Raw genomic sequence first — 50,817 nt, 5'->3', positions numbered from 1 at the left:
GGCCATGGCGCAGCCTGGATCACGAGCAACAAACATCCCGGCCACTTTCCGGTCCTGCTCCTTGAAGGCCTTATGCCACCAGCAGGCTGCATTCCAGAGATGTTCCGGGGCGCTATTACGTTCCGAAGTACCCGGCGTCACACCCAAACCCAATCCTTCAAAGATGAATTCAATATAGGAGGACGCGGCGATCGGCGTGCCTTCCCGCAACGGATTGCGTTTGGCCCCTTGGGACCAGAGATAGCTTTGCCATACTCCCAACATCTCCCAAAAATTATAGCGGACGCGATCCTGATTCCAGTTCATCGCCCGGTTTTTAAGTTTCTTGGCATCCTCGTCCGACATGCTCACCGCCACCAACCCCACATTGGCATCAATATCTTTATTCTCATACAGGCCTAAGGTGCCTTCGTTGATGCCATTACATTCCGGCCTTGGGAAGATCCCATTCCGTGGATGCAGCGGGATTTCCAGAATCGGCAAGGACCTCAACGATGTGCGGGAGGTCACCGGTTCCGCCACCACAAAAACATGCGACCAGAAACTCGGGCGGAGATCCCAACGCAACATGGACTGGGCCGTTCGTAAGGTATGTCCTGGAACATCCCGGCTGCCGATTAGCCCAACGGTCATCAATCCACGATTGCCAATGCCCTCCTTCTGCAGGGAAGTAAAAGCCTCATCAAAAAACTGCAAGTTGGTCCGTTTTCCATATTTGCTGGTCCAGTCTTTGATTGCCGGATTTCTGGTCGAATTTTGAGAATGGCGCATGATGAGTTCCTTTCTAGATGTGGCTCAGAACACACTCGACAGACATGGCCTGGGCACCCATGGCTGAAATGTCAATATCTCCCGTTACCGGAGCAACAACTCCTTGTTCCACAGGCGCGTGAGGGGACCACCCAGACCTTGGGGTGGAGCGGTTTCATCCCAATCAATTTCAATAACTTTGGCCGGCAAACTCCACAATTCCAGCTCGAACCGTACTCGTGGCGATCCTCCGGTCTGACTTCCCGGAACCATGCGCACGAGACCCACATTATTCTGAATCGTCATGATGTCGATGTTCGTATGAGGATCAATCCGCCACACCGACTCCTTTCCTTCCGCATTGGGAAGAACCCGGATCTTTTCTGGTGGGGCTTCGGGCTTGGTATTGCCTGGATTAATCATGGCGGCAGGAGAGGCAATGAATTCGGGCACACCATAGGGCGCATCGGAAAATGGCCCATGGGCTTCAGCATACCGTCCCGTATGAATATCTCCAGACAGAATCAAGATATCGTGTGGTCGATGCTGGGAATTCTGCCCGGCTAAAGACCGCTCGATCACCAGCCAGAGACGGGCATAATCCTCCCTGAAATTCGACAAGGAATGGTCACGGAAATCTCCGTCTTTCTGAAAGAGTGGTTGGCCCAGCGCCAACACGCCGGGCCCTTTCAATTCCTGTTGCCAGGCTTCCAAGGCGATCCATTGTTCCTCCGACATGAAATGACAAGTGCCCTTGTCATTGCACGCTTCCCGCTCTGACCGAGTATCGGTAATAAAAAACGAGACCGGATCGATCGTAAACTGGTACCAGCGAGCCTCATCGGGATTCAGACATCGTTGATACTGGTAATAGAGTTCCTCCGCTCCTCCCCCGTAGGTTTTGCGATTTTTCGACGCCCAGGTCTGAGGCAGTTGTATTTGTTTTTCAGGATAATCGTTCCAGAATTCATGGTCGTCACAGGAAAAAAAGTTTGGACAGATTTGCAAGGCTTCCCGATAGGCCCCATCTCCCCAATATTGAGCATATCTCTTAGCATAGAGTTCGATGCCCTCATCGCCTAAATCCCAGGCATTTGGCCAATCTCCATACACCTGGTCGCCAAGTAATAATTTAAAGTGTGGCTGAGCTAATTGCCCCAACTCCTGAAGACCGGACCGGTAATATCCCTCACGGTCATTGTTATGCCAAAAGCAGGAGGCAAACAGAAAGGTCACCGGTTGAGCGGTCACATGATACGGCATGGTCCACCATGAAAAAACCTGGCTCTCCTGACTCATTGATAAAGTCACAGTATAGAGGGCCCCTTCCGGCGGACCTGGAGTGTTGAGCGTGAGAATCATTACACCCATTCGCCGCTTCAGTCCTGGAAGTTGGGGGAGAAGTGTCCATGTACTCTTGGACGGGACCGTCACATTCTTCTGCCGCACTTCGACTGGCGGCGGAGAAAAACTACCCTCACCTTTTTGCGAACACCAAATCCGCCAGCCTCGGCCCTCATCCAACGGCGCACCTGGAACAATCCACATATTCATCATTTTCCCCTTATCAGCAAATACCGATTACGTTGTCGGCCTTTTCCCACCAACAGGAGGATCGACATCTGTGCTTTCTGAGCGTGAGTTGGAAGAACCGGACTCTTCGTTTTCCGATCCAGAGGCACGCCCGGCATTGGGATCCCTAATCTGGGACAACTCGTCACCGGTGTCTTCCTGACTGTCTCCCGACGGACGCCGGAGTAAATCCCGCAAGCTCATGCCTTCTAACGCAATGGCCACCGCCGCATCCCGGCGCATCAGCATCCGACTAATAATATCGGTGCCTACCGTAAAGGCCTGTGGCCCCCCATCAGGTTGATGCTGCACCACTCGCAACACCTCAACAACCGGAATATTTTCCGGTGCCTGCGCAAGCACCAATCCTTTCGGATCATCCCCCTTCACAACCATTTTTGCTTTCACCAGATCATCGATGAGCGACTCGACAAACGTGAGAGGCACCCCTTGCGCACGCGCTAACTGTTCGGCCTTGAGAGGCGGCTTCCCTAATAAAAACCGGCGAGTGATGTGCGTGAGTAATGCCAAAGTCAGGTATTCTCGAAACAGTGGGGTCTGGCGCTTTCGACCCAAATGTAGCAGATACGCGGATGGGTGCTGATGGTAATAGGCCACTTGGGCTCCCGCCAAGACAATGAGCCAGCCGACGTAGAGCCAAATGAGAAAGAGGATAAGCACGGCAAAGCCTGAGTAAATGGCGCTATACCGTCCTGTTCCTACGACAAATGATGCGAAGGCCAATCCGGCCACCTGCCAGAGCAGTCCTGCCGTCACGCCTCCCACGAGCGCTGAACTAAAATTGACGTTGGTATAGGGCAGAAGTTTGTAAAGAAAAGTAAACACCAGACACATAAACAAGAAGGGCAGCAGATTGGTGAGCAACACCATCAAATGACCCAACGGCTGCACTTCCAGAATTTTTTGAACGAGCCAATGACTTTGCGCCGAGGCGGTGAGCCCGAAGGCCGTAAAGACAAACACGGGCCCCACGAGGACCACACTTAAATAATCCGTCACCCTTCTCGCCAACGGCCGTCCTGACTCAACGCGCCAAATAGAGTTCAGCGCCTCTTCAATTTTTTCAATCAGGGAATACGTGGTATAGAATAGTCCCGCAACGCCAACCGCTCCCAACACCCCGACTTTCATGTTGTCGACAAACTGGATGATATTCGTGGTAATCTCAATTCCCTTAGGCCCCAGCGGATGCAACGCTTGCGCCAATACCGGCTGGATCTTTTGATGAATACCGAAGGCTTTGAGAACCGAAAAAGTCACCGCTAAAAACGGAACCATGGAGAGCAGGGTGGTATAGACCAAACTGGTCGCTCGGATACTCAGGACACTTTCCTGGAATTCCGCGACCGCCACCAAAACCAGACGCAAGGCCTTGACGCCGAACTCACGGAACCCGGTCAACGCCCGAACATCTTCCTTCCACACATCATGCTGGCAATATTGTATGATTCGGGCAATCACCTTCATCTCCGTCACAGGATTTCCACGCGGTTACCCTACAAAGAGTGGCAGAAAATGTCCAGAATCCCAGAGGATTTTTCCATGATGGCCCCCAACCCCTAGCACGCGTGGGCCTTCACTCACTTGGTTCCCCAGCCAGTTGTGAAGACTCGTCCTCCGATATTTATGAAACACCACGCAAACCGAACATTATTTATATGGTGGCTGCTTCCAGGCCTCATTTTTTTGCTTACCGGATGCCCGACATCCTCCGAATGGGATCGGCAATGGGAGCAGATCCATGCGAATATCTCCCGTGGACAATTTCAAGAAGCCAAAGACCTGCTTCATCATCTGTTACCGTCATTTCGCAAAAATGGGCCAACAGACGAACGATATGCCCTGGTGATTTTCCAGCTCGGAGAGGTCGCCCGGTTGGAAGGACAAGAGAGTCAGGCCGAAGCCTATTATTGGGAAGCCTTGCCCCTGCTGGCTGAATCTTTGGGTTCTGAACATCTTCGGATGGCCGATCCTTTAACCGCCCTCGCCTTGTTGTATCAACAGAAAAACCAATTAGAGATGGCCCGTCCACTTCTCAAACGAGCATTGGCCATTCGTGAAAAATCCTGGGGACTTTCTGACCCGCAATTACTCTCCACACTGCAAACCTACCATGCCCTCCTACTGGCTGGAGATCATCAGGAGGAAGCAAGGGAGATTGCCGGCCGCATTGATCGGATTCTCAAACGCTCCTCATAATCCTTCTCATGTTTTCCTCCAAAATTGCGAGTCGTTTCGATCTTGGGTCAACCCTTTCAGTCGAGCCATGGGCCGGCTGGTTCGGCTCTCACATCTCTTGCCCTTTTACGGGAATATCGTTACCATGGGCGGCAGTCTATCCGGTCCTCGGCTGATTGTTACCCATCTGTACCTTTCACATCTCATCTGGTGCGTTTTTCATCCCCTTTTGCCCAACCCTGCACCATGAAAAAACGGATTTCTATTCATGACCTGCGGCCTGGGATGTATATCACCGGCATGGACCGATCATGGTTTAAAACCCCGTTTCTCCGCCATAAATGGACGATCAAACGGGAAGATGAGATTGCCTTGTTGCGTAATTACGGAATTAAGGAAGTCCAGATCGATACGGAAAAAGGATGCGATCTTGCCGGGATAAGTGACGTTCAGTACACATCAGAGAGCCAAGACCTTTCTCCCACAACCCCGTTACCACTCCCCGGGATTGGTTCAGGGCCCAATCCGGAAGATATTGAAGCGGCGCGTCTGCTTCGTGCAGAAGCTATCTCCACAATGGAGGTATTTTTCCGTCAGATGGAAGCGCCCACTCCCCAACACGTCCAAGAAGTCCGAAGTGTGGTCAGTACCCTGCTTGATGGAATATTGGACCACCAGGCTGCCATGGTGTCGCTGATTCAAATGCGTCGATTCGATCCTAACCTGGCCTCTCATGGAGTGGATACGGGAATGTTAGCCATGGCAATCGGACAAGAACATGGCTGCGATCCGACACAATTAAAACTTGTTGGGCTTGCCGCCCTTCTCCACGACGTCGGCCAACTTCGTCTCCCATTGAATATGATCCGTAAGGTGGAACGCTTTACACCGCAAGAACAGAAACTGATGCAAGCGCATTGTGAAATGGGTGTGGCCATTCTTAAGCAATTCCCCGATATCCCTGACGAGTCGAAACGGATGATCCTGGAACACCATGAGCGGCTTGACGGATCCGGCTACCCCGGGGGATTACGGGGGCTTCAGATTTCTGAACTCACCCAAATACTGAGCATTGCCGACACGTATGACGCGCAAATTAGTGGACGATGCAGTTGTCCACCTGTACCACCCGCCCGGGCCTTATCCGAACTGTATCAGGCTGCTGTCGGAGGGCAATACCATCTGTATCTCGTGCAACGATTAATCCAACTTTTAGGGGTATATCCAATTGGTTCCCTGGTTCGCCTGAATACCGGCGAACAGGCTGTCGTCGTGTGGGTTTCTAGTCATAGCCGAATGACCCCTACCATTAAATTACTCAAGGACTCCCTGAACCAACCCTATTCCGAGCAGGCAATCATTGATCTGGCGGCACAAAGCCCAACAACATCTCTTCGATCGATTGAAAAAGCCTTGGACCCTTCTCTGGAAGGATGGGATATGTCGAAAATTCTTGAAGCCTTATGGTAAGACCCGATAACGGTCATACGATGTCGTCAATATGACAGGAAGGAATCGCTGAGTGGATCGGCAACATTTTTTTCAAGAACTCAAACAAATGGACATCCCCGGATTAGAGAAGGCATTACGTTCTTCCCAAACCTTTGTTCATACACTGATGGACTCCATCCACATTGGCATCTGCCACGTGAATACACAAGGCCAGATTCTTTCCCTAAACCTCGAAGGCGCCAGGATTCTTCATCGAACCGAAACCTCATGCCTCGGGCAATCCTTTCATGCACACGCGGAATGTCTCCATATTGATCTTGTCACCGAAGAAGAACATTGCCCGATCACAAGAGTGATCACCACGGGAAAATCCATATGGACGCCACAACTATTGATTCGACGGCCAAGTGGGGAAACCCGATGGGTGGAATTCCAAGCCACACCACTGACAGATCCCCGCCACTCGGGTGCGCTGATTATTTTTCGTGATCTCAGCAAGGAACTCCAGCAACACGAAGCGCATGCACACCTCGCATCGATGCCAGAAGAAAGTCCGAATCCCATCGTGGAAGTGGACGCTCAAGGACATCTGGCCTATGCCAACCCTGCCATGATTCGTCTCCTGGACAACTATGGATTCCGTGGAAACGGCTTACCAATGGTACTTCCGGCCACATTGACACAGCTCACACTGGAATGCCTCAAAACGATAACCCCCATCAGAGGCCTCACGGTCCTTGTCGAGCACCACCACTTTGATTGGACCTTCTCTCCTCTTCAAGAAAAAGGTCTCGTGCGGGGATATGGCCTGGATATCACCCATCATGTGCGAGTCAGACAGACACTAACCGAACTCCATTCTCAGTTTTCCTCTCTGGTGGACTCGGCCCATGAAGGGATTATTTCTGCCGATTTACACGGAACCATTGTCTCTTGGAACCCTGCAGCCGAATCAATTTTCGGCTATCAGCCTGACGAGGTTCTCGGACACTCGATTGTGACCTTACTGGAGGAAAGGTATCGAGACATGTACCGGAAAGGATTAGGAGATATTAGTTATGGTCGATCTTCGACCTTTCCACTTCAGCAGCCATTGGAACTCACCGGCCTACGGAAAAGCGGGGAATCATTTCCTTTGGAAATTTCCTCCACCAGTTGGAAAGTCGGCATGGACACCCATTACGGCTTTATCCTTCGAGATATTTCAGACCGGAAATGCCTTGAGCAGGCCCTCATTGCTGAAAAAAATCATCTGGTCACCACACTTCAATCTGTCGCGGAAGGCATTGTCACGACTGATCGAGAAGGACGCATTTCTTTCCTCAATCCATTGGCAGAGCAGATCACCGAATGGACAACCCACGAGGCCTTGCACCGACCAGTCCAAGAAATATTCCGCCTGACTAGTGATAGCCAAAAAAACGATGGTGAGCCTTTTTTGCAGTTTTCTTCCAGAACCCTGGTTCTCTCTGAGCTGGATGCCCCTCATCAATTACTGACCAAACATGGCCGGCAACGAAAGATTACCCTGAGAGAGGGACCGATCCGGGATCATAGCGGTCTTCTCGTGGGCACCGTAATTGTCTTCCGGGATATCACCGACCAAACCCGTCAGCAGGAGGAACAACAGCGAATTACCAAACTCAATTCTTTAGGGATCTTGGCAGGAGGGCTGGCCCACGATTTCAATAATATACTCACGACAATATTGGGTAACGTGTTCGTTGCCAAATTACGAATGGCTTCGAACGATCCTCTGACTCAAAACCTCGAGCAAGCCGAGCAAGCCTGCTTGCGCGCCAAAGAATTGACCCAACAGCTTCTGACTTTTGCAAAAGGCGGAGCGCCAATAAAGACATCTATCGCGTTAGGAGATCTACTTCGAAAAAGTACGGTTTTTGCCCTGTCAGGGTCATCCATAAGTTGTCATTTCGACATCCCCGATAACCTTTGGCCTCTTGAGGCTGACCCAGGTCAACTCCGGCAGGTGTTCCAAAACATCACCCTCAATGCCAGACAGGCCATGCCTCACGGCGGTCACTTGAGCGTTAAAGTAGAAAACATGAGACTGAATGATCCCTCGGCCATTTCTTCATCGTCACTCATCCCCGGAAACTACGTGCAAGTTTCATTTGATGACCAGGGGAACGGAATTGGGGACCGCCAACTACCAAATATTTTTGATCCGTATTACACCACCAAACCAGGCGCATCCGGGTTGGGGTTAGCCACCGCCCATAGCATCATCCAACAGCACCATGGTCACATTAGCGTGGCGTCAAAAATTGGAGTCGGCACGACTTTTACCGTGTCGATACCATCCGCACATGTCCCGCAAGAAAGTGAGACACAGAGCATTCCAGCCATCCCCCAATCATACAGAGGACGGGTCCTGGTTATGGATGACGAGCACAGCATTCGTCGTATGGTTGAGGATGCGTTGACGCAGTTCGGCTATCACGTGGTCAGCGTGCCAGATGGGCAAAGTGCCATCGACATGGTTTCCACTGCATTGGCGGATGGAAGAAAATTTGAAGTGGTCATCCTCGATCTCACCATTCCAGGCGCCATGGGAGGCGTAAAAGCCATTCAGCATCTAAGAGCTTTGGACCCTCACATTAAAGCTATTGTCACCAGCGGATATTCAGACGATCCCATTATGTGCAATTTTCAAGAGCATGGGTTTCAAGGAATCTTGGTCAAACCTTATAAAATTGTCGACCTCGCAAAAATTCTCGAATCAATGTTTTCTAGAATCAAACATGAGACAACCCACTGACGTCCTAGAGATCCTCATGGTAGTTGTTGGGCTATTTGACTCGAGTATTATCTCTGAAAGAAAAACAACCCGACCCTCATATTCAGAATGAAAGGTCGCACAAAAAGAACAAGAACGAATGGCTCTATCTCAATTTAAGGACCAACAGATTCGGCTTGAACGATCGATTCCCTATCATTCCCTACCGCGATATCACATGAATGACTTCTGACGAGAAAGAGAAGAACGTATGGATGACGGGGAAATTGAGAAGAAGGAAAGATCTAACCATTTGAAATTACACATGTAATCGTGTCCGACCTTGCCCCTATCTAAAGCAAAACAGGCAACGGCCAATTTCAAGAAGAAAAAGCACATACCAGGAAACTAAACGTCTAATCCGACTAGCCAAACGGACAAGCCCACGGGACACGAGCAATTCTGGTCATCAAGATTCAATACGAAGGGTTCAAGGGATGAAAGGACTACTAGCGGATTTTTTCTCCTGATAGGGGGGCGTGCTACCTAGTGGTGATTCGAAGAGAATCATTCCAGGGATCGTTCCAACTAATTGTCAGACCTAGTCCATATCATTCACAACCAATGAACTCCCGATAATCCCTGTCAGGAATGACTCAAGCCGGCCAAACAATTCTTGGCAGATGTCATTAACACGAAGCATCCATCACTAAGATCGTTCAAATTGCTCCGGACACACACACGGGGTCACGCCGGATTAATGTTTGCTGCTGAACCATGGGGAGTTTCGCCAGCATCCGATTGCTGAACAATAAATTCTCTTTGGCCTTTTCATAAAAGGTCGGTTGGGTTTCAATGGCTTTCTCAAAACAACGGGAAGCTCGCGCAAACTTCCCAACCTCCAAAAATGCCACACCCAAGTTATTATAAGCCTTGGCTGAATCCATTCCTCGGGCATAGGCGTCGTAGGCTAAGTCGAAATGCCCAAGTTTGGTGAGAGCCAATCCTAAATTATTCGAAATTTTGTCGTTGGATCCACCAACCTGAATCGCATGTTGAAAAGTTCTGACCGCCTCTTCATATTGGGTATCGAGGTAATACGCCATACCTAAATTGTTCAAGATCGAAGGATCATCCACCCTCTTTTGCAAGGCGATTTCATAGAGGTGGATCGCCTCTTTATGATCATGACGACGATCTGCCACAATACCAAGGTAATTTTTGGAGGTCCACATTTCAGCGTCATACAACAAGGCGGCCTGGAATTCCTGCTCCGCCTCCTGATCCTTCTCCATCTTCAGCAAGGCCCGACCCATCCCCTCGTATGCTGGAGCAAAATTCAAATCATAATCTAGGATTTGGTGAAATTGGGCATAGGCATTCTGTGGGGATCCTTTTTCCAAATAGATCACCGCCAGCTTGTATCGCGCAGGAATCTGCTCGGGCGAGGCCTCTAACACTTTTTCATATTGAATTTTTGCCGTCTGGAAATCGCCTTGCTGTAGATGGGCATCTCCCAGCTTTTCAAACTCGTCGCCCTTCATGACTTGAGTAAGGTCCACAGGCGATTGAGATTCCGGATTAATCCCCGCCTTCTGCCTTTCCAGGATTTGCTGGTAATGTTCATCCTGAAGAGTGAACATGGGCTGTTCTTTTTGGGCACATCCAACGACACCCAAATTGGCTAAAACGAACAAGGATAGGAGGAGGCTCGCCTTCATCATTGTGTACCTCATCTGAAAGGTTTCCTTTATCGCCAGTAATGCAATCGACCAAACAGTCATATTCGCTGTTAAAATTTCCTGTTCTGTTGCTTCGTGGATTGAAAATCCCATGTTTTGTCTTCCTCTACACTTTTGAAATGTTTATCGAATCTATCGTTCGTGGATCTCTTTCGCGTTCACCCTCCCATAGCCGGCATTAAATTTCGCATGAGGCTAATAGCACCTGGACCAATAATCACCACCATTAATGCCGGAAAAATAAACAATATAAGCGGAATCATCAGTTTGACTGGAAGCTGTGCCCCTCGCTCTTCAGCTTTCAGCCTTCGTTTTAACCGCATGGAATCGGAATGGACTCGAAGCGCCTGGCCAATACTCGTACCAAATCGATCCGTCTGAATCAGCAAGGCTACCAAACTACGAATATCATCGAGGTTGGTCCGGTTAACCAAATTCCGAAGTCCTTGTTCCCGACTCAAGCCAGCACGTAGCTCCAAGTTTAACAAGATAAATTCATCACCAAGATCGGGATGACCTTGCTTAACTTCCTGCCCCACCCGGGAAATGGCTTGATCCAGCCCTAACCCCGCTTCTACACATACCACCATCAAATCAAGTGCATCAGGAAACCCGTTCACTAAGCGTTCTTTTCGTTTTGTGATGGCACTGCTTAACCACAGTTGGGGACCGTAAAATCCCACCATCATGACACCAATCAGCACCATGGGGAAAAACATGGGATCTTTTCCCTGCATTACCTCGGAACCAAAAACAAGAAAGGTCAGGCCTAGCAGAATTGCCAGAAAAATCCGGGTTCCCAAAAAAACCACAATCGCTCGTGGGTTTCGATACCCTGCCGTTGCCAATGAGGCCCGCAAACGGGTGGTGACAGCTTGATCCTTGGGCTTATTGACCTGGCCCAATCGCTCGAGAAGCTTCATCCCTTGATCTTTCAAACTCGTTTTCTTCTCAGTTTTTTGCGAGGAACTCTGCGAAAGAGACTGGCCCTTCGCCCGTACACTCCAGTCCTTGACCTTTTCCTGAGACTGCAGGTAACTCCACGCACCCCAGCCGACCACGAGAACCCCCAAAAACACCAAAAGACTGATCAAGAATAATGGATCCATCATGCCATCCCTCTAGACTTTAATATCACACATATTTTTCATCACATAGGCTCCCACGAGCATCAACAGACCTGAACCTAGAGCCATCATTCGACCCATCTCATCCTCAATCAAAATACGCATGTAGGCTTCATTCAAGAACCACAACAGAATACTCATCACAATCGGCATGCAGAATAAAATAATTCCCGACATCCGGCCTTCGGCCGAAAGCGCTTTGACTCGACCTAGTAACTCAAATCGTTGCCGAATGAGTCGAGAAATCGCCTCAATGATTTCCGCTAAATTTCCCCCTGTCTCTCGTTGAACAACTAAGGCCGTAACAAAGAACTTTAAATCGGTACTGATTACCCGGCCATTTAAATTGTTCATCGCTTGAGGGACATCGATTCCAAACGAAATTTCCTCCACGGTCCGACTAAACTCAGGACCAATCGGATCCGGAAATTCATCCCCGATCATCTTCATACCCACGGAAAAGGCATGTCCCGCCCGAAGAGCCCGAGCCATCAAATCCAAAGCTTCGGGCAATTGCCGTTCAAATTCTTTAAAACGACGCTTCCGCTTCCGTTTCATCTGAATCAAAGGAATCACCATGCCCACAAGACTGAGACCAATGGCAGCAAACATCCCATAGTCTTGAAAGGTGGCGACCAGCAACCCTGCTCCTCCAAGCACTCCGGATAAGAGAAAAAATACGCCCACAGGCATTTGACTATTGGCCTGTTGGAGCAATTTTTCCAGTCCCCCCAACGTCGTCATAGAACCCAACAAATTTTGAATCCACGGAATGTCGCTCATTTTCCGATTTCGAAGAATTCCGGGTGCTTCTTGGATTTTCTGAAGATCTCCCGGTTTTCCCGATCCACCACGCAAGCGCCGCTTGAGATTCCTATTTTGGGGATTCATATATTGGTGGTAACAATAATAGGCTCCCTCAACAAACAGAATAATGGACAGAAATATTCCAATACTAATGGCCACGGTCATGATACGCCCTCCCAACTAGATGACGAATCAACAAGACGAACCACCATAACTAAGGCCATCGTGCAAGTGGAACAATTGGAAAAACGGTTATTAGACTTCATAAATTTTCTCGGGGTCGAAGATACTTGGATCGCAAGTAATTCCTAATGCTTTAAAGCGTTCCACAAATTTCGGCCGCACTCCAGTTGCTCTAAATTGCCCATGCACCTTTCGTTCTTCATCCAGTCCGGTTTGTTGAAACAAGAATATTTCCTGGAGAGTAATGGTTTCGCCTTCCATCCCCACAATTTCCGACAAACTGGTCATTTTCCGGGATCCATCCGACAAGCGAGTCATTTGGAGAATGACATCTATTGCGGAACTGATATAATGGCGAAGCGCCTTCGTAGCCAGATTCAACCCGGCCATGGCCACCAAGGTCTCCACCCGCGTCAGGCAGTCACGTGGGGTATTGGCATGAATCGTGGTCAGAGATCCATCATGCCCTGTATTCATGGCTTGAAGCATGTCGAGACATTCCCCACTTCGCACCTCACCCATCACAATTCGATCCGGCCGCATTCGCAAACAATTTTTGACTAATTCCCGCTGTGTCACTTCTCCTCGCCCTTCCACATTAGGAGGACGGGTTTCAAGCCGAACCACATGCTCTTGACGCAATTGTAATTCCGCTGAATCCTCAATCGTCACAATGCGTTCGTCTGAGGGAATGAACCCAGACAAAATATTCAGAATGGTCGTTTTTCCGCAACCAGTTCCCCCAGAAATCAAAATATTCAGTCTGGCTTCAACAATCCCGCGAAGAAGCTCCGCTATTTCTGGAGTAAGCGAACGCTTGCTGACCAAATCAGAAATCTGCAACTTATCCTTGGAAAACTTTCGAATCGAAATGGACGATCCATTCAGCGCCAATGGCGGGATAATGGCATTCACACGAGATCCGTCCAGCAACCGAGCATCCACCATGGGTGAAGATTCATCGATTCGTCGCCCAACGGCTGACACAATTTTTTCGATAATTTTTCGGAGATGAGCTTCATCACGAAATTTCACATCAGTCAAAGTCAGTTTTCCGGCCCGTTCCACGTAGATTTGATCGGCCCGGTTAACCAGGATATCGTTCACGGTCTGATCCTGCACCAACGGTTCAAGTGGGCCTAAGCCCATGACTTCATGCTCAATGTCGGAAATCAGACTTTCCCGTTCTTTCATGCTGAGAGGGATGGATTCCTTCTCCAACATTTCCTGGACGAGCTTCGTCAACTCAACCTTGAGAAGATTGGTATCCAACTTCGCGACAACAGCCAGGTCAAGGGTATCAATCACCTGCCGATGAAGTCGTTCCTTCAATGGACCCAGGTTTAACGCCCCAATGCCCGCCCCCGCACCCACTTCGTCCCATTTTGTCTCATACATAGACCGGGTTCCTCAATCACGTGAAAGGAAAACTTTTATGCCCCTGAAGGGGATGATTGAACATTCCGACTTTTAAAGGGATTCAACCACCCTGCTAATGATCCCTTGGTTGCCGGTTTTGTAGCCTGCCCGCCAAGCGAACTGGCCAGATCCCGGTAGGACTGAGCCACTGCCGACCGGGGAGCCACATCGATCAACGGCTTTCCACTATTCACGGCTTGACTTGCTGAGGGATAATCGTTGGGGAGAAGCCAGAAGGCTTTTTGTTTCAAAATTTCTTCCGTCTCTTTCAACACGTCCTGTTCCGCCGATAAATATCGGTTCATCACTAACCGGATTTTTTCAGCAGGAAATCCCGAGCCACGCAACAACTCTAAAATCCGCTTCGTTCGATGAACCACGGGAACCATCAACGTGGACGTCACCAAGATTAACGTTGCAAGCTCCAGTGCCTTTTTCGTGGTCAAATCCAACACATGCCCACAATCGAGGATGACATAGTCAAAACTGGATTGAAGAAGTCGAAGGGTCGCCTCCACACAATCCGGACTTAATCGGCCTGTGCTGAGATCGTCATACCCCGAAGGAAGCACTTGAATGCCCAATTCCGTTTTGGTAAGGACACGGATGAGAAATGCCTGGTCTAGTCGGGACAAATCTGTCGCAATATCCCGGAAGCTATGGTTCGGTTGAAGATCGAGATACAAGGGAAGATCTCCACCATGCTGATTGACATCCACCAGTGCCACGGACGGGTTGTTGGGTCCTTTTTTTATGGCGGCAGCCAAATTGACCGCGACACTCGTCGTTCCCACTCCACCTTTTCCCCCAAAAAATGCGAGAACCTTTCCCGGCGCTCGTTGTCCGTCACCCTGACGAACTGGAGCCGTGCCTCGCTCCACAAATCGCAAAATCGCATCGCTCACGTCTTGCTTTTGGAGAGGTTGGGCTAAAAACTCTTTTGCTCCGGCACGCATGGCTTCCAATAAAATATTTGACTCCAGCCGGGAAGCGGTCAGGAATATCTCCATCCCTTTATTCAATTTCATCATCTCTCGAATAAGGGAGAAAGTATCTTCCGGAGTTTCTTCAAGTTCCATAATCATGAGTGCAGGAACTCCAGGATCCGGACCGTCCTTGAGCCGCACACCGTCAATCTCCCGAATGATGCTCTCAAGGGTCGCCTTACATTCTGATGACCGAATGGAAAGCTCAATGACTGGCACATCGGATGAGGCACCTGAGGAATCAGCGCCTACACGTTTTGGTTTCCACGATTTATCCTTCATGTTAATTTCCTCCTCCCCCATCTCCCGAGGAGATTATCCCAATTGACGCACCACCGCTTGATGCCCCACCACCGGAGCCGCCCTTTTTCAGTTTAAAGGGGGAATACGGCGGGCTTTCAAACATCAACTGATACCGAGACAAACTGTTTTGCAGAGCCTGTGAATCAGCTGATCCAGAAATAGGACCAAGATTGTTTGCCGACGCGGGATTCACGATTTGATTCTCGAGAGCCTGTCGATATGGCAGCCCATACTCCTCATGAAAGTGAACAGGATGGGGCGCCCATGGCGAGAAGACCTGATCACTTTTCCCCATGGCGTGTGGCCGTCGTCCATTGTCCTCGGTCATGACTGGCCACACACCACAACCACCCATCCCCACCAGAATCAGACCGATTAAACCGGCCATTGTCACAATTGATTGGCGTTGCATGCTATGCTCCTTTTTCATCAAATTTCCTATGGGGCCAGATGCCCGAACATCCCTTCCATCCCACCTTTACGGTACGGCATTCTTCCTGCCACCCTCGGTGATCCAAGTGTGTAGGCCTCGCTCGGCCTGGCGACATTTGACTCTGGAAACACCCCTTCCATATAACCCATCAGCATAAACTCAAAATCGTTCGGCTCTAAATAATGATCGGTGGGCAAGGTCTGCTTTGCCATATCCAGAGGTTTCACCAAATGAGGGGTCACAATCACAATCAGTTCGGTCTCATTTTTTTGGAATGAGGTGCTCCGGAATAACGCTCCCAAAATCGGAACATCACCGAGGAACGGGTATTTCGAAACCGTTTCTTTGATATTTTCCTGGAGAAGCCCCGCAATGGCGAAACTCTGTCCATCGCCCAATTCCACCACGGTCTTGACCCGTCGAGTTGTCAGAGCGGGAATCTGAAATCCTTGTATGACAATACCATTGGCAAAATCCAATTCGGATACTTCCGGATTTACAATCACGGAGATGCGCCCCTCCGAAAGAACCGTTGGGGTAAATTTCAATCCGACCCCGTATTCTTTAAATTTAACCGTCACCTGGCCAAGTTGCTGCGGAATGGGAATTGGATATTCTCCCCCAACCAGGAATTCGGCGGCTTGTCCACTCTCGGCAATCAAGGTCGGTTCGGCTAGGGTTTTCGAGAGAGAATGTTCCTTCAGCAGATCTAAAAAGAGGGTCCATAAATCATCACCAATCCCGAATCCTAAAATCAGGTTCGAGGCCAGCGTTCGGACATCAGGAAATTGAAGGGTTGTCGTTTGCGAAGATTGTTGAACGGGAAATGGGTCATAGGCCTCAACCGTGGACAAATCATTAATGAGTCCGATGGAAAAATCACGGTGATTTTTTTGGGCTCGTTTAAAATTGACGCCGAGACGCTTCATCAACCCGCGCTGCATTTCCGCAACTTTCACTTCCATCATCACCTGTTGCACGCCACCCACCTGAATCAGGTTAATGATTTTATTCGGGGCATAGGGCTCGGCCAAAGTTAAGGCTTTCGCCAAGGACTCCATATTGGTGACATTGCCGGCCAGAGTGATGTGCTCATGACTGTTCATCACTTCAATACCGGGTTCATGGGCCAGCATCATATGAAGCTGTTCCTTCAATCGAGTCACATCGGGAGAAACTTGGACTTGAAAAACATTTGCCACCTGCCCATCTTGCCCCCAGAGAGTCAAGGTCGTCGTCCCAACTTCAATCCCGGTCAGATAAATTTGCTTGGTAGAGAGCACAATTTGATCCGCCACTTTAGGGTTAGCGACTGATGCACGTTTAAACGGCGTCTCCCGTTCCACAATTTTTGACTCTCCAACCGTCAACCGGAGACTTTGAGGCTCATTGAGGTGAACCGCCTGAGTGGTGAGGCCTTCTCCCAAGGCTCCCGTGTAGCCCACAAGGACCAGGCCTAGTGCCAACACCATGCTCCTGAATGGAAAACCGTGAGTCTGATTCATATCCTTACCTTTCCTAACGATCATCGCGTCACCAACGACGACCCTCTTAAAATTTCATCGTTTTTCGGTCTGTCCCCTTGATCACCTCAACTTGCTCCTTCGGCTTTCCCCCTCTAGGCAGGGGAGGAATGAGTTGGTGGGAACTCATCAAATCCTTAAAATCTGCACCTTTGGTTTTCTTAACCTCAGGATTCAGTGGGCTCCGTAAGGCCAATCGTAACTTTCCACCGTTTTCGGCCATGGCCAATCTCTCAGCTTCCTCCAACGACACTTCCAGCGTAATAACTTTGACCGGAGTGGGCTTTTCCTCTCCAGCTGATCGCTCCATTTGCGTATCAATCGCTAACACGAGGGTATTCTCCAGGACCACCTTGGTCACTTCCTCTTTCGCACCGCCATTGTCCTTCTTTTTAGCCCTGGGATCCTCAAAGGTCGCCATGACATCGACCCGATCACCCGGCTGCACAAAACCCGGAAGCCCAACCACTTCATTCACTTTCACAGCCATCGCCCGTTTATTAGGATCCATGACCGCAGACACTCCGCCCGTTTTTACATCAATGGGAGCTAATTTCGATTCTAAAATGGGCTCATTTTTTTTCAGGTTCGTCAGGACCACTCGACCATTCAAGGAAGCCGTATCCTTAAAATGGCCGACGGGGACGCCTTCTTCAGGGTACGTCATTACTCGAACGGCCTTTTCACCGAGTGGTGTTCCCCAGGGAATATCGGCGCTGGCCACCGCAACACTCACACCCTCCATCACCACATCAGGGGCGTCGGATTCGATCATTCGTTGCCCTTGTAGCCACCGATACACCATGACGGTCGTCACCAGGGCAATCATCATCGCAATTCCTAAAAATACAAGTGGACGTTTTTGTCCCATGAGACTTCCTCCCCCTTCTTCACCAAATCTAGACCGAAAGTTTTATTCATGCCTAATAATTCTGAGGTTACAACTTCTCTACCTCTGCATATCGGATCGCAAATGGCATTCTTAATAGACAACGAGAAGAATCTTCTCTGATTGCTCATTTTCAACTCCCAGACCTAAGGGAACGTGAGTTACAACACATCATAATAAAACAACGTTTTGGCGATCACGGTTCCCAGCCCTAGAACCAGGGCATACCGTAACTTAGGCTCGGTTGGAATTGGCGCACCAGAAACCGGAATAGTCCTGGTCACTTTCATGGTTGAAAGAAGAAGAAACATCCGATCCCAGGCATGCCGCATGCCCCCCTGATTGGACAATAAGGCTAAGCTATACAACCCACCCAACATGGCCGCAAATGCAAAGGCAAATACCACCTGGCCCGGGCCCAAGATTGTTCCAATAGCTCCGAGCAATTTCACGTCTCCGGCGCCCATACCCCCTTTGAGATAAAAAAATATCAGGCAGACCAACCCCATAATCAGTCCTCCCAGACCAAACAGGAATCCGTCCCAACCATACTCCAGGCTATTCACTCCAATTCCAAAGACGGCCAATGAACCTGTCAACCAATTAGGAATCCGCCCCTTCCGAACATCAGTGACCGCTGCCACCACTAACCCGATCGCTAACCCAAATAATGGTAGAAATGTTCCCATAGTCAGTGAACCCTAAATTAGATTTTCTATCAAATCATGTATGGTAACGAGACGAGTATCTCATTGATGGGATATACCGCTTTACCGATCATGTCAGAAACATTAAAGAAGCTTGCTAAACAGTTTTTGTTTCGGTCAGTTGCCCGCTTTTCTTAAGGCAAGTCCTTAAAAACCTACTGGAGTGCTGAGGCCACGGAATTAGCGTTCTGAGGAAATAAAAGCTTGAAAACACCCATTCAGAACTATTTAAAGAATTGTTTTGAAATGACAATCAACCTATCTCTGCCATTTTTATACTCAACATGGAGCATGGAACCACCCTCTTTCCCCTATTCAGGATTCCCGCCACCAGGGAGTGAATATTCTCTGCAAGGAAGCGCATCTGTGTTTCCCAACTCCTCGTCCTTTTTATTCTGACGAAAAGTCAGAAACATGGAACGGTAGGCTATTAACCATTTAGGGTCTTCTCCCAAGCGAGTGGGTAACCGTCAGTTCCTAGAGACCGAGAATGGCAAGCTGGTGAAGGGGGATATGCGGGTTCAAGCAAGGGAACCATCTGTCATGATAGTCGGATGTCAAAGGAGAGGAGCCTACTGGACGCCTACCGATTTCCCGGGTTTCGTCCAAGGGACAACATCAAGAAGATCTTCGGTGACCCACTGTCCCGAGTCATCCGGCTGAAGCGCCATCAAAAAAACGGTGTGCGATTGGTGTGACACCTTGCACGGGATTTTCTACGACCACAAAATTCGTCGGATTCGGGACCTGTCCTGTGGGGAGATGCGCATCCACCTCGAAGTGGAGGTCCGCCGGGTCTGGTGTCAGCGGTGCGGCAACGTGAAGTAGGAGAGGTTGTCCTGGCTGGCGAACCACCCGTTTTCCACGAAGCGCTTGGCCGGGTATGTGGGACGGCGCTGCCGGGAAACGAGGGTCAAGGAGCTAGCGAGGGAACTCAAGTTGAACTGGAAGACCGTGAAGAGCCTGGAGAAAGCGTATATGCGGGAGCAGCTCAGGCGCACAGGGTCTCCGGGCCCCAAGGCCATCGGCATTGACGAGATTTCGATTAAAAAGGGACACACCTACCGGATGGTGGTCAGCGACCTAATGCGGCGGTGGACGATATGGTTCGAAAGGGTCTATCGCTCTAAGCAGAGTATGGACCTGTTCTACCAGTGGTTGGAGGAAAGGAAGGCGGCAGGCATGAGGCTCGCCGTCATGGATATGTGGCGAGCAACCATGAAGCATGCGCCTCAGGCCGCGATCCTGGATGACAAGTTTCATGTGATGAGACGCCTGGGCAAGGCGCTCGATACGGTGCGGAAACAGGAATACAAGCGGCTTACGGAGAAGGACCGTTCTTGGATTAAGGGGCAGAAGTATACTCTGCTTTCCAGAAAGGCCAACTTGACGCTGGAGGGGCACAGAGCGCTCAATAAACTCCTCGGGGCCAACAAACGGCTCCACACGGCCTATCTGCTCAAGGAAGCCTTTGGCCAGTTATGGGAGTATCAGACCGAAGGTTGGGCCAGGAAATTTTTCGAGAACTGGAAAGCCTCGTTGAAGTGGCAACGCCTCAAGCCCTACGAGGAGTTTGCAGAGATGCTCGAGCGGCACTGGGATGGGATTGCCGCCTATAGCAAGGCGGAGAACAAGGTCTCCTTCGGCTTGGTGGAGGAAGTGAACAATAAGATCGGCATGATTCAACGAAGGGGGTACCGTTTCCACGATGAGGAAGATCTCCGCCTGAAAGTCTTGCCCTGTATGCTCAAACCCGTATGAAAAACACTCCAGAATCACCCACTCACTTTGGAGATGAGCCACCATTTTACATACAGACCGCATTGGGGCCTCTAAATCCCAGGCATACATTTATTGATAGAGCGAGAGAACATAGACACGATGCGTCAAAAGGCAGCATGGAAAGATGGGAAATCAGAAATGAGGCACCAGGAGTGAAATTCTATAGAGTCGTGGGTTGTGGTCTTATTCCGCTCATTCACATGATATTTTTCATAGGCTCACAATTGAATTGTTGTTCGATACCAATCAAATGATAGATCCTTTCATAAGAACCCATGGAGAAACAAATAGGAACCACAACTAGCCGGCTAAAAGAGGAATAGAGGTTAGGATGGAACAATGGCATTGAACAGAGAGTTGAAGGACGTCTTGAGAGAAACCCTGAGCACGATTCACTACAATACAGACAAAAACCGAATGGAAGGTTATTAACCCGTTACATGCAGAATGGGGAGAATCCGCCCAACCCGCTTGAGCTCAATATTGAGCATTGTAGTTGAATTTAAAGGATCGAGGAGACACGGGAACCAGGGAAACCTGAGGCTATCGTTTCACCGTCACAGGGCTCCCATGATGGGTAGGAAGGCAAACCCAGCAAACTCCTACAGTGCCGAGACACTGGGAGGTAGATATAGAAATAAGTGAAAGCCATTTCGCTGGCAGATCCTTCACCACCAATTCAGAACAGGATTAATAAATATCCTATTAGCTCCCCAATGCTCCGTTGATGATCCCCATGGCGCCCGTGTACATCGCTATGACCGCATTTCCCATGGCGGCTTGCGCCGTTAACACCGTGGCACCGATAAGCGCGGCCAGGAGACCGTATTCAATGGCCGTGGCACCTTCCTCATCTTGAAGAAAATCCGTTAACCAATAGGAATAGCGATTCAGGAGTATTGTCTGCATAATGCTAGCCTCCTCTATCATTTTATCTGACCTTCAGGGCTCTCATTCATCAACACGACTCTGAACTTCACTCATCCCATTCCGCCGAAGCGCCGCCCCGATACGCTGTATCGGGAACGGCACTTCCACATACCTCTGCGGAAAGGAGCTTTCTCTTAGCTCGCCGCTACGTTTCCAGCAATTGTATTGAACGTACCGCTGAGGGAAGTCCCTACAGCAGTCACAGCCGTGACAATCACTGCGGCAATCAAAGCGGCCAACAAACCGTACTCAATGGCGGTTGCTCCCTCATCATCATTCACGAAACGCATTACTTGGTTAACCATAGCGCATCTCCTTAACGGGCGAAGGTAATTACTTTCGTTACGCCAGACTGCCCGGAAAATTCTGACGCAGACGTTGCCCCTTGGCTCTCCGTGCCTTCGGCAACCCGGCTATCAGGGACCAACCCTGACCCGTGGTTTTGCGCCCACGCCTTTCAACGTGTTCGCCCTTATCGGGAAGGGGCACCCGACCGAATCCATATTTCATGGTCATACATAAATGCTCGTAGACCCAAGAAAATTTTCCATTTCGTATTCTGCGGCTCTTCGTTTTCATGCTTCATTATCGACCTCCACAGAAAAAACTTGCCATTTTTTTTGGAAAATAAATTTCATATTGGTTCGCAATAGAATTGGTTGACTCACATTCTTGATGAGTAAGGACAATTTTTTTGAATCTTCGGAATTTTCAGTGAGAGATTGTTCAAATAGCTTCGTCTTGCCGCCAACAGAATCCAATGAACCTGCAATTCTCTTCATCCACTATGGGAAAGTGACGTCATACCAACTAGCGTTTCCTCAATTCCCAGCCAGAATCCCTTCAAGGGGCCCAGAAACGAAAGGCGAGAGCCATGTTCTCTCTATAAAATCCGCGCGAGCTCTCAAGTGGAGGAAATAAAGTCGCAATCGCTGGGGATTTTTAAGGTTCTTCCTGATTAAACCGAACAACATGGGAAATGAAACCTTTTTTGAATGGCATGGAAAGCTGAATTTTCCTCTTATGATTCAAAAACCATTTCGTCATTCCCTCGAGCTTCTCCAATCTGGGCAACAACCAAACGGGGGATTTCCCTATCTTCCTGGAGAAAAGGCCAGGCCCGATGCGACCGCTTGGACTATTATGGCACTGTTTTCCTATGCCTTCGATTATGAAAGCTGTAATCGGGGAAGAGCGTATTTAGCTTCCCAACAGGCGAACGACGGGCGCGTGAGCATTTCTCCCTCCCACCCAGAAGCATCTTGGCCAACACCTCTAGCCATCTTCGCTTGGGAAGGCGTTTCCCAGTATCAAGAAGCGCAATCCCGGGCTATCGACTATCTGATAGGGTTTACAGGACAACATTTCCCAAACCCGGATCCTTCAATTATTGGTCACGACACCGCCATCACGGGTTGGCCATGGATTGCTGACACCCATAGCTGGGTCATACCCACTGCTCTCGCCCTCATGGCATTACACAAGGTGGGGTTGGGCACCCACCCTCGAGCCATAGCCGGACAACAGATGCTTATCAACCGTCAATTACCTAGCGGGGGCTGGAATTACGGAAGTACCACGGTCTTCAACCGGGAGTTACATCCCCTCCCGGAGTGCACGGCCATTGCCTTGCAGGCTTTGGCGGGCCATACCGCGTTTCATGAAATAGAACGAAGCCTCCAGTATATCTCACTCGAGCTTCCTCACCTCCGGACTCCCATCTCACTCGGTTGGACACTTCTGTGCCTTGGTGCATGGGGATTAAAACCCACGAACACGGAGGAATTGGTCTCAGCCTGCTTGCAACGTCAAGAACGATACGGGTCCTATGCCCTTCCCTCTCTGGCATTGCTCTTATGCGGTGCGAAAGCGCAACAAGGACTGTACTCATTATTCCCAGCATCACAACCACAGCCACCCGCTTCGTTTGCTCACCATCAATGAAGAAAAAGGCGCCCTCCATGACCACCGCCCTCCTGCAAACGAATCAACTCAGGCTCACAAGAAGACAATTACTGCAGGCTTGTGTGCTCGGAGGCGGATTAGCTGCCTCAGGATTCTCCCTGCTTCATTGGCTTATGGGACCACGTTTGACCGCGCAGACGTTCATCGGTCAAGCAAAAACATACGAGGCTGATTTTGCGATACTCATTCGCCAGGGATTCCAAGAATTGGGGATCACCCCATTAGAGATCAAAGGGAAACGCATTCTGTTAAAACCGAATTTAGTTGAGCCCCACCAATCGTTATCGCATATCAATACCCATCCCCTGGTCGTTCGAGGAGCCGTCGAGGCTTTCCTTTCACTCGGTGCAGCCTCTGTTGTCGTGGCCGAGGGGCCTGGGCATCGCCACGATACTCTTTTAGTTTTGGAGGAATCCGGGTTGGCAGATGTGTTGTACGAAGATCGCATCCCCTTTGAAGACCTGAATACGATGGAAGGGGTAGTCAGGCCCAACCTGGGGGGTCAGACTTCATTGGCCACCTTGACGTTCCCTCGAGTAATACAGGAAGTTGATTGGGTAGTCTCGCTGGCCAAGATGAAAACGCACCATTGGGCTGGGGCGACCCTGTCCATGAAAAATTTCTTTGGCGTGATGCCCGGAAATTATTACGGATGGCCAAAGAATGTGTTACATCAGGCTGGAATCTCCGAATCTATACTGGATATCAATGCGACTCTCAAGCCGCATTTCGCCATTGTCGACGGCATAACCGGGATGGAAGGGGATGGTCCGATAATGGGTACACCTGTTCAATCCGGAGTTCTGGTCATGGGAAGGAATCTCCCGGCCGTCGATGCCACTTGTTGCCGGATTATGGGCATTAATCCAAATAAAATCGAATACCTTCGTAAAGCCGACCAATGGTTAGGTCCCATTCACGAATCGTTAATTGAACAATGTGGAGAATCCTGGGAACACGTGTATCATCCTTTCGCCCTAGTCCCGGAAATTCTCGCCCACCAAGGCATTCGTCTCACCTAACGAACACAGCAACATTTTTGGGAGATCATCAAGACTTACCTCCCCTGGCTCGGGCTTCATCATTAGAGAAAATGTCAGATATACCCTCACATCGTATCGACAAACAGTCACATCTAAGAGATGTAACATCGCAGCAAGCGTAGACGACAACGATGACTCAATCACAAAACTGACGTTCAACATTGTCAACAATGACTAACAACCTTCTTCTGCCCGTTCAAGAAAAGATTGCGCAACACCTTTTTGAAAAAACTAGAAAATGCCATTCTGCTGCTCCACGCATAAAAGCAGGGTATCAATTGACACTCTGAGTCAGTAATTGGTGGGGCTGTGTTCTTCGATCACCTATTTTCCGTTTAAGATATTCCCTGGTAGGTTTCTCAATCCAGAAATAGCACAAGGAGGCAACAGCAATTACCAAAACGAGAATTCCACATAAATGCATCCACAACAGTGGTTGATTAAGTTCGGAATTCACTTCAGAATAGTAATCATTGAATGCATATCGAACAATTTCCAATATCGGGTAATGAACCATGTAGATCCCAAATGAGATGGTTCCTAAAAATACAACTATTTTATTCGAGAATATTTGAGCAATTCCCATTCGTGCATTGGCCAAGGTTACGATAATAAATGGAATAAGGGGATACAGAAAAACAATTGGAAGTCCCAATACCAGGAGACCCATAAATACCAACAAAAAAACCAGGCACCAACGAGATGCCCGCAAAGAATCATTGAGTATGTCAAAATGCTTTTGAACACAAAACATCATGCACCCTAATATAAATCCATTCAACACTCGAGCCACGGCCACCCAGCCATAATGCCATTCCCATTGCCATTGGAAGGACATAATGCACATCGGGTACACGGTGACCAGAAAGAAAATGATCATGAGTTGGAAGTCTCTTCGTTGAATCGGAATTAGAAGTTTTATGATGATTGGATAACAGAGATAGGCTAGCCATTCCGCACTCACAGACCAGGCAGGAGTATTCAACGAAGGATTTACCCAAATATTTGTGAGCGTGCCATTGCGAAGGACATCCCCATACGAAATGGCCTTCTGATCCCAAACACCAAGTACGCCGGCTACGATGAGTACAACGACGACAACCAGATGCATTGGATAAATTCTCGCCAATCGAAGCGAAAGAAAACTCACGACTCCATGCAAGGTCAATCGGCCTTCAAATTCATACCGATGCACATACGTCAGAATGAATCCGCTAAGGACAAAAAAAACATCAACCGCATAGACTCCTTGGAGAATAATATTTTTTCCTAACCCCCATTGAATTTTTTCATAGAATCCCGGCAAGTACCCATCTGATGCCCCAAAACACACGTGAAGGAGCACAACCCATATCGCGGCAACACCCCTGAGGCCTGTTAAGGTCGGAACATTTGCCCTGTTCGGAGATAGCATAATTTTGTCGATCACAGTTGATACATCACCGTAAGCGAAGCTTCGGTTTCTGAAAGGGACTTCTTGAATCGGGTACTAGGAAAACCTGGCGGGAAGCAGACTTCAGACCTACTATCTACTATTCACGATTTATGGGGAGAGGATTCATTTAAAGATTTTTTATAATACCAGGCATTTTTTCTGGAATCATGACAGGGACGAGCTGACAAGATTCGCTCGTCCCTGAACAGAGAAAACATCCGCCCAAAGAGTAAAAATTCGAGTATAGTCTATGTGAGACAAGATGAGATAAATCGACAGAGGGGGAATTGGAAATTTATGAAGGATTATCGAGGAAGGCATTCACTTCTTGAAGACGACCGTACGCTTTGCCGGCTTCTGGGCTTTGGGGGTGGGTCCGTACAAGTTGCTGAAAAACCGATCGAGCCATTGGTAGTTCGCGTAATTCGATATGCGAATACGCGATTTTAAGTAGGGATGCCGGGACTTTATTGCTGGAAGGATAAAAGGCAAAGACTCGTTCAAATTCATCAATCGCTTCTTGAAACCGTCTTTCACCGTAATAACACTCCCCCAACCAATATTGTGCATTTGAGGCCAAAGGAGAGTCTGCAAAGGTCCGCAAAAATGTCGAAAACCCGGTGGAGGCATCGACAAAGTTCCCCTGACGAAGAAGTGCCATCGCCCGGTCATATAGCACCTGAGCGTTTCTCATATCGACATGACCGGAAGAACCCGTTTCTGAAGTCCCTCCCAGAGCCGGAACCGTCCTCGATAGTTGAGATGAGGGAGCATACGCGGCAACCGACCCAGTCACAACTGGACGGGAACTTTCCTTAGTGGAAAGTGAGCCATCCATCGCATCCGACCGCGACGATGCTGGAGTGCGTTGAGAAAGGAAATCTCGGGTGACAGATGACCGCGCTGACGGATCGCGGCTTTCGGGCATCTGAGCATTGGAGGAAAGGGAACTACCGTGTTGACCAGCCACACGGGACAGTTTTTGTTCATGTTCATCCAATCGCCCCCCGAATGTGACACTGACTTTCTCCAACGTCCCTACCACCGACTGTATACTTCGCCGAACCTCTTCAAAATTCGCCTGAACCTGCTGGGCCTGAGCATCATGTTGTTGCGCCTTGAGTTCGATCTGTCTGCGTATCTCCCCAACATGCTGTTCTTGTTGGGTCACTTGTTGGCGAAGAGAGGCTAGCACCTGTTGGTAATCCACCAACGACGTCCGGAATTCACCTAACTTACCTCCTTGCTCTGTCAGGAGTTGCTCTTCCCCTGCTAAACGATCTCGAAGTTGATGCACCAGAGGCTCAGATTGTTGAAGCTGGGTTCGGACTTCCTTCATATCCGCGTCATACCGCGCCATTTTTTTGGTTAATTCGCTGACCTGGTTCTGATTGCTTTCAAGCCCCCCCCGAACCTGGGAGAGGTCCGTTTCTTTCAAGGTGGCAACCTGATCCATCACTTCGGCACGGGCATGCAGTAACTCCTGAATCTCAACCCGCTGTTTGGCAATAAGGGTATTCGCTTTTTCCAATGCCGTATTCGCTTCACTCACGGCTTGTTGGAGTGATGTTTTACTCTTATCCAGCTGGCCGATCTTAGCGTCCAATTCCCGTTTGATTCGTACCACATCCGCCTGCTGAGCCATACACCCTGCCAAGATCACGTTCAAGACCACAATGACAAATCGAACACTCCAACGATACGAAAACGAATGAGGGCTTAGCATAACATTTTCCTTATCATCTCAGAGCCCCTTAAACAGTCCATGGCCGGAAAGAGACTTCTACCAATTCTGGCGGTTAGCCACATAGGGCATTGGGGTCGAGGCCACACTGATATCCAGGACGAGATGAGCGCGCCGATTCTTCTGGAAACACGGTTCAGTCGAATCCCAACAGGCCGGACTCTCCTTACCGAATGACATCACATGAAGTCGTTCAGCAGGGACTCCCAAACTGGAGAGATAGGTTTTGGTGCGAATCGCACGCTTTTCACCTAAAACATGGTTATACGAAGCCGTCCCCCGATCATCGCAATGTCCTTCAATGGTAATTTCCGCATGCGGATGCGCTTTCAGCCACTCCGCGTTGGCGACTAATGTCGCCTTGGCTTGTTCATTAAGTTGGAAGCTATCAAATTCAAAATGCACATCCCGCAAACCGCTTTGTGACGTCAATTGTTCCGCACGAGTTCGATTCTCCCAATAATCATTGGGAGAGTCGGAAGGCGTGAGACCAGGCCCAAATGCATTATCCTCCCGAATCAAGGAATCTTCCGCAAGCAGATCGGAGAATGTTCCTGCGCCTTCAGGGAAATACCCATGCCCAGCGGATGGCCCTTTGCTTAATGCTTCCCCTGAAACTCCCGGTGCGAAATTTCCCTGTGCGGCTACCGCAGTCGGCGCGCCAGTTTTTTTGCCATATTTATGAACTCCCTGGGAAGACCGATGTCCACACCCTGTGGCCAGCAATATCATCAGAATCACTATTCCCCAAACATAGATTCTGCAGGTCGATGAATGAACAGTCATATTTCGAACTCCTTGTTCAACGGCTACAACGGACAAACCACGAAATACCGCTTTAAGATCGTCTACAACAATAAAAAATTGCAAAAACAAGGCCAAGGGACCCTGCCGATACAATAGGCACTCCTTGTCGAGCCGCTTCGATCACAAAACCCCCATCTTTTTCGAACAGTTAGAAGAAAAGCGCCCACACCAATAACCTCAAATTCCATAGATGTACTGCAGAGTTAGATGTTTCACGCCAGGGTTCGGCCAAGAACCACCCCCAAAGCCCTTCTGACAATCTGGCACGGGATTCAGTGAGGTATTAATGGAGGAGTTGGGAAAGAACCAGCACACCAAGAAGAGGTGAGTGACATAACTGAAGCAGCATTTAATCAACAATCGTGGCTTTTTCTCAACGCGTTTTAAGGACACAAAGACATGGGAGATGCTTAGGCGGGATAAGCATGCGCGGGATCAATGAATTCTTGAAGAAGCCGTCAGAGACATAGTCGGTTAGTGAGAGGAATAAACAGAATCCGCCTTTTTGTGAGGCTATTTTACTGAAAGACAAGATAAATATTTCCTGGAATGCCCCTTGAAGTCCTCGGAATGAATGCAGGAGGTGAGAATCAGCGTGACAAAGACTATTCATCGTTCCATTCAGACGTGGCGAAACTCCAGCATTGCCCACCACATTCTTTAGCCCGATACATCGCCTGATCAGCAATTTCTAACAACCGATGGGGATCCGTGGAATCCTTGGGGTAGACCGAAATTCCAATACTGATTTGAATAGGAATTTTTTCTTTACCTAATTGAATGGGTGGAATAAGGCATTCTAAAATTTTCAGAGCTACCTGACGAATATCCTGAACATGGTCAAGCCCCTGAAGAATCACGGTAAATTCATCCCCGCACAAACGCGCGACGGTATCGGTCGATCGCACACAAGTTGTCAGTCGTTCCGCGACGATGCGCAAGACGCGATCTCCAGTCTGATGACCATGATAATCATTGATGGTTTTAAAATTATCGAGATCCAAAAAGAATAATGCCAGTAAGGTCCCATTCCGCCTGGCTTGCGCCAACGCCTGTTCCAGGCGGTCTTCAAACATAATTCGATTCGGAAGATCCGTTAACGGATCGTGATAGGCCTGATGCTTCATCATCAATTCTTGTGTCTTCCGGGCAGTCACATCATGCCAGATCACCACAAAATGCGTGAGGTCTTCCTGTTCATTGAGCAAAGGAGTCACCACTTGTTCAAAAACCAGAGATTGCCCATTGGTACCCGTTTGCAACACCTCGGTCTTCACGAAGCTGAATTCTTGGGTGGAGGGATCTGACAAAGATCTCCTGACTTGCAGTTCCGCATGAGGGAACGAACTCAACGGAAAACCCAGCATTGATTGAGGGGAGGAGCCATGGAAAGCGGCATAGGCTTCATTCACCCATTCCAAACGACCCTGCGCGTCTGTCACACAGACTGGATCAAATACTGAGCCCATAGCCATACTTTGTAATCGCCATAGATCCAGCTGTCTTCCACGCGCCATCAACCGTTCGATCTCAGAACCTAATCGTTGCAACCATCCAAGTACCGTCGGATCAACCGGCTCTGGACCTTCAGAGCACACCACCAGCATACCGCAACAATTCTCTTGATAAGACAGGGGAACACCCCAGGTTTGGTGAAACTGGAATTCCGGCGGAAACCAGACCATGCCACCTTTGGGAGGACGACAAGAAAAAAGAAGTGATATTTCAGAGGCCTCACAGGCCTGAAAGAACTCACCTTGCTGCGAAACTTCGCTCCACCACAGAGTTCCTTGTGACTCCCAATCAAAAGCCTCAGCCATCGCATGTGCGCGCAACTGGGGCACACTACCCTTTCGCACAGTGGCCACCCACACAAAGGGGAAACCAAAGGCTCGCACAAGGCCATCACAAATCTTCGTCAGACACATATCCATACTCTGACCGGCATACAGTTGCGATTCAAGACTCTGCATCAATTGTGCAAAAGGCTGAGCGGAAGAGTGCTTCGCTTCCAGGGTCAATCCCCAATGCCATGCAGTCACCTTCTGTGACTGATCGAACATAGGCGTTACCACGCATGGGACCGTTCGCGACGGCTTCCCCGATGGTAGAATCGTCAGCATGCTATTCAAGAGCTTGGGAGAAACGTCAAGCGAGCAAAGATGACTTCGAAGAATCATCCATTCCTCATGAGCAACATAACCGCTAATGGAAACCTTCCCTATTTCACCCAAACCCATGCCCAGGACATCGCGCACCACCTCATTGGCCATGAGGACGACACCATCACACGAAGTCACAAAATGAATCTGAGGTGGTTCCGGTAGAAAAAGGGGAGCCCTCAGCGAAACGGTCTGATCGCAAACCGAAAGAAAATCGGCGGTAGGAAATGGGTCGGAATTTGTCGAAAGAATTTCGGTAAGTCGACCCGTCAATCGGTGAAGCGCCTGGGTGAGTTCCTGTTCTTGTGTATCGGAAAGATCACTCGATTCCGCTTGGAAATCCCGCAGGGATTTTTCGAGTAGATGATGGAGTTGATTAAAAGTGGCCACGATTACCTTCACCCTGCCGACAGGAATGGGAAAAACACAGGGAGTATTTAGATAATAAACCCGATATCGATATCTTTTGGCAAGCTTCTCCTGGCGTCAACCCGTCAAAAGAGGTGCGATTTTTTGGGCCAATTCCTCACCAATGTACTCGCAGCATACACCAGACAATTCAATCCATGTAGGGAAATGCCGGGCAGCCTACCAGAAGGACCTCCTTAGGTCGTAGGGACAATTACTCCGGCCTCCGCATCGGCTTGCGCCTGAGCATAACGCGCCACCGTTCCGATATCAGACCAATAGGCAGCATGAAGAAATCCAAATAAGCTTGAACCCCGCGCAAGCTCATTTGTATAGGTATCGATAATGGAAAACGGCCTATCCGCAGGAGCATCATGGAGGATAGATGGATGGAGAATATGGACGCCCGCAAACATCCGTTGAACCAGAGGGCCAGTTAATTCGGCCTGGCTCCTTCCCCGACGATTTATTCTGAAAATGCGATTTTGTGCGTCCGATTCAACTGCTCCCCATTGGGCCGCTTGCGGATCATCGCGAAGCACCAGCGTGGCCACACCCCCATGAGTCTGATGAAACTTTACCAATGTCTTCACATCCAAATCGATCAACGTATCACCATTTATTACCAAAAACGGGTGTTGCTCAAAAAACCACTCAGCCGCTTTTAATCCACCACCCGTTCCTAACAGGGTTGGTTCATGGGAATACCTCACCTGCATATCCCAATCTGATCCATCACCAATCGCCTCTTCGATCAAATGCCCCAAATAATGCAGATTGATGATGACGTCACGAATTCCACATGCTCGCAACAACAACAAATTCCAAATAATAAGCGGCATCCCTCCAACCGGCAATAACGGCTTGGGAATTGTGTTGGTCAAAGGCCGAAGGCGAGTGCCCAGACCCGCGGCCAAAATCATGGCCTTCATAAGCAAGAAGTTAGCGCCATTCAGGAATATACGGAGAGAGGTGAGTGAGCAGTCGGTGGAGTTGGGGATATTTCTCCAAATTGGCACGAACATTCTTTAATGTCTGAGGAATTGAGGCCAAAAAACTTGAATTCCCCTTCACCCGATCAATATATACAAACCGCCCGGCAGCCTTCAGATTGCGTTGAATACTCGTAAAGTCAAACAGCCGACGAAACGCCACAGGATCATGTAATAGCATAGCGGATTGTTGCGACAATGATAAATTCTGGCGCATTCCTTCTATGTAACGAACAATAAGGCGATCAATTAGCCCCTCATCGAGAGAGATATAAGAATCCCTCAGCAGGGAGGCAAGATCATATGTCACAGGACCCATCAAGGCATCTTGAAAATCAATGACGCCGAGACGTTCCCCATCCACCATCAAGTTACGGGAATGGTAATCACGATGGGTAAATACCTGCGGTTGCGCGGTTAACCATTCAGCAATCTCCTTGAATGCTTCTCGAACAGGCCCATAATCGTCGACACACATGGGCCGGTCTCTCGCCACAATGCCATATTCCAAAAAATGGTCAAACTCCCAGAGAAATAGGGGCATATCAAAAGATCGTGTAAAGGCCACACAGGGAACAGTGGAAGGATGTGAGGCCTGGAGATGAAGGTGAACGAGGTGATCAACGGCCTGACAATATAGATTCTCCCCCCTACCGGGAGAAGACTTCTGCCAGGCTTTGGCCAGCGTCACATCACCAAAATCCTCGAGATAGAGCAGGCCACAAGATTCATCGTAAAAATATAGCACAGGAACCTGAACGTCCTTCTTCTGCAGATGTTTCAGAATATTCGTGAACGGCAATTCGGTGATTTCTCCCCCGGCCCCACTCACAGCCTCCTCAGAGACTTTAAACCCTTCCGGATCGGCTAACTGCATCAGAATCACAGAAGAAACCGGAGCCATGGACAGGTGCAAACGGTAATAACGACGGTTCGAAGCATCACCCGCCAACGGTAGGCATTGCTCAAGTTCGGCTGTGAACGGAAGATGGTTTCGGAGAGTAGAGGACAAACGCGAGAGATCGAGGCCCGTCGAAGACAGGGAAGTTTGAGGGGTCATTTCTATCAATTATACGGCCATACCAACTTCTTGTCATCAATTAGAAAATAGGACAAACTCATTTTGCCAATTGATTTCCTCTGCCTAGGCTAAATCGCCTTGGAGGCGCGGAGTGTAAGGAAAAGCATGCGCAAGACCAACTGATGCTCTGCTTGCGCACTGATGATATCTTTCTACACCTGCATTTAAGATTAAGAACATTTTGACGATAAGTAATAGTAAGAGATGGAAACTCCTCACAAGTCACCATAATCACCCATAAATGTAAAGGTGCTCTATGGAAATCACCAATCCCCCCCCGCCAACTCTCACTCCCCCTCAATCCACCTCAACAGTCGAAGATGGAGATGTGGGCCAGAAGGGAAGCTTTTACAGCCGCAACAGAAAAAAACAACAAACGAAATTTGAGCAACACTCCGAAGAACCACCACCCAGCATAGAGGGCTCCACACGACTCATTGATATACGTGTGTAGCATGGATTACTTCTTGAATTTTCATGTTTCCTACACCCCGGAACTAGTGACGTCTCTTCAGATTTTAATCACGGAAAGAAATACTCTGCAGATGAACTCCTAATGAATGATCATATTCTTGGCCCTCGTCTTTAGTTGGACCACAATCTAGATATAGATGCTTAATAAGAAATTTATCGCTAGATGTAGTGCTTAGCATACGATTTTGGGTATATTGGCTTTTATCTTTCTTCATTGAGCCATTTATCCCCTAATGAGAACCGTTCATGAGTTATAAAAACATCGGCGATTACGGCATCATCGGAGATCTCCATACTATCGCCCTGGTTGGTCTCGATGGATCCATTGATTGGTGCTGCCTGCCACGATTTGACTCCCCTAGCCTGTTTGGAGCCATTCTTGATCAGAAAATTGGAGGGTATTTCAAGATTGCGCCTATCACAGAGGGCAATACCCGACAAATGTATCTTCCGGAAACCAATATTCTGTTGACCCGATTTCTACAACATGATGGCGTCGGTGAACTCACCGACTTCATGCCCATCGAGTCGGACGAGGCCGGATACCGGCCCCGCCGCCATCAAATAATCCGCATGCTTTCCGTTGTCCGCGGAACCGTCACTTTTCGACTTGAATGCGCGCCGGCATTTAATTTTGGGCGGGATTCACATGTCATCGAGACCCGACCGAAAGGAATCATCTTTCAAGCTGGCGATCAATCCGTGGGATTAGTCAGTCCCATTCCCCTTCATACGCGGGAAAACTTCGCCTATCAAGAATTCACACTCCATCAGGGCGAAAGCCTGACATTTTTTTTGGAATACTTGGAAATCAAAAACGGCGACCAGTTGTTATCCACCCCTGAATCCGGCGACGAAGCCTTTCGCAACACGTCCGCCTTCTGGCAGCGCTGGCTGGCACAATGCCAATACGATGGGCGATGGCGGGAAGTGGTCCATCGTTCCGCCCTGGCCCTCAAACTCCTGACCTATGCTCCCACCGGAGCCATTGTGGCCGCACCCACAACCAGTCTACCCGAAAATATCGGCGGTCCCCGAAATTGGGACTATCGCTATACCTGGATCCGGGATGCGGCCTTTTCTATTTACGGACTATTACGTCTGGGATTTACGGTGGAAGCCAGTCGATTCATGGATTGGCTCAATGCCCGTTGTTGCGAACTCAATCCGGACGGATCCATTCAATTGATGTATGGCATCGACGGTCGCCGCGATCTGACGGAAGAAGAACTGCCTCACCTGGATGGCCACCGCAGTTCCCGCCCCGTGCGCATCGGCAATGGCGCAGCATCCCAACTGCAAATGGATATGTACGGTGCGCTAATGGACGCAGTTTATCTCTATAATAAACACGGCGCGTCCATTTCCTATGATCTTTGGGTAAACCTTTGCCGCCTCCTGGATTTTGTCTGCAACAATTGGGAGCAACCTGATGAAGGCATTTGGGAAGTCAGAGGAGGACGCCGTCATTTTGTCTATTCCAAAGTGATGTGTTGGGTCGCCTTAGACCGCGGCATTCGTTTAGCCGACAAACGAGGATTTCCAGGTAACAGAGCTCGATGGATGGAGGAACGCGATCGGATCTACCGGGAAATTATGGAACGGGGCTGGAATGCCGACATTGGAGCCTTTATCCAATCCTATGATAGCGAAGCATTGGATGCCGCCAACCTGATTATGCCTCTTGTATTTTTCGTGTCTCCCACCGACCCTCGCATGCTCTCAACCATTGACCGCACACTCGAGCAACTGGCATTAGGGAGCCTCGTATACCGGTATGAAAACGGCAAAGCCGCATCGGATGGTCTGGACAGCGAAGAAGGCACATTTAGCATGTGTACCTTTTGGCTAGTTGAAGCCCTGACGAAAGCCGGGCGATTGACGGAGGCACGACTGATCTTTGAAAAAATGTTAAGCTATGCCAATCATCTTCGTTTATATGCCGAGGAAGTCTCCCACTCGGGTGAACAGTTAGGAAATTTCCCACAGGCCTTTACGCATTTTGCTCTCATTACGGCTGCCTGCAACCTTGATCTGGCTCTCAATACGAAACGTGCCGCCCACACGGTCGTGAGGCGTCAGCGACCGTCATCATCGCCCTCACGTCAGTCCCATTGATGACTGAAGGGACTACCACCCGTGATCATAGGAGGATCGCATATGGATATCGGTTTCATTGGACTCGGCAAAATGGGGATGAACATGGTCACTCGGTTGAGCCAGGGGGGACATAGGGTCGTTGCCTACGACCGGTCGGCCGCCCTGATTAATGAGGCCGAAACCAAAGGGGCGACCGCATCTTCGTCATTGGAAGATTTGATCACCAAATTACCCAAACCGCGAGTCGTGTGGGTCATGGTCCCCTCAGGGCAACCCACCGAAGAGACCGTACAACATCTTGGGAAAATTTTGGAGGCCAACGATATCATCATCGATGGAGGCAATACGAAATTTCATGATGACGTTCGCCGCGCCGCCGACCTTCACCCGCGTGGCATCCATTATATTGATGCCGGAACCAGCGGTGGGATTTGGGGGTTGCAAATTGGCTATTGTCTGATGGTCGGTGGGAAACAGGAACCCGTCAAGCGATTGGCCCCCATTCTCACAACTTTGGCTCCGGAAAATGGCTGGGCTCACGTGGGGGACCATGGCGCTGGACATTACGTCAAGATGGTTCACAATGGCATTGAATACAGTATGATGCAGGGATACGCGGAAGGATTCGAACTCATGTCCAAGAGTGAATATAACTTGAATCTCGCCACCATCGCTGATCTCTGGATGCATGGCAGTGTGGTCAGATCCTGGCTGCTTGAACTAGCTGCCGGCGCACTGAAACAGGATCCTAAGCTGGAACAATTACAAGGCTACGTGCAGGATTCCGGCGAGGGACGGTGGATGATTATGGATGCCATTGAAAAGGACGTACCGGTTCCCACCCTGACAACCGCTTTATTTACCCGATTCCGCTCGCGGCAGGATACTTCTTTCGCGGAAAAAATGTTAGCAGCATTACGGAAAGCTTTTGGCGGACATAGCGTCCGACCATAACCGGATTTTTGCGAGGTCGACATGTCACCGATTGAACCTTTGGAACCTTCTCCTAAAACCGAAACGCCCGTCACGGTCAACCGAACCGCAGCGACTCAATCGTGCACGATTGTCATCTTCGGTGCCTCGGGCGATCTGACCCAACGCAAACTTCTGCCGGCACTCTACAACCTGCTCCTGGACGGCTTGTTACCGGCCAATTTCGCCGTATTGGGGTTAGGACGGAAACCTCTATCGGATGATAATTTTCGCGGGATTGCCCGTGAGGGCATTGAACAATTTTCCCGACAAACACTTGAACCCGACAAGTGGAAGACGTTTCAAAGTCGTTTGTTTTATTGTGCAGGAGATATTACCGCCTCCGAATATTATGGAACAATCCGGGACCGACTGAACAACATTGAATCACCATTCAAATTACCAGGCAATCGCATCTTTTATTTAGCCATCCCGCCAACCTCCTTTGCGCCCGCCTGCGAGGGGCTCCAAAAAGCTGGATTAGTGGCTGTCCCTAACCAAGAGGGTGCTTACTCCCGGGTCATTGTGGAAAAACCAATTGGACACGATTTGCCTTCTGCCCAAGCCATCAATACCGCTATCGGGAATGTCTTCGATGAATCACAAATTTATCGCATCGATCATTATCTGGGGAAAGAGACCGTCCAGAATATTATGGTCATGCGTTTCGCCAATTCCATCTTTGAACCGCTATGGAACCATAAATACATCGACCACGTGCAATTAACCGTCAGCGAAGCGGTTACCCTTGGCACCCGAGCCACCTATTACGAAGGCGCAGGAGCGCTTCGAGACATGGTGCAAAATCATATTTTGCAATTGCTCTGTCTGATCGCCATGGAACCCCCCTACTCGCTGGATCCTGATGTGGTGCGCAATGCCCGAATGGATGTGTTACGCGGACTGCGTCCAATTCGGGGACAAGACGTCGAAAAGATGACCGTTCGTGCCCAATATGCCCACGGAAACATCAAGGGCCAGGAAGTACCCGGCTATCGACGAGAGGAAGGAGTGCAACCTGACTCCACCACGGAAACATTTGTGGCCTTAAAAGTCTTTGTGGAAAACTGGCGCTGGGCCGGAGTGCCATTCTATATTCGCACGGGAAAAGCCATGCCGACTCGCGCCAGCGAAATCGCCGTCCAATTCAAGGACATTCCCCAGATTTTATTTAATGCCAATCCGCAAATTCCCCAGGCTCCGAATCTGCTCACGCTTCGCATTCAACCCGAAGAGGGCATGGCCCTTCGCATTATTTCCAAAGTGCCTGGCACCAAAGCCCAAACGCATCCTGTTGATATGGACTTTCACTACGGTGATGCCTTTAAGGCACCTTCCCCGGAAGCCTACGAGCGATTACTATTGGATGTCATGGCTGGGGATACATCTTTGTTTATGAGGCGGGATGCCGTTGAGGCTTCGTGGAAATGGGTCACGGATATCCTCGAAGGGTGGAGTGCATACGAAACCAAGTGGTTGCCAGAGTATCCAGCCGGGAGCTGGGGTCCAGTCGAAGCCGATCGACTCATTCATGCAGGCGGCCACCATTGGCGAAAAATTTAGTCCAGCCCGTTCCTTAAATTTTTCCATACAATTGAGACTACTGTAGAGGATTATCCCCTCTTCCCTGTTCGCTAAAACGACTCAACATCCTCATCCCTGATTGTACCTGGTAAGCATGCAAACCTATGCTGGCTTCAATCTATTGCCCCAGACGAGCCAATCCCTTTTCAACATCCATATTGGTGTGCTGAAATTCTTTGAGCACCTCGGCAATCTTCGGCTACAGAGGGGCAACCGATTAGGTGACCTGGTCAACTTTTTCCCCTAAGATTTTTGCCCGCTTCCGACTGATCACGCCCATTAATTGATCAAAGGCATCCAAAAACAATTTCGCGCCATCCTTCAGGAGGGTGTCGGTGACCTCCTCCATCGAAATACCAGCCTCCGCCAACTGCTGCATGGTGACTTTGGCTTCGGCCAGGCCCTCCTGGATGGTATTCTTCACCGTTCCATGGTTCCGGAAAGCGGTAAACGTCGCTTCAGGCATCGTATTCACCGTATCCGGACCAATAAGATTATCGACATAGTAGGTATCCGGGTATTTGGGATTTTTCGTGCCCGTGCTGGCCCAAAGGACCCGTTGAACCCGTGCACCTTCTGCTTTGAGGGATTGAAATTCTGCACTCGCAAAGACTTCCTGAAAGATGTGATAGGCCAACTTAGCATTGGCAATTGCCACCGTACCCAGGAGACCTTCCATCATCGCTCGTTGGGCAGGACGGGATTCTTTTGAGATTTTCTCGTCTAATTTTTTATCAATTAGACTATCAATCCGGCTTACAAAAAAGCTGGCCACCGAGGCGACGCGATGTAAATTCCCCCCATGCGCCGCCAATCGTTTCAACCCACGGATATAGCTCCAAGCCACCTGCTCATACATCAACACACTGAATAAGAGGGTGACATTGATATTGATGCCTTGGGACAAAAGCTCCTCGATGGCGGGTAGCCCTTCCGGGGTTCCAGGCACTTTAATCATGACATTGTCCCGACCCACAGTTTGCCACAAACGGACCGCTTCATCGATGGTGCCTTGTGTATCAAAAGCCAAATCCGGAGAGACCTCCAAGCTCACATAGCCATCACGACCGTCCGAGGTGTCATAGACTGGCCGCATCAAATCGGCTGCATCCTGGATGTCTTGAATGGCCACGCTCTCATAAATCTGTTTGACGCTCATGCCCTGAGACGCCACCCGTGCAATCGCTTCATCATAGTCCGCACTTCCTGCAATCGCTTTTTCAAAAATCGAGGGATTCGAGGTCATGCCCATGAGACCGTCATTTTCAATAAGTGACTGAAGGTCCCCAGAGGTGATCAAGCCACGACGAATATAGTCATACCAGGGACTTTGCCCCATCTCACAAAGCTGGACCAGTGGATTCATGGTGAGGTTCTCCTTGAAAGAAACAAGTTAGCGTTGAATGGTTGTGGCATGAGCTTGCTGCCGTGCAATCTGCGCCTTGGCCGCTGCCACCACATGCTCAACTGTAAATCCAAATTTTTTAGCTAATTCCTTGAGCGGAGCCGAGGCACCGAACGATTTCATCCCGATTGAATGTCCTTCGGTTCCAACGTAACTGCCCCAACCAAAGACAGATGCCTGCTCAACTGATACCCGTGCGGTGACAGCGGGGGGAATAACCGAGCGGCGATAATCTTCCGATTGCTGTTCGAACAACTCCCAAGATGGCATACTGACGACTCGACTTTTAATCCCTTCGACCGCCAATTGCTCATGGGCTTGCACACATAATGGCACTTCACTTCCCGTTCCAAGCAATAACACCTCGGGGCAGCCATCGGACGGGTCTGCCAACACATAGGCGCCTTTGGCCACGCCGGACGCAGAAGCATATTTCATGCGATCCAATGTGGGAATCGCCTGCCGCGAAACAATCATAATCACCGGTTCGTGCCGCAGTTCCATAATCACCTTCCACGTTTCAACAATTTCGTTGGCATCTCCAGGGCGAAACACCATTAACCCGGGAATTGCGCGAAGCGAAGAAATTTGTTCAATAGGCTGGTGTGTCGGTCCATCTTCCCCTACCCCAATGGAATCATGTGTGAAGATATGCATGACGGGAATTTCCATCAAGGCACTTAACCGGATAGCCGGTCTGGCATAATCACTAAAAATGAGAAATCCGGAGCCATAAGGTCGGACTTTTGACAAAGACAGGCCATTCACAATAGCAGCCATCGCATGTTCCCGAACCCCAAAATGGATATTTCGTCCTGATGGATTGCTGCCGGTCAAATCCCCCGCTCCCTCAAAGGTTAAGCGAGTCTTCGTGGATGGAGCCAAGTCTGCGGCCCCACCGAATAACCAGGGAATAGTTGCCGCCAACGCATTCAATACGATTCCAGACACTTCCCGGCCGGCAAGCCCCTTAGCATCAGGCGGGAAAACAGGAATTTTGCTGCCCCATCCCTCTGGCAATTGTCGATGCTGCATCTGATACAAATGACCAGCCAATTCCGGATATTTGGCTCGATACTCTGCAAACCGGGACATCCACTCGCCACGCAAATCTTTGCCTCGTTTCCCGATCCCCTGTTGGAAATGAGCCGGCACCTCATCGGGCACAAGAAATTTGGCGTCTTCCGGCCAACCATAATGACGTTTGGCCAAACGGATTTCTTCTTCACCCAATGGTTCACCATGAGCGGAATGCGTATCCTGTTTATTCGGAGCTCCATACCCAATATGGCTATCCACAATGATCAGCGTCGGACGTTCTAATTCCTTTAAAAATGTGCCATAGGCGCGATCCAGCATCTTTAGATCATTGGCATCGCTCACACGGGTCACATTCCAACCATAGGCAATAAACCTGGTAGCCACATCTTCGCTAAAGGCCAAGTCCGTAGAACCTTCAATCGTGATCTTATTGTTGTCATAGATCCAACAGAGATTTGACAACTTCAGATGTCCGGCAAGAGACGCGGCCTCCGATGACACCCCTTCCATGAGACATCCATCACCACAGATGGAATACACATTGTAATTAAACATTTCAAAATCGGGCCGATTAAAATACCCCGCCATCCATCGTTGGGCAATCGCCATACCGACACTGGTTGCCACCCCTTGCCCTAAGGGACCGGTCGTGGTTTCTATACCAGATGTCCAACGATATTCAGGATGACCAGGGCATTTACTCTCTAACTGCCGAAACCGTTTGATATCCTCCAATGTGACTGAAGGCTCACCCAGTTGTTCATATTGACCGTTCACCGACTTCACCCCACAGAGATGCAGCAAGGAATAGAGCAACATCGACGCATGCCCGGCTGAAAGAACAAACCGATCTCGATTCGGCCAGATGGGATCGTCGGGATCAGAACGCAAGACCCGATTCCAAAGCCAATAGGCGACAGGCGCCAGAGCCATCGGAGTTCCGGGATGCCCGGAGTTCGCGGCTTGCACCGCATCCATCGATAAGGTACGAATGGTGTTAATACAAAGCTGGTCCAGCGAATCGCATGCGGGTTTCATTCTTGCTCCTTCGTTATCCATAATAAGTGAGCTATCTCGCGTGACGAGGATTTATTTTGTGAGAAAGGTGAGTGTCTATATCCTATCATAGCTCATCCTTCCACTCTACATGATTACCCAATAGGTTCTTAAACAACCGGCCCTCCGGACTCCATAGAAGTAACAGAAAGTTTACCTCTGGTTTTAGACAAAAAGTAGCCAAATTTAATGAGTTGCCAATCCCATGAACCTCTCTTTATGATTCGAACCTATGAAAGTCCATCTCAGCCATCCCACCCGTGACGTAGTCATCCAAGGCCCCAAACGGGTAGCCGACATTTTCAAAGAACTCAATTTAATCCCTGAGGCCTTTCTGATCATACGCGGGCAGGATCTCATGACCGAAGATGAAACCGTGGCCGATGGGGATAGCATCGAAATCCGCCCGGTCATATCCGGAGGGTAAACTCATGCGCTGCCGAAAATGTCCAAAACGGGCGGTACTGGGACTGCCAAGACACAATACGGCATTTTGTGGGGACTGTCTCACTGAATTTGTGCGCACCCAGGTGCAACGAGCCATTAAGGCTCAACAGATGTTTTCCCCTGAAGATCGCATTCTGGTTGCCGTATCCGGAGGGAAAGACAGCCTGACCCTTTGGGAAATTCTGCTGAAATTAGGTTATCGGGTCGATGCGCTATACGTTGATTTAGGCATTCCCGGTTATTCCAGCCGATCAAAAGAAAAAGTCGAACAGTTTGCCAAAGTGGTGGCTGAACCCTGCGGGTCCCAACTCACCATTCATACCGTGGAAGAAGATGCAGGAGCGGGCATCAAAGAATTAGCCAATATGATCAAGCGTCCTACCTGCTCTGCCTGTGGCACCATTAAACGGTATCAGTTTAATCGGGTCGCCTGGCAAAACCATTACGACGTAATGGCCACGGGCCATAATTTAGATGATGAGGCTGCAAGGCTTCTGGGTAATGTTCTGCAGTGGCAGGAGGAATATTTGCAGAAACAGTCGCCAAGCCTTCCTGCATCCGTCGAAGGTTTTGCCAAAAAAGTGAAACCACTCTACCGCATGACTGAACGGGAAATTGCCGCCTATGCCGTGGTCAACCGGATTGACTATTTGGTCGAAGAATGCCCGATGGCCAAAGGCGCGAAGATGTTAGTGTACAAAGACGCGCTGAATCGCTTAGAAGCAGAATCTCCGGGGACCAAGCAACGGTTTTATTGGGGGTTCCTTGATAGACAGGAAAAATCGTCTTCTGTCGCCCCATCCATGAGCGAAATCGACCAAACCACGTTGCAGCCCTGTACCGTGTGCAGCCAACCCACAACTGCGGGAACCTGCTCATTTTGTCGCATGATGGCCCGCGCCAAAACGGCAGTGAAGTAAGGTCACCTTTTTAAATGATCATTCTTGATGGCCTTCAGCATACCGAAAGTAAATTCGCCACGATCGCCCATTAACCCTCCTTCCTTACTCTTGGCTGAAATATTTACTCAACCACAAAAAAGTAAGAAATATGTGCGCAATTGATCTTGGATCCATTTTCATTGCGACCGTTTCAGCATTAATAATGAACAAGAATGAGGTAGGGAGATTGGCCCTTCAACACGAGAGCCATGAATGGGAGTCATCCATCACTGGCGAACTTCAAAAAAGACACCAGAGAGCATCACAACACCTTACGCAATATCTCGGCACCATTTAAGAATCAGAAAAATGGCCGAGGGAGAGTTATTCGGGGAGTTCGACGCTGCCCCCTTCGAGGTCCAGATCAATGCCGGTCAGCTCCATTTTATTACCAACCCGCCACCATTCCAGGGAGATTTCAGACAAGGTGCCTTTCGAGGTATAAAATTTTGCCGCAGGGATGGCCACGGCTTGGTGAGACTTTTTGTGTATTTCCATGACGAGGGTTTTCAGGGTCGTATCTTCCACCTTGACTGTATCCGACAACTCAGTGAGGACAAACCGATCGCCAGGATTGTGTTCCCAGGCATTGCGTTGCAGCTTGGCCACTTCCGTTCCCGTGGGCATAAACACACCCATACTCAATGCCAGTTTTTTCTCCTCCTCCAACCACTCAATACGAAGCTGTTCTTTGCCGTGAGCGATAAAGACCCCATCGGTATTCCGGAGGGTATTCGTTCCCAGTTCAATATCCATCGTTCCTTAATCCTTTCTCGGCTGAAAATCCGTGAGGGTCCGATTATTCACAATAGACCCGAAGAGTTCAAGTCACCGAATATTTTCACAAAATTACCCTGTCCCCTACCCTTCCATCGAGTGGACCTGGTCCGATCCACCGTCCTGGCCTTTCAGGAACATCAAGCAAACCAGACCAAAGACAATCCAGAGAATTTCTCGCAATCGTCGAATAAGGGCAAATGTAATTCCCGTCACCTCCGAATAACCAAAAGTCATCAATAGCAAGGTGTATCCCCCTTCTTGCGCACCCAGGCTTCCGGGAATGAAAAACGTTCCGCCTTTGATGAGCACTGTCAGCGCCGCAAGTGAGACGGCTACCCACACATCGATGCTCACACCAAGAAAGTAGAGAATGGCATACACCTCAAGCGTTTCCATCATCCACGCCAAAAAAAATACGGCCAACGCCGCATAAAAGGTCTCCCGGTGCAGAGAATAAAATCTCCGGATCGTGCCGTCCAGCTCCTGTAGTTGAGGTTCCCGTTTTTCAAGAAAGGCGAACCTGATACCGCAGGCTCGCAATAGGCCCAAGCACCCCATCCCGAGACCGTGGCGTTGGAGCACCACAAACAGCCCGACCCCAAACGCTAGGACTCCCACACTGACCGACATCGCCACCCAGTAATGACTTGAATCCCCAAGAAGCCAAAAAGCCAAGGCCAATCCCAGCAAGATAAAAAGGACTTGGGCGAAAGTCATGGCAGTTTTCGCAGTAATCACGGACGCCAACCCGTCCACCATTGGCACTCCATATCGTTTCAGGAGATAGGCTTTCAGTGGCTCACCGCCTACGTAGGCCGTAGGAGTCGTGACATTCACGGTTTCGCCAGCCATCCTAATAGCAAATAACCGCATGAACCCGACCTTTCGAGCATGGGAACCCAGAGTGAATTGCCATCCCAAAGCTTCGAACCCGTACACAAGAATCATGGGAAGAAGGATGAGCCCAAGATGCAGGGGACCTAATTGAGAAACTGTGTGTTGAATCGGTTCGAGCCCGATGTGGAGAACAATCCCGACCAGGGCCGCAAGGCCAATAACCAGAAAAAGCAGTTTAAGCACGAGAGATGAGAGTGCTGCGAAGCATCCAGGCCATCGACATGACAAAGAGCCACGAGCCAATCGCGGCTATGGCCAAAAACCAGTGCAGGAGGCCAAAACCAGCACTGAGGAGCACTAGGATCGAAAAATCTCTATTGGCAACTTTGCCCAACATAAATTCAATATTGGCCCGTTCCTGTTCTGTGAGTTCCCGAAGGTCACGAGGACGGGTTCGCAACTGCCTGGCATGATTGACTAACAGCAACGACACGACATTGGCTAAGACCGCTGAGGCCCCAAGCAGCAGGGGAAGGTCCGTATTCTCCCAAGGCCCATGGAGAAACGCCCCGCAGGCGATGGCAGCAAACAACACGATATGTACGACATTATCTGCCCAAATATCGAGTTCTTGCCCAAACTTTGACTCTGAAAACGTCAGCCTAGCCACCTCTCCGTCACAACAATCAATGATCACAGACAATTGCAGGATCAGTCCCCCGAGAATAGCGAGCTTCCAGGACCCAGGCACAAATAACCCAGCGGCCACGAGCCCCACGACCATGGACAGCATCGTAATCGTGTTCGGTGACCATCCCAACCGCAAAAACCCATGAGTGAGCACACCGGAACATTTACGATTTACATATCGATCCACCAACCCATCCAATCCGCCTTTAAGTGTCTGGAGTGCCTCCAACAGCGTCCGTTCAGCGAGTTGTGGCCCCTTGGGACCACGGACATCCCTGAACCAATGAGAAGATCCGCCAATGGTTTGAATCGTCCCTTCCACAGCCGCTTGCTCCAGGGCCAAACGGAGTGGATTGGTGCCATTGGCATGCAACACGCCCGAAATACCCAGGAGCCGGGCGGGGAGAACCAGAAGATCCCCAACCAGCGGCAACCGGCTTCGCTCAGGAGCCTGACTGTCTGTTTTGGACTGTGAGGTCTGGGATACCGCCTGGTCATGGAAGACCACGGTTGAGGTTGATCGTCCTTCTAGCCCCTCAGGCCTGAACGCCACACCGGGATTTCCCCGGTGATGCCCCTCCTCAGGATGACCAACGACCACGACCGCCTTCCCTTGAGATCCTTCAGCTCGTAAGCGTTGGATCAATGTCGGAGAGTACACCGTATGACAACCCACGATCATACAGGCCCCATTAATTTCCTCCGCAAGCGCTTCCCAAGTCTGAGGATCATGAGGAGGAAATTCCCGGACAGGAAGCCAACGAACGGCGGCCTGTATCCGGTTATCTTCACGAAGTAATTGACGAAGAGCCTGTTCTTCAGGCCCGGCCAACACCCATATTTGAGAAATCCCTCCTCGCTGCAACGTGAACACCGCCCGTTGAAACAGCGTCATGCCACCGACACGAGTCAAGGGACTAGGAACCGCGTCACCCGTCCCGGCACATCCAGAATCAAAGACGCCGACCGACGTCAATAAAATTGCCGTATCAACCGCGTGAGTGGCTTCTTGTTTAAGTGTTCCGTCCATACACTCATTCCTACGGTGTCAGTGTGGTGGCCCTGGTATTCTCCTCTAAACTCATTACGGCAGGCAAGATCTCAGATGCAGCTCGATCGATATCTTCAGGAAAATCTATTTCTATCCACGGAAGACCCCCGATTTTTTCGTAACCCACCGGCACCTTCTCAAAAAACCCTTTCAGCGCGTCCTCATATTCCATATCAAGCGCTCCGGCCTCGACATAAGCCCGAACCGATTGCAACAATGCTGGAATATCCTGTTGTTGGACTTTAAGAAATCCGACCCCTTCGCCGGCCTCATCATAGGCGGATGGCAGGGTTTTACTTAAGGTGAGGACTCGACCAGTCTTCGCGGCAATCATACATTCTTCCGATTCCTGCTTCACCGTCTCATCCATTAACAAGGCCGTCGGGAAGGAAGAATGAACCAATCGAGCCAGAATCGATGGGGCATAGAGAACATCAGCATCCATAAGCACCATATCATCGTCCATTTCAGACCGTGCCGCCCACAGTGACGTCATGCTTCCACGAGTAAACTGTTCATTCACCACCCATCGGACCTCTTGAGCAAATGGGTCGGCAGCCATGGCCTTTCGAATAAGGTCTTGAGCATATCCCACGACCAATACCACCTGACACACACCCAATCTCCCCAAAGACTCGACATGCCGAGACAGTAAGGTTCTCCCGCCAATTTCAACCAGGCATTTGGGTCGACCCTGGGTGACACCTTGCAATCGCTTGCCGACCCCGGCCGCGAAGATAATCGCCTTCACGCTCTGGCCCCCGAAACGATGTCCTGAAAAGCGGAGAGAAACCCCTCAATATTCTGATTGGTCAGAGCACCAATATTGGCGACTCGAAAAATTTTCTCTTCCAATTGCCCTTGTCCCGCATAGATTACATACCCGGCTTGCTTTAACTCATCATGCAGCCTTTGGTAGGCACACCCCTCCGGCAGAAAAAACGCCGTTAAGGTATTACTTTGAAGGGTCGGATCCAGTACCGGCTTCACCCCCCACTCTTCCAAGCGTGTCCGAATGGTCGTGGCATAACCTTGAAATCGCTGAATTCGATTCTCGATGCCCTCTTCTAAAAGTTCATTGATAGCTTCACGGAAGGCATAATAGACCTGGACGGCTGGAGTAAAGGGAATCGTCCCCCGCTCCTGTTCCTCATAATAATTGGCCAGGTTCAAATACCAGGACCGCTTGGGATATCTCATCACCCGCTCCATAAACCCTTTTCGAACCAAGACAAACGCGGCACCTGGAAATCCTTGAATACATTTCTGAGCGGCCCCCGCGACCATGTACAGTTTACTTCCAGCAATATCCAGCGCCTCTCCCCCCAGCCCACTCACAGAGTCCACCATAAAGACCCGACCATACCGGTCCACGATTTCTGCAATTTCTTTCACCGGATTAATCAATCCCAGCGTCGTTTCATGATGAACCATAGCGACGGTGTGCACTTCCGGGTGTTGCTTCAGCGCCAAATCAACCGTCTGCGGATCCGGTACGACTCCCCAGTCATACTTTAAGTCCGGCGTTCCCAACCGGTGCGTCGCCAGCATGGAGGACATCCGTTGGCCATACACCCCATTATTAATCACCATCGCCCGCTTGCCGGTAGGGATACTGGACATTAACGCCGCTTCCACAGCCGCCGTGCCGGACCCCGTCAGGACAATCGCGGTGTACTCGTCTTCATCACCAGGCACAAAGACCTTCAGCAATTTTTGCCGGATATCGGCCAGTAATTCCGAAAACTCCGACTCTCGATGACAGACATCCGGTTGAAGTAATGCCTGACGGACTCTTTCAGACACATTGACGGGACCTGGATTGAATAAAATCATGAACCCTCTTCCTTTACACGCTTACAGGCTGGCGATTAGGCTTCCACGCGATTACTTGTGCCGTTAGGTGACACTCCCCTTAAACCGTTTCGTCAGCTCGACCGGACCCAAGGCAATCCGATCTGCTTCTTCAAGCTGTTCATTCACCTTGATCAACAAAAAACTCGGCCCGTCATCTCCTAACATGGCCTTAAACTCATACACAATATCTTCTCGCTCCCAGACTCGCTCAACATTCTTGTATCCCGCAGCTTTGGCCATTTTATCCAGCCCCACAACCCTGGAATAGGTGGGTTGATTGCCGGTGGTCCCATACACTTCATTATCAAAGACCACATGAATGAGATTTTTCGGTCGCAACGCACTCATCGTGGCCAACGTGCCAAGACTCATCAGCACATTTCCGTCGCCATCAAAAACGACCACCGTTTTTTCGGGCTGGGCCAGAGCCAAACCTAATCCAATGGCTGCCGTCGCGCCCATCGAGCCAATCATATAAAAATTTTGAGCCCGATCACGGAGTTTACAGGCTTCACGGGAGGGAAACCCATTGCAGACAATAAGCAGCTGATCGGTCATGATTTCTAAAATAGCCGCCATCGCCTGCGCCCGACTCTGCATCACTCCTTCTTCTGGTCCAATCATCGTTAAATCTCCAACACAATGGTTACTTTTTCACGTTGACAACCAACACGTTGCCCACTCACAGAATGGACTTGCGATTGGCTGCTCTTTCCAAGCGAGACCAATCGAGAACACATGACAGAATCATACAGACTGCTTTTAGACATCCCACTAGGGCTGAATGGTTTTCACGATGCCCTTTTTCAACAATAACGCGACAGGAACCCGCTTCTCCATAAAAGTCGTGGCCGTCCATTTCAGATCATCCACAAGCGTCTTCTGGGACAACGTCCGGTGTGGAATCCGCACGGTATCCAACAGCGTCGTCATCGTTTCCCCCATCACCAGATGCTCAGGAGCGTCCTTGCCTTCGAAGCCACGCCAGGACACCAACAGCAAACAGGGGATCTGATAAATCAAATTGAGCGAAGCCAGAACATTCAGGGCATTACCTAATCCGGAGTTTTGCATCAACACTACCGGGATTTTCCCACCCAGGTAGGCTCCTGCGGCCATCGCCACCGCCTCATCTTCACGGACCGCAGGGGTATACAACCGTTCTTCCGTCAAATGGGCAATAATGCCCCCCAAAATCGTGTCCGGCACACCGGTAAAAAAATCAAATCCAATGCCTTGCAGGCCTTTCACAAAATCGTCAGCTTCCAACATCGTGATACTGCTCATCGCTTTAGACAGACTCCACAATTCCCTCCCCCCGCTTTTTAACTCATCACAATCAGGATCGGGGTTAGGGTACGTTTGGATGGTGAATAACAACGGCTTCGGAAAAATACCAAGCACGCCAGGAATGTCCAGCGAGTATAGCCCAGGGTAGGGGTATTCTCAAGAAAGCGGTGGCATGAGGTTGCGAGGAAATTTCAAAAAAGAGTAGACTAGGCTCCCTTCTCACACATCCATGGAGACGAGCCTTTAACTCATGAAAAAACCCCACGCTTCCTCACGATCAGGCTATTCGGAACGGCATGCCAAGAGCGGAATTGCTGAGAAATTACCACGCATCGAAACCTGGCCTAACCAATATCCAGGCTATGAAATTACGATTGAAATTCCGGAATATACGGCCATTTGCCCAAAAACCGGACTCCCTGATTTTGGAACCGTCCGGTTGACCTATGTGCCTGACAAATCCTGTCTCGAATTGAAATCTCTCAAAATGTATATCCACGCCTATCGAAATATGGGCATCTTTTATGAAAACGCGGTCAACAAAATTCTGGCCGATTTCGTCAAAGCCTGTCGCCCTGTGTCAGCCAGCGTCACCGGGGAGTTTACCGCCAGAGGCGGGCTCCGCAGCGTCATCCGAGCCAGCTATCCTTAGTCTTTCTCTTTTCTCTCTCTGGAACCAGCGAAAAAGCATGGCCATGTTGCCAGTATTGTCATAAATGTAGGTGAAAGAATCGTCCTCCAACAGGCGATTCAGGTCATTGTGGGTGTGAGTGGAATAAAAGAACGACGTGGTCCGGTTGCCGACCAGATCATACGTGTAGGTTTCCACATTCACGGTCGTCCAGCCAGCTTTCAACCGTTGCAACGCATCATAGGTGTGGGTCCGATTTTCGGCAGGCACAACATGATCCAGGATCGAGAGAAGATTCCCCACCGGGTTGTAGGTAGAGCCGAAGGACGCAATCGACGAGTTTCCTCAAACAAGCAGGGACGCTTGGACGAAATGCAATAAACAGTACGACTCTATTTCATTGAGCCCAAATATGTAATTGCAAGACCCACATCTGTTTAGTTTTTTTGTTTAGCAATCCACCACAGAATTACTTGAGAACCG

At 49.7% G+C, this 50,817-nt stretch carries 41 protein-coding genes and 1 riboswitch; of the genes, 12 read left to right on the top strand and 29 right to left on the bottom strand.

The genetic code is table 11. The features are described from left to right. From AAH187_RS08200 to AAH187_RS08190, 3 genes are all read right to left on the bottom strand, one after another. Positions 1–771 (bottom strand): hypothetical protein (locus AAH187_RS08200; RefSeq protein ID WP_342347962.1); only part of this gene is annotated, 771 nt, incomplete at its 3' end. Between the two features lie 84 nt (positions 772–855). Beyond that, positions 856–2,307, bottom strand: a complete 1,452-nt coding sequence (locus AAH187_RS08195; RefSeq protein ID WP_342347961.1) for an alkaline phosphatase D family protein — start codon at positions 2,305–2,307, stop codon at positions 856–858. 24 nt (positions 2,308–2,331) lie between these two features. Then, positions 2,332–3,804 carry a YhjD/YihY/BrkB family envelope integrity protein gene (locus AAH187_RS08190; RefSeq protein WP_342347960.1) on the bottom strand — a complete coding sequence of 491 codons (1,473 nt, stop codon included), beginning with the start codon at positions 3,802–3,804 and terminating at the stop codon, positions 2,332–2,334. A gap of 165 nt (positions 3,805–3,969) precedes the next feature. Here AAH187_RS08190 and AAH187_RS08185 point away from each other — a divergent pair, with 165 nt between their 5' ends. The 3 genes from AAH187_RS08185 to AAH187_RS08175 all read left to right on the top strand — a co-directional run bounded on the left by AAH187_RS08185 (position 3,970) and on the right by AAH187_RS08175 (position 8,752). Beyond that, positions 3,970–4,542: a tetratricopeptide repeat protein gene (locus AAH187_RS08185; protein ID WP_342347959.1), complete on the top strand. Its 573-nt coding sequence runs from the start codon at positions 3,970–3,972 to the stop codon at positions 4,540–4,542. 225 nt (positions 4,543–4,767) lie between these two features. Then, the gene (locus tag AAH187_RS08180) at positions 4,768–5,991 is read left to right on the top strand and encodes an HD domain-containing phosphohydrolase (RefSeq protein WP_342347958.1); all 1,224 of its coding nucleotides are present in this window, start codon (positions 4,768–4,770) and stop codon (positions 5,989–5,991) included. Positions 5,992–6,043: 52 nt separating this feature from the next. Beyond that, positions 6,044–8,752, top strand: a complete 2,709-nt coding sequence (locus AAH187_RS08175; RefSeq protein WP_342347957.1) for a PAS domain S-box protein — start codon at positions 6,044–6,046, stop codon at positions 8,750–8,752. A 677-nt stretch (positions 8,753–9,429) separates the two neighbouring features. Here the strand turns inward: AAH187_RS08175 and AAH187_RS08170 are convergent. The 9 genes from AAH187_RS08170 to AAH187_RS08130 form a co-directional block, all read right to left on the bottom strand. Continuing rightward, positions 9,430–10,545: a tetratricopeptide repeat protein gene (locus tag AAH187_RS08170; RefSeq protein WP_342347956.1), complete on the bottom strand. Its 1,116-nt coding sequence runs from the start codon at positions 10,543–10,545 to the stop codon at positions 9,430–9,432. A 65-nt stretch (positions 10,546–10,610) separates the two neighbouring features. After that, complete coding sequence (locus AAH187_RS08165) at positions 10,611–11,564, bottom strand: type II secretion system F family protein (RefSeq protein WP_342347955.1); 954 nt, start codon at positions 11,562–11,564, stop codon at positions 10,611–10,613. A gap of 9 nt (positions 11,565–11,573) precedes the next feature. After that, complete coding sequence (locus tag AAH187_RS08160) at positions 11,574–12,551, bottom strand: type II secretion system F family protein (RefSeq protein WP_342347954.1); 978 nt, start codon at positions 12,549–12,551, stop codon at positions 11,574–11,576. Between the two features lie 90 nt (positions 12,552–12,641). Further along, positions 12,642–13,967 carry a CpaF family protein gene (locus AAH187_RS08155; RefSeq protein WP_342347953.1) on the bottom strand — a complete coding sequence of 442 codons (1,326 nt, stop codon included), beginning with the start codon at positions 13,965–13,967 and terminating at the stop codon, positions 12,642–12,644. A gap of 35 nt (positions 13,968–14,002) precedes the next feature. Beyond that, on the bottom strand, positions 14,003–15,256 hold the full coding sequence (locus AAH187_RS08150; RefSeq protein WP_342347952.1) for an AAA family ATPase: 1,254 nt from the start codon (positions 15,254–15,256) through the stop codon (positions 14,003–14,005). A gap of 1 nt (position 15,257) precedes the next feature. Continuing rightward, positions 15,258–15,689 carry a hypothetical protein gene (locus AAH187_RS08145; RefSeq protein WP_342347951.1) on the bottom strand — a complete coding sequence of 144 codons (432 nt, stop codon included), beginning with the start codon at positions 15,687–15,689 and terminating at the stop codon, positions 15,258–15,260. Positions 15,690–15,715: 26 nt separating this feature from the next. Next, positions 15,716–17,215 (bottom strand): type II and III secretion system protein family protein, encoded by a 1,500-nt coding sequence (locus tag AAH187_RS08140; RefSeq protein WP_342347950.1) that lies wholly within the window; start codon positions 17,213–17,215, stop codon positions 15,716–15,718. Positions 17,216–17,261: 46 nt separating this feature from the next. Beyond that, positions 17,262–18,104 (bottom strand): Flp pilus assembly protein CpaB, encoded by an 843-nt coding sequence (cpaB, locus tag AAH187_RS08135; protein ID WP_342347949.1) that lies wholly within the window; start codon positions 18,102–18,104, stop codon positions 17,262–17,264. Between the two features lie 179 nt (positions 18,105–18,283). Further along, positions 18,284–18,811: an A24 family peptidase gene (locus AAH187_RS08130; protein WP_342347948.1), complete on the bottom strand. Its 528-nt coding sequence runs from the start codon at positions 18,809–18,811 to the stop codon at positions 18,284–18,286. Positions 18,812–19,663: 852 nt separating this feature from the next. On the opposite strand from AAH187_RS08130, the gene AAH187_RS08125 reads away from it, so the two are divergent. Further along, positions 19,664–20,590, top strand: coding sequence for an ISL3 family transposase (locus AAH187_RS08125; protein ID WP_342347947.1), 927 nt, complete (start codon positions 19,664–19,666; stop codon positions 20,588–20,590). A gap of 726 nt (positions 20,591–21,316) precedes the next feature. On the opposite strand, the gene AAH187_RS08120 is transcribed toward AAH187_RS08125, so the two are convergent. Both AAH187_RS08120 and AAH187_RS08115 read right to left on the bottom strand, forming a co-directional pair. After that, positions 21,317–21,520 carry a Flp family type IVb pilin gene (locus tag AAH187_RS08120; protein ID WP_342347946.1) on the bottom strand — a complete coding sequence of 68 codons (204 nt, stop codon included), beginning with the start codon at positions 21,518–21,520 and terminating at the stop codon, positions 21,317–21,319. 155 nt (positions 21,521–21,675) lie between these two features. After that, positions 21,676–21,846, bottom strand: coding sequence for a Flp family type IVb pilin (locus AAH187_RS08115; protein ID WP_342347945.1), 171 nt, complete (start codon positions 21,844–21,846; stop codon positions 21,676–21,678). A gap of 95 nt (positions 21,847–21,941) precedes the next feature. Next, a riboswitch (cyclic di-GMP riboswitch) is annotated at positions 21,942–22,022 on the bottom strand. 542 nt (positions 22,023–22,564) lie between these two features. Here AAH187_RS08115 and AAH187_RS08110 point away from each other — a divergent pair. Further along, positions 22,565–23,485: a prenyltransferase/squalene oxidase repeat-containing protein gene (locus AAH187_RS08110; RefSeq protein ID WP_342347944.1), complete on the top strand. Its 921-nt coding sequence runs from the start codon at positions 22,565–22,567 to the stop codon at positions 23,483–23,485. Between the two features lie 17 nt (positions 23,486–23,502). Beyond that, complete coding sequence (locus AAH187_RS08105; RefSeq protein ID WP_342347943.1) at positions 23,503–24,528, top strand: DUF362 domain-containing protein; 1,026 nt, start codon at positions 23,503–23,505, stop codon at positions 24,526–24,528. Positions 24,529–24,823: 295 nt separating this feature from the next. Here the strand turns inward: AAH187_RS08105 and AAH187_RS08100 are convergent, their stop codons facing one another. From AAH187_RS08100 to AAH187_RS08075, 6 genes are all read right to left on the bottom strand, one after another. After that, positions 24,824–25,978: an acyltransferase gene (locus AAH187_RS08100; protein WP_342347942.1), complete on the bottom strand. Its 1,155-nt coding sequence runs from the start codon at positions 25,976–25,978 to the stop codon at positions 24,824–24,826. 301 nt (positions 25,979–26,279) lie between these two features. Continuing rightward, positions 26,280–27,710 (bottom strand): tol-pal system protein YbgF, encoded by a 1,431-nt coding sequence (ybgF, locus tag AAH187_RS08095; RefSeq protein ID WP_342347941.1) that lies wholly within the window; start codon positions 27,708–27,710, stop codon positions 26,280–26,282. Positions 27,711–27,767: 57 nt separating this feature from the next. Further along, positions 27,768–28,514: an OmpA family protein gene (locus tag AAH187_RS08090; protein ID WP_342347940.1), complete on the bottom strand. Its 747-nt coding sequence runs from the start codon at positions 28,512–28,514 to the stop codon at positions 27,768–27,770. Positions 28,515–29,140: 626 nt separating this feature from the next. Further along, a complete protein-coding gene (locus tag AAH187_RS08085) occupies positions 29,141–31,087 on the bottom strand; it encodes a diguanylate cyclase (RefSeq protein WP_342347939.1) in 1,947 nt (648 codons plus the stop codon). A 215-nt stretch (positions 31,088–31,302) separates the two neighbouring features. Then, positions 31,303–32,028: an NDP-sugar synthase gene (locus AAH187_RS08080; protein WP_342347938.1), complete on the bottom strand. Its 726-nt coding sequence runs from the start codon at positions 32,026–32,028 to the stop codon at positions 31,303–31,305. Between the two features lie 19 nt (positions 32,029–32,047). Beyond that, entirely contained in the window at positions 32,048–33,157 is a 1,110-nt protein-coding gene (locus AAH187_RS08075; RefSeq protein ID WP_342347937.1) for a phosphotransferase, read from the bottom strand. Positions 33,158–33,898: 741 nt separating this feature from the next. Between AAH187_RS08075 and AAH187_RS08070 the strand changes: the two genes are divergently transcribed. Genes AAH187_RS08070 through zwf form a run of 3 tightly spaced genes read left to right on the top strand, consistent with a single transcriptional unit; the run spans position 33,899 to position 38,287 of the window. Beyond that, positions 33,899–35,770: a glycoside hydrolase family 15 protein gene (locus AAH187_RS08070; RefSeq protein ID WP_342347936.1), complete on the top strand. Its 1,872-nt coding sequence runs from the start codon at positions 33,899–33,901 to the stop codon at positions 35,768–35,770. 42 nt (positions 35,771–35,812) lie between these two features. Continuing rightward, positions 35,813–36,706, top strand: coding sequence for a phosphogluconate dehydrogenase (NAD(+)-dependent, decarboxylating) (gene gnd / locus AAH187_RS08065; RefSeq protein ID WP_342347935.1), 894 nt, complete (start codon positions 35,813–35,815; stop codon positions 36,704–36,706). Between the two features lie 21 nt (positions 36,707–36,727). Further along, positions 36,728–38,287, top strand: coding sequence for a glucose-6-phosphate dehydrogenase (gene zwf, locus AAH187_RS08060; protein ID WP_342347934.1), 1,560 nt, complete (start codon positions 36,728–36,730; stop codon positions 38,285–38,287). 238 nt (positions 38,288–38,525) lie between these two features. Here the strand turns inward: zwf and tal are convergent, their stop codons facing one another. Together tal and tkt are read right to left on the bottom strand one after the other, a co-directional pair. After that, the gene (gene tal, locus AAH187_RS08055; protein ID WP_342347933.1) at positions 38,526–39,674 is read right to left on the bottom strand and encodes a transaldolase; all 1,149 of its coding nucleotides are present in this window, start codon (positions 39,672–39,674) and stop codon (positions 38,526–38,528) included. 27 nt (positions 39,675–39,701) lie between these two features. Continuing rightward, positions 39,702–41,792 (bottom strand): transketolase, encoded by a 2,091-nt coding sequence (gene tkt, locus AAH187_RS08050; RefSeq protein ID WP_342347932.1) that lies wholly within the window; start codon positions 41,790–41,792, stop codon positions 39,702–39,704. Positions 41,793–42,042: 250 nt separating this feature from the next. Between tkt and AAH187_RS08045 the strand changes: the two genes are divergently transcribed. Next, entirely contained in the window at positions 42,043–42,237 is a 195-nt protein-coding gene (locus AAH187_RS08045) for a MoaD/ThiS family protein (protein WP_342347931.1), read from the top strand. Between the two features lie 4 nt (positions 42,238–42,241). Next, on the top strand, positions 42,242–43,177 hold the full coding sequence (locus AAH187_RS08040) for an ATP-binding protein (RefSeq protein ID WP_342347930.1): 936 nt from the start codon (positions 42,242–42,244) through the stop codon (positions 43,175–43,177). A gap of 345 nt (positions 43,178–43,522) precedes the next feature. Here AAH187_RS08040 and AAH187_RS08035 read toward each other — a convergent pair whose 3' ends face one another. The 7 genes from AAH187_RS08035 to AAH187_RS08005 form a co-directional block, all read right to left on the bottom strand. After that, complete coding sequence (locus AAH187_RS08035; RefSeq protein WP_342347929.1) at positions 43,523–43,954, bottom strand: hypothetical protein; 432 nt, start codon at positions 43,952–43,954, stop codon at positions 43,523–43,525. 105 nt (positions 43,955–44,059) lie between these two features. Next, entirely contained in the window at positions 44,060–45,058 is a 999-nt protein-coding gene (locus tag AAH187_RS08030; protein WP_342347928.1) for a flippase-like domain-containing protein, read from the bottom strand. Next, entirely contained in the window at positions 45,051–46,535 is a 1,485-nt protein-coding gene (locus tag AAH187_RS08025; protein WP_342347927.1) for a CDP-alcohol phosphatidyltransferase family protein, read from the bottom strand. Before AAH187_RS08025 ends, AAH187_RS08030 begins: the two co-directional genes overlap by 8 nt. Before the next feature lie 10 nt (positions 46,536–46,545). After that, entirely contained in the window at positions 46,546–47,307 is a 762-nt protein-coding gene (locus AAH187_RS08020; RefSeq protein WP_342347926.1) for a phosphocholine cytidylyltransferase family protein, read from the bottom strand. Further along, positions 47,304–48,392, bottom strand: coding sequence for an alanine--glyoxylate aminotransferase family protein (locus AAH187_RS08015; protein WP_342347925.1), 1,089 nt, complete (start codon positions 48,390–48,392; stop codon positions 47,304–47,306). The genes AAH187_RS08020 and AAH187_RS08015 overlap by 4 nt, the downstream gene beginning before the upstream one ends. A 63-nt stretch (positions 48,393–48,455) precedes the next feature. Beyond that, complete coding sequence (locus tag AAH187_RS08010) at positions 48,456–49,037, bottom strand: thiamine pyrophosphate-dependent enzyme (RefSeq protein WP_342347924.1); 582 nt, start codon at positions 49,035–49,037, stop codon at positions 48,456–48,458. Between the two features lie 150 nt (positions 49,038–49,187). Then, positions 49,188–49,817 carry a thiamine pyrophosphate-binding protein gene (locus tag AAH187_RS08005; RefSeq protein WP_342347923.1) on the bottom strand — a complete coding sequence of 210 codons (630 nt, stop codon included), beginning with the start codon at positions 49,815–49,817 and terminating at the stop codon, positions 49,188–49,190. A gap of 136 nt (positions 49,818–49,953) precedes the next feature. Between AAH187_RS08005 and queF the strand changes: the two genes are divergently transcribed. After that, a complete protein-coding gene (gene queF, locus AAH187_RS08000; protein ID WP_342347922.1) occupies positions 49,954–50,355 on the top strand; it encodes a preQ(1) synthase in 402 nt (133 codons plus the stop codon). Positions 50,356–50,817 lie beyond the last annotated feature (462 nt).

The sequence above is a fragment of the uncultured Nitrospira sp. genome (assembly GCA_902500695.1).
GTDB lineage: Bacteria > Nitrospirota > Nitrospiria > Nitrospirales > UBA8639 > Nitrospira_E.
Note: the sequence above shows the minus strand (reverse complement) of the source record. Positions and strands in the feature narration are given on the sequence as shown.

Excerpts from the sequence above, each read along its gene's own strand:
- AAH187_RS08195 (WP_342347961.1), bottom strand. The coding sequence starts at position 2,307 with ATGATGAATATGTGGATTGTTCCAGGTGCGCCGTTGGATGAGGGCCGA.
- AAH187_RS08185 (WP_342347959.1), top strand. The coding sequence starts at position 3,970 with ATGAAACACCACGCAAACCGAACATTATTTATATGGTGGCTGCTTCCA.
- AAH187_RS08180 (WP_342347958.1), top strand. The coding sequence starts at position 4,768 with ATGAAAAAACGGATTTCTATTCATGACCTGCGGCCTGGGATGTATATC.
- AAH187_RS08170 (WP_342347956.1), bottom strand. The coding sequence starts at position 10,545 with ATGGGATTTTCAATCCACGAAGCAACAGAACAGGAAATTTTAACAGCG.
- AAH187_RS08165 (WP_342347955.1), bottom strand. The coding sequence starts at position 11,564 with ATGATGGATCCATTATTCTTGATCAGTCTTTTGGTGTTTTTGGGGGTT.
- AAH187_RS08160 (WP_342347954.1), bottom strand. The coding sequence starts at position 12,551 with ATGACCGTGGCCATTAGTATTGGAATATTTCTGTCCATTATTCTGTTT.
- AAH187_RS08155 (WP_342347953.1), bottom strand. The coding sequence starts at position 13,967 with ATGTATGAGACAAAATGGGACGAAGTGGGTGCGGGGGCGGGCATTGGG.
- AAH187_RS08150 (WP_342347952.1), bottom strand. The coding sequence starts at position 15,256 with ATGAAGGATAAATCGTGGAAACCAAAACGTGTAGGCGCTGATTCCTCA.
- AAH187_RS08145 (WP_342347951.1), bottom strand. The coding sequence starts at position 15,689 with ATGCAACGCCAATCAATTGTGACAATGGCCGGTTTAATCGGTCTGATT.
- AAH187_RS08140 (WP_342347950.1), bottom strand. The coding sequence starts at position 17,215 with ATGAATCAGACTCACGGTTTTCCATTCAGGAGCATGGTGTTGGCACTA.
- cpaB (WP_342347949.1), bottom strand. The coding sequence starts at position 18,104 with ATGGGACAAAAACGTCCACTTGTATTTTTAGGAATTGCGATGATGATT.
- AAH187_RS08130 (WP_342347948.1), bottom strand. The coding sequence starts at position 18,811 with ATGGGAACATTTCTACCATTATTTGGGTTAGCGATCGGGTTAGTGGTG.
- AAH187_RS08120 (WP_342347946.1), bottom strand. The coding sequence starts at position 21,520 with ATGCAGACAATACTCCTGAATCGCTATTCCTATTGGTTAACGGATTTT.
- AAH187_RS08115 (WP_342347945.1), bottom strand. The coding sequence starts at position 21,846 with ATGGTTAACCAAGTAATGCGTTTCGTGAATGATGATGAGGGAGCAACC.
- AAH187_RS08110 (WP_342347944.1), top strand. The coding sequence starts at position 22,565 with ATGATTCAAAAACCATTTCGTCATTCCCTCGAGCTTCTCCAATCTGGG.
- AAH187_RS08105 (WP_342347943.1), top strand. The coding sequence starts at position 23,503 with ATGACCACCGCCCTCCTGCAAACGAATCAACTCAGGCTCACAAGAAGA.
- ybgF (WP_342347941.1), bottom strand. The coding sequence starts at position 27,710 with ATGCTAAGCCCTCATTCGTTTTCGTATCGTTGGAGTGTTCGATTTGTC.
- AAH187_RS08090 (WP_342347940.1), bottom strand. The coding sequence starts at position 28,514 with ATGACTGTTCATTCATCGACCTGCAGAATCTATGTTTGGGGAATAGTG.
- AAH187_RS08080 (WP_342347938.1), bottom strand. The coding sequence starts at position 32,028 with ATGATTTTGGCCGCGGGTCTGGGCACTCGCCTTCGGCCTTTGACCAAC.
- AAH187_RS08075 (WP_342347937.1), bottom strand. The coding sequence starts at position 33,157 with ATGACCCCTCAAACTTCCCTGTCTTCGACGGGCCTCGATCTCTCGCGT.
- AAH187_RS08070 (WP_342347936.1), top strand. The coding sequence starts at position 33,899 with ATGAGTTATAAAAACATCGGCGATTACGGCATCATCGGAGATCTCCAT.
- gnd (WP_342347935.1), top strand. The coding sequence starts at position 35,813 with ATGGATATCGGTTTCATTGGACTCGGCAAAATGGGGATGAACATGGTC.
- zwf (WP_342347934.1), top strand. The coding sequence starts at position 36,728 with ATGTCACCGATTGAACCTTTGGAACCTTCTCCTAAAACCGAAACGCCC.
- tal (WP_342347933.1), bottom strand. The coding sequence starts at position 39,674 with ATGAATCCACTGGTCCAGCTTTGTGAGATGGGGCAAAGTCCCTGGTAT.
- tkt (WP_342347932.1), bottom strand. The coding sequence starts at position 41,792 with ATGAAACCCGCATGCGATTCGCTGGACCAGCTTTGTATTAACACCATT.
- AAH187_RS08045 (WP_342347931.1), top strand. The coding sequence starts at position 42,043 with ATGAAAGTCCATCTCAGCCATCCCACCCGTGACGTAGTCATCCAAGGC.
- AAH187_RS08040 (WP_342347930.1), top strand. The coding sequence starts at position 42,242 with ATGCGCTGCCGAAAATGTCCAAAACGGGCGGTACTGGGACTGCCAAGA.
- AAH187_RS08035 (WP_342347929.1), bottom strand. The coding sequence starts at position 43,954 with ATGGATATTGAACTGGGAACGAATACCCTCCGGAATACCGATGGGGTC.
- AAH187_RS08025 (WP_342347927.1), bottom strand. The coding sequence starts at position 46,535 with ATGGACGGAACACTTAAACAAGAAGCCACTCACGCGGTTGATACGGCA.
- AAH187_RS08015 (WP_342347925.1), bottom strand. The coding sequence starts at position 48,392 with ATGATTTTATTCAATCCAGGTCCCGTCAATGTGTCTGAAAGAGTCCGT.
- AAH187_RS08010 (WP_342347924.1), bottom strand. The coding sequence starts at position 49,037 with ATGATTGGACCAGAAGAAGGAGTGATGCAGAGTCGGGCGCAGGCGATG.
- queF (WP_342347922.1), top strand. The coding sequence starts at position 49,954 with ATGAAAAAACCCCACGCTTCCTCACGATCAGGCTATTCGGAACGGCAT.